56 protein-coding genes, 2 tRNA genes and 1 pseudogene (1 of these 59 running past the window's edge) are annotated in these 57671 nt (G+C 55.0%); 45 read left to right on the top strand and 14 right to left on the bottom strand.

Annotation, left to right across the window (positions count from 1 at the left end):
• From glyA to BN1125_RS10185, 13 genes are all read left to right on the top strand, one after another.
• A protein-coding gene (gene glyA / locus BN1125_RS10245) for a serine hydroxymethyltransferase (RefSeq protein ID WP_042012187.1) crosses the window boundary here: on the top strand, positions 1-469 show its end. It extends 785 nt beyond the left edge of the window; the window shows 469 of its 1254 coding nt (coding positions 786-1254); its start codon lies off the left edge, out of view; it ends in the stop codon at positions 467-469.
• Between the two features lie 150 nt (positions 470-619).
• Positions 620-1069, top strand: a complete 450-nt coding sequence (gene nrdR, locus BN1125_RS10240) for a transcriptional regulator NrdR (RefSeq protein WP_042012186.1) — start codon at positions 620-622, stop codon at positions 1067-1069.
• Between the two features lie 105 nt (positions 1070-1174).
• Positions 1175-2284, top strand: a complete 1110-nt coding sequence (gene ribD, locus BN1125_RS10235) for a bifunctional diaminohydroxyphosphoribosylaminopyrimidine deaminase/5-amino-6-(5-phosphoribosylamino)uracil reductase RibD (RefSeq protein WP_042012185.1) — start codon at positions 1175-1177, stop codon at positions 2282-2284.
• Positions 2285-2338: 54 nt separating this feature from the next.
• Positions 2339-2992, top strand: coding sequence for a riboflavin synthase (locus BN1125_RS10230; RefSeq protein ID WP_042012183.1), 654 nt, complete (start codon positions 2339-2341; stop codon positions 2990-2992).
• Between the two features lie 147 nt (positions 2993-3139).
• Complete coding sequence (gene ribBA, locus BN1125_RS10225; RefSeq protein WP_042012181.1) at positions 3140-4249, top strand: bifunctional 3,4-dihydroxy-2-butanone-4-phosphate synthase/GTP cyclohydrolase II; 1110 nt, start codon at positions 3140-3142, stop codon at positions 4247-4249.
• Between the two features lie 130 nt (positions 4250-4379).
• The gene (gene ribH / locus BN1125_RS10220) at positions 4380-4850 is read left to right on the top strand and encodes a 6,7-dimethyl-8-ribityllumazine synthase (RefSeq protein WP_042012179.1); all 471 of its coding nucleotides are present in this window, start codon (positions 4380-4382) and stop codon (positions 4848-4850) included.
• A gap of 14 nt (positions 4851-4864) precedes the next feature.
• Positions 4865-5278, top strand: coding sequence for a transcription antitermination factor NusB (nusB, locus tag BN1125_RS10215; RefSeq protein WP_042012178.1), 414 nt, complete (start codon positions 4865-4867; stop codon positions 5276-5278).
• A gap of 57 nt (positions 5279-5335) precedes the next feature.
• The gene (gene thiL / locus BN1125_RS10210; protein ID WP_042012236.1) at positions 5336-6295 is read left to right on the top strand and encodes a thiamine-phosphate kinase; all 960 of its coding nucleotides are present in this window, start codon (positions 5336-5338) and stop codon (positions 6293-6295) included.
• The gene (locus BN1125_RS10205; RefSeq protein WP_042012177.1) at positions 6292-6786 is read left to right on the top strand and encodes a phosphatidylglycerophosphatase A family protein; all 495 of its coding nucleotides are present in this window, start codon (positions 6292-6294) and stop codon (positions 6784-6786) included. Before thiL ends, BN1125_RS10205 begins: the two co-directional genes overlap by 4 nt.
• Positions 6787-7273: 487 nt before the next feature.
• The gene (locus tag BN1125_RS10200; RefSeq protein ID WP_042012175.1) at positions 7274-8998 is read left to right on the top strand and encodes a dipeptide ABC transporter ATP-binding protein; all 1725 of its coding nucleotides are present in this window, start codon (positions 7274-7276) and stop codon (positions 8996-8998) included.
• A gap of 75 nt (positions 8999-9073) precedes the next feature.
• Complete coding sequence (locus BN1125_RS10195; protein ID WP_042012173.1) at positions 9074-10630, top strand: ABC transporter substrate-binding protein; 1557 nt, start codon at positions 9074-9076, stop codon at positions 10628-10630.
• Positions 10631-10727: 97 nt separating this feature from the next.
• A complete protein-coding gene (locus tag BN1125_RS10190; protein ID WP_042012172.1) occupies positions 10728-11702 on the top strand; it encodes an ABC transporter permease in 975 nt (324 codons plus the stop codon).
• Positions 11703-11706: 4 nt separating this feature from the next.
• Positions 11707-12648 (top strand): ABC transporter permease, encoded by a 942-nt coding sequence (locus BN1125_RS10185; RefSeq protein ID WP_042012171.1) that lies wholly within the window; start codon positions 11707-11709, stop codon positions 12646-12648.
• 76 nt (positions 12649-12724) lie between these two features.
• Here BN1125_RS10185 and dxs read toward each other — a convergent pair whose 3' ends face one another.
• From dxs to xseB, 3 genes are read right to left on the bottom strand one after another with little or no spacing between them, the layout of a single operon-like run.
• Positions 12725-14593: a 1-deoxy-D-xylulose-5-phosphate synthase gene (dxs, locus tag BN1125_RS10180; protein WP_042012170.1), complete on the bottom strand. Its 1869-nt coding sequence runs from the start codon at positions 14591-14593 to the stop codon at positions 12725-12727.
• A gap of 21 nt (positions 14594-14614) precedes the next feature.
• The gene (ispA, locus tag BN1125_RS10175; RefSeq protein ID WP_042012169.1) at positions 14615-15505 is read right to left on the bottom strand and encodes a (2E,6E)-farnesyl diphosphate synthase; all 891 of its coding nucleotides are present in this window, start codon (positions 15503-15505) and stop codon (positions 14615-14617) included.
• Positions 15506-15757: an exodeoxyribonuclease VII small subunit gene (gene xseB / locus BN1125_RS10170; protein WP_042012168.1), complete on the bottom strand. Its 252-nt coding sequence runs from the start codon at positions 15755-15757 to the stop codon at positions 15506-15508. It abuts the gene before it with no gap.
• Between the two features lie 211 nt (positions 15758-15968).
• Here xseB and pomA point away from each other — a divergent pair, with 211 nt between their 5' ends.
• The 3 genes from pomA to greA all read left to right on the top strand — a co-directional run bounded on the left by pomA (position 15969) and on the right by greA (position 18258).
• Positions 15969-16727: a flagellar motor protein PomA gene (pomA, locus tag BN1125_RS10165; protein ID WP_042012167.1), complete on the top strand. Its 759-nt coding sequence runs from the start codon at positions 15969-15971 to the stop codon at positions 16725-16727.
• Positions 16728-16735: 8 nt separating this feature from the next.
• The gene (locus tag BN1125_RS10160) at positions 16736-17629 is read left to right on the top strand and encodes a flagellar motor protein MotB (RefSeq protein WP_042012166.1); all 894 of its coding nucleotides are present in this window, start codon (positions 16736-16738) and stop codon (positions 17627-17629) included.
• Positions 17630-17781: 152 nt separating this feature from the next.
• Positions 17782-18258, top strand: coding sequence for a transcription elongation factor GreA (gene greA / locus BN1125_RS10155; protein WP_042012165.1), 477 nt, complete (start codon positions 17782-17784; stop codon positions 18256-18258).
• Between the two features lie 83 nt (positions 18259-18341).
• Here greA and BN1125_RS10150 read toward each other — a convergent pair whose 3' ends face one another.
• The gene (locus BN1125_RS10150) at positions 18342-18923 is read right to left on the bottom strand and encodes a hypothetical protein (RefSeq protein WP_042012164.1); all 582 of its coding nucleotides are present in this window, start codon (positions 18921-18923) and stop codon (positions 18342-18344) included.
• 103 nt (positions 18924-19026) lie between these two features.
• On the bottom strand, positions 19027-19323 hold the full coding sequence (yhbY, locus tag BN1125_RS10145; RefSeq protein WP_033114153.1) for a ribosome assembly RNA-binding protein YhbY: 297 nt from the start codon (positions 19321-19323) through the stop codon (positions 19027-19029).
• A gap of 97 nt (positions 19324-19420) precedes the next feature.
• On the opposite strand from yhbY, the gene rlmE reads away from it, so the two are divergent.
• From rlmE to pnp, 15 genes are all read left to right on the top strand, one after another.
• Entirely contained in the window at positions 19421-20050 is a 630-nt protein-coding gene (rlmE, locus tag BN1125_RS10140) for a 23S rRNA (uridine(2552)-2'-O)-methyltransferase RlmE (RefSeq protein ID WP_042012163.1), read from the top strand.
• Positions 20051-20095: 45 nt separating this feature from the next.
• Positions 20096-22042 (top strand): ATP-dependent zinc metalloprotease FtsH, encoded by a 1947-nt coding sequence (gene ftsH / locus BN1125_RS10135; RefSeq protein ID WP_042012162.1) that lies wholly within the window; start codon positions 20096-20098, stop codon positions 22040-22042.
• Between the two features lie 59 nt (positions 22043-22101).
• Positions 22102-22947, top strand: a complete 846-nt coding sequence (gene folP / locus BN1125_RS10130) for a dihydropteroate synthase (protein WP_042012161.1) — start codon at positions 22102-22104, stop codon at positions 22945-22947.
• 15 nt (positions 22948-22962) lie between these two features.
• A complete protein-coding gene (glmM, locus tag BN1125_RS10125) occupies positions 22963-24297 on the top strand; it encodes a phosphoglucosamine mutase (protein ID WP_042012160.1) in 1335 nt (444 codons plus the stop codon).
• A 131-nt stretch (positions 24298-24428) separates the two neighbouring features.
• A complete protein-coding gene (tpiA, locus tag BN1125_RS10120) occupies positions 24429-25193 on the top strand; it encodes a triose-phosphate isomerase (RefSeq protein WP_042012159.1) in 765 nt (254 codons plus the stop codon).
• The gene (gene secG, locus BN1125_RS10115; protein ID WP_042012158.1) at positions 25194-25520 is read left to right on the top strand and encodes a preprotein translocase subunit SecG; all 327 of its coding nucleotides are present in this window, start codon (positions 25194-25196) and stop codon (positions 25518-25520) included.
• 7 nt (positions 25521-25527) lie between these two features.
• Positions 25528-25612 (top strand) — tRNA-Leu (locus BN1125_RS10110).
• Between the two features lie 92 nt (positions 25613-25704).
• Positions 25705-25781: transfer RNA gene (locus BN1125_RS10105), tRNA-Met, on the top strand.
• Between the two features lie 166 nt (positions 25782-25947).
• On the top strand, positions 25948-26406 hold the full coding sequence (gene rimP, locus BN1125_RS10100) for a ribosome maturation factor RimP (protein WP_042012157.1): 459 nt from the start codon (positions 25948-25950) through the stop codon (positions 26404-26406).
• A gap of 14 nt (positions 26407-26420) precedes the next feature.
• On the top strand, positions 26421-27923 hold the full coding sequence (gene nusA, locus BN1125_RS10095) for a transcription termination factor NusA (RefSeq protein WP_042012156.1): 1503 nt from the start codon (positions 26421-26423) through the stop codon (positions 27921-27923).
• 20 nt (positions 27924-27943) lie between these two features.
• A complete protein-coding gene (gene infB, locus BN1125_RS10090; protein WP_042012155.1) occupies positions 27944-30640 on the top strand; it encodes a translation initiation factor IF-2 in 2697 nt (898 codons plus the stop codon).
• A 55-nt stretch (positions 30641-30695) separates the two neighbouring features.
• The gene (gene rbfA, locus BN1125_RS10085; RefSeq protein WP_042012154.1) at positions 30696-31130 is read left to right on the top strand and encodes a 30S ribosome-binding factor RbfA; all 435 of its coding nucleotides are present in this window, start codon (positions 30696-30698) and stop codon (positions 31128-31130) included.
• 1 nt (position 31131) lies between these two features.
• Positions 31132-32091 carry a tRNA pseudouridine(55) synthase TruB gene (truB, locus tag BN1125_RS10080; RefSeq protein ID WP_042012153.1) on the top strand — a complete coding sequence of 320 codons (960 nt, stop codon included), beginning with the start codon at positions 31132-31134 and terminating at the stop codon, positions 32089-32091.
• Positions 32092-32233: 142 nt separating this feature from the next.
• Positions 32234-32503, top strand: coding sequence for a 30S ribosomal protein S15 (gene rpsO / locus BN1125_RS10075; RefSeq protein ID WP_005298162.1), 270 nt, complete (start codon positions 32234-32236; stop codon positions 32501-32503).
• Between the two features lie 168 nt (positions 32504-32671).
• The gene (gene pnp / locus BN1125_RS10070) at positions 32672-34816 is read left to right on the top strand and encodes a polyribonucleotide nucleotidyltransferase (protein WP_042012152.1); all 2145 of its coding nucleotides are present in this window, start codon (positions 32672-32674) and stop codon (positions 34814-34816) included.
• A 235-nt stretch (positions 34817-35051) separates the two neighbouring features.
• Here the strand turns inward: pnp and BN1125_RS10065 are convergent, their stop codons facing one another.
• The gene (locus BN1125_RS10065; RefSeq protein WP_042012151.1) at positions 35052-36140 is read right to left on the bottom strand and encodes a ketoacyl-ACP synthase III; all 1089 of its coding nucleotides are present in this window, start codon (positions 36138-36140) and stop codon (positions 35052-35054) included.
• A 226-nt stretch (positions 36141-36366) separates the two neighbouring features.
• Here BN1125_RS10065 and BN1125_RS10060 point away from each other — a divergent pair, with 226 nt between their 5' ends.
• From BN1125_RS10060 to BN1125_RS10035, 8 genes and pseudogenes are all read left to right on the top strand, one after another.
• Entirely contained in the window at positions 36367-37308 is a 942-nt protein-coding gene (locus BN1125_RS10060; protein ID WP_042012149.1) for a LysR family transcriptional regulator, read from the top strand.
• A 127-nt stretch (positions 37309-37435) separates the two neighbouring features.
• The gene (locus tag BN1125_RS10055; protein WP_042012148.1) at positions 37436-38044 is read left to right on the top strand and encodes a LysE family translocator; all 609 of its coding nucleotides are present in this window, start codon (positions 37436-37438) and stop codon (positions 38042-38044) included.
• A 97-nt stretch (positions 38045-38141) separates the two neighbouring features.
• The gene (locus tag BN1125_RS10050) at positions 38142-40001 is read left to right on the top strand and encodes a peptidase U32 family protein (RefSeq protein ID WP_042012146.1); all 1860 of its coding nucleotides are present in this window, start codon (positions 38142-38144) and stop codon (positions 39999-40001) included.
• A 33-nt stretch (positions 40002-40034) separates the two neighbouring features.
• A pseudogene (locus tag BN1125_RS19050) lies at positions 40035-40412 on the top strand (IS30 family transposase); the annotation flags it as partial.
• A 244-nt stretch (positions 40413-40656) separates the two neighbouring features.
• Complete coding sequence (locus BN1125_RS10045) at positions 40657-42786, top strand: FUSC family protein (protein WP_042012145.1); 2130 nt, start codon at positions 40657-40659, stop codon at positions 42784-42786.
• Positions 42787-42819: 33 nt separating this feature from the next.
• A complete protein-coding gene (locus tag BN1125_RS18570; protein WP_156993272.1) occupies positions 42820-43026 on the top strand; it encodes a DUF1656 domain-containing protein in 207 nt (68 codons plus the stop codon).
• Between the two features lie 39 nt (positions 43027-43065).
• Positions 43066-43917, top strand: a complete 852-nt coding sequence (locus BN1125_RS10040) for an efflux RND transporter periplasmic adaptor subunit (RefSeq protein ID WP_208854233.1) — start codon at positions 43066-43068, stop codon at positions 43915-43917.
• Between the two features lie 652 nt (positions 43918-44569).
• Entirely contained in the window at positions 44570-45760 is a 1191-nt protein-coding gene (locus tag BN1125_RS10035; RefSeq protein WP_244268490.1) for a Fic family protein, read from the top strand.
• Positions 45761-45808: 48 nt separating this feature from the next.
• Here BN1125_RS10035 and BN1125_RS10030 read toward each other — a convergent pair whose 3' ends face one another.
• The 8 genes from BN1125_RS10030 to BN1125_RS09990 all read right to left on the bottom strand — a co-directional run bounded on the left by BN1125_RS10030 (position 45809) and on the right by BN1125_RS09990 (position 52230).
• Positions 45809-46243: a hypothetical protein gene (locus BN1125_RS10030; RefSeq protein ID WP_042012142.1), complete on the bottom strand. Its 435-nt coding sequence runs from the start codon at positions 46241-46243 to the stop codon at positions 45809-45811.
• 74 nt (positions 46244-46317) lie between these two features.
• Positions 46318-47217: an SMEK domain-containing protein gene (locus tag BN1125_RS10025; protein WP_042012141.1), complete on the bottom strand. Its 900-nt coding sequence runs from the start codon at positions 47215-47217 to the stop codon at positions 46318-46320.
• A 66-nt stretch (positions 47218-47283) separates the two neighbouring features.
• Entirely contained in the window at positions 47284-48084 is an 801-nt protein-coding gene (locus BN1125_RS19045; RefSeq protein ID WP_156993266.1) for a hypothetical protein, read from the bottom strand.
• A gap of 98 nt (positions 48085-48182) precedes the next feature.
• On the bottom strand, positions 48183-49064 hold the full coding sequence (locus BN1125_RS10010) for a pPIWI-associating nuclease domain-containing protein (protein WP_042012138.1): 882 nt from the start codon (positions 49062-49064) through the stop codon (positions 48183-48185).
• A gap of 103 nt (positions 49065-49167) precedes the next feature.
• Positions 49168-49704, bottom strand: coding sequence for a hypothetical protein (locus BN1125_RS10005; RefSeq protein WP_042012137.1), 537 nt, complete (start codon positions 49702-49704; stop codon positions 49168-49170).
• Between the two features lie 83 nt (positions 49705-49787).
• Positions 49788-50822 (bottom strand): hypothetical protein, encoded by a 1035-nt coding sequence (locus tag BN1125_RS10000; protein ID WP_042012136.1) that lies wholly within the window; start codon positions 50820-50822, stop codon positions 49788-49790.
• Positions 50823-50850: 28 nt separating this feature from the next.
• Entirely contained in the window at positions 50851-51588 is a 738-nt protein-coding gene (locus BN1125_RS09995) for a hypothetical protein (protein WP_042012135.1), read from the bottom strand.
• A 99-nt stretch (positions 51589-51687) separates the two neighbouring features.
• Complete coding sequence (locus BN1125_RS09990) at positions 51688-52230, bottom strand: HEPN domain-containing protein (protein ID WP_042012134.1); 543 nt, start codon at positions 52228-52230, stop codon at positions 51688-51690.
• A gap of 656 nt (positions 52231-52886) precedes the next feature.
• On the opposite strand from BN1125_RS09990, the gene BN1125_RS09985 reads away from it, so the two are divergent.
• The 6 genes from BN1125_RS09985 to BN1125_RS09960 all read left to right on the top strand — a co-directional run bounded on the left by BN1125_RS09985 (position 52887) and on the right by BN1125_RS09960 (position 57658).
• Positions 52887-53447, top strand: coding sequence for a hypothetical protein (locus BN1125_RS09985; protein ID WP_042012133.1), 561 nt, complete (start codon positions 52887-52889; stop codon positions 53445-53447).
• Positions 53444-53746 carry a YkvA family protein gene (locus BN1125_RS09980; RefSeq protein ID WP_052446128.1) on the top strand — a complete coding sequence of 101 codons (303 nt, stop codon included), beginning with the start codon at positions 53444-53446 and terminating at the stop codon, positions 53744-53746. The genes BN1125_RS09985 and BN1125_RS09980 overlap by 4 nt, the downstream gene beginning before the upstream one ends.
• Positions 53747-53768: 22 nt before the next feature.
• Positions 53769-54395: a hypothetical protein gene (locus BN1125_RS18130; RefSeq protein WP_052446126.1), complete on the top strand. Its 627-nt coding sequence runs from the start codon at positions 53769-53771 to the stop codon at positions 54393-54395.
• A complete protein-coding gene (locus BN1125_RS09970; protein WP_042012132.1) occupies positions 54392-54826 on the top strand; it encodes a DUF2787 family protein in 435 nt (144 codons plus the stop codon). The genes BN1125_RS18130 and BN1125_RS09970 overlap by 4 nt, the downstream gene beginning before the upstream one ends.
• 490 nt (positions 54827-55316) lie before the next feature.
• Complete coding sequence (locus BN1125_RS09965) at positions 55317-56558, top strand: tyrosine-type recombinase/integrase (RefSeq protein ID WP_042012131.1); 1242 nt, start codon at positions 55317-55319, stop codon at positions 56556-56558.
• Between the two features lie 284 nt (positions 56559-56842).
• On the top strand, positions 56843-57658 hold the full coding sequence (locus BN1125_RS09960) for a helix-turn-helix transcriptional regulator (protein WP_042012130.1): 816 nt from the start codon (positions 56843-56845) through the stop codon (positions 57656-57658).
• The last annotated feature ends 13 nt before the right edge of the window (positions 57659-57671 follow it).

Raw genomic sequence — 57671 nt, 5'->3', positions numbered from 1 at the left:
TGGCCCGCTGATGCACGTCATCGCTGGCAAGGCCGTTGCCTTCAAAGAGGCGCTGGAACCCGAGTTCAAGACCTATCAGGCCCAAGTTGTCAAAAACGCCAAGGCCATGGCAGCTACCTTCATGGCGCGCGGCTACAAGATCGTCTCCGGCGGGACCGACAACCACCTCATGCTGGTTGACCTGATCGGCCGCGAACTGACCGGTAAGGATGCCGATGCCGCACTGGGCAAGGCCAACATCACCGTCAACAAGAACTCCGTGCCCAACGACCCGCGCTCTCCGTTCGTCACCTCCGGTGTGCGGATCGGTACCCCGGCCATCACCCGCCGTGGTTTCAAGGAAGCCGAGTCCATCGAGCTGACCCACTGGATCTGCGACGTGCTGGACAACCACGACAACGATGCCGTGCTGGCCACAGTTCGCGAGAAGGTGCTGGATATCTGCCGTCGTTTCCCGGTCTATGGCTGATAAGCCAGGACGTCCTGTTTGAGACCAATGCCACCTATGGGTGGCATTGTTTTTTCTGGCTTTTACCGGTTTTGTATGGCCGTGTTACACTGGCCGACCTAGATCCTGGCCCGGAGGGTCAGTCCCTGTTTCATTAACGCCGGAGGTCCGATGCATTGCCCATTCTGTAGTGCCGTTGATACCAAGGTGATCGATTCCCGTCTGGTGGCCGAAGGCCATCAGGTGCGCCGCCGTCGTGAGTGCCTGCTCTGTCACGAGCGTTTTACCACCTTCGAGATGGCTGAGCTGGTGATGCCCCGCGTCATCAAGTCCAACGGTTCCCGCGAGCCGTTCAATGAAGACAAGCTGCGTGCCGGTATTCTGCGAGCGCTGGAGAAGCGACCGGTGAGCATGGAGGCCATCGAAAAGGCGGTCAACCATATCAAATCCCGCCTGCGTGCCACCGGCGAGCGCGAAGTCACCTCCGAGCTGGTGGGCAATCTGGTGATGGATGAGCTCAAGAGCCTGGACAAGGTGGCCTATATCCGTTTTGCCTCCGTCTATCGCAGCTTCGAAGATATCCGCGAATTTGGTGAAGAGATCGCCAAGCTGGAAAAATGAATCGTCCCTGAAGCAGGCTCGATTAGAGAAGCGTCATCGGATGCGGTAACGCAGCCAGTTACCTGATGCGATACGGCTTGGATGTTGTTGAAAACAGGAGCCCGAATGTTTAGTCAAGATGATTACCAATGGATGAGTCGGGCCCTCGAACTGGCCCGCCGCGGCCGCTACACCACGGCCCCCAACCCCTGTGTCGGCGCCGTGCTGGTCAAAGATGGCGTGGTAGTTGGCGAAGGGTGGCATCAGAAGGCGGGCGAACCCCATGCTGAGGTCTATGCCCTGCGCGCCGCCGGTGACAACGCCCGTGGCGCCACCGCCTATGTGACTCTCGAACCCTGCTCCCACCACGGTCGAACTCCACCCTGCGCCGAGGCGCTGATCAACGCCGGTGTGGCCCGGGTGGTGGCCGCCATGGTCGACCCCAACCCCGAGGTGGGCGGGCGCGGCCTGCGCATGCTCTCCGAGGCGGGCATCAAGACCGATTTTGGCCTGCTGGCGAGCGAAGCCGAAGCGCTCAACCCGGGCTTTTTCAAACGGATGCGTACCGCCTTCCCGCGGGTAACCGTCAAGCTGGGGGCCAGCCTCGATGGCCGCACCGCCATGGCGAGCGGCGAGAGCCAGTGGATCACCTCCCCGGAGGCGCGCCGCGACGTGCAGCGGCTGCGTGCCCGCCACGATGCGGTGCTCTCCAGCGCCGAAACCGTGCTGGCCGATGGTGCCTCTCTGACCGTGCGCTGGGACGAGTTGCCTCCCTCGGTCAAGAGCGCCTATCCCAAAGAGACAGTGCGCCAGCCGTTGCGGGTCATCGTCGATTCGCAAAACCGGCTCACTCCCGATCTGCCACTGTTCCAGCGCGAGAGCCCGGTGCTGTTAGCCCGTCACAAGGCATCCGGCGAGTGGCCAGAGTGGGTGCAGCAACTGGCGCTGCCGTTGCACGAGGGAAGGCTGGACCTGGTCAGCCTGTTCATGTTGCTGGCCAAGCAGAACGTCAACTCGGTACTGGTCGAGGCGGGCCCGCGGCTGTGCGGCGCCTTGCTGGAAAAGGGGTTGGTGGATGAGCTGGTGCTCTATCAGGCACCCAAATTGATGGGCGACGAGGGACGCGGCCTGTTCCATCTGCCGGGCCTGACCCGGCTGTTTCAGGCCCCCAAGCTCGTCATCAAGGATGTGCGCATGGTTGGCCAAGATATTCGCATTACTGCCAAAATAACCTGATTTATCAATGTTCAAGGGGGCGTAATCTGCCCTGTCATCAGCAAGGTGATCTGCATGTTTACCGGAATTATCGAAGCGGTGGGAACCCTGGCCGAGCTGCGCCGTCAGGGCGACGACATGGCCCTCACCGTCCATGCGCCGAGTCTCGATTTTGGCGACGTCAAGCTGGGCGACTCCATCGCCACCAACGGTGTCTGCCTCACTGTGGTGGCGCTGGGTGACAAGCGCTATACCGCCGATGTGTCGCTGGAAACCTTGTCGCGCACCGGCTTTGCCGAGGCGAAGGTGGGCGATCGGGTCAACCTCGAGAAGGCGCTGATGCCCACCTCCCGCCTCGGCGGCCATCTGGTCTCCGGCCACGTGGACGGGATTGGGGAAGTGAAAAGCGTCTCCAGCAGTGGCCGCGCCATCGAGTACTGGATCAAGGTGCCGGGCGAGCTCTCCCGCTACATCGCCGAGAAGGGCTCCATCGCGGTGGATGGCATCAGCCTCACCGTTAACGCCGTGCAGGGGGAGCTCTTCCGCCTGACCATCGTGCCTCACACCGCCCAGGAGACTACCATCGCCAGCTGGAAACCGGGCCACAAGGTCAACCTCGAGGTGGATCAGATCGCCCGCTATCTGGAGCGGCTGATGATGGGCAAGCGTCAGGAGAGCAGTGCCTCCACCCTGACTCTCGACAAGCTGGCCAAGGCCGGTTTTCTCTGATGGTCGGGGTGTTGGCCCCGACCAAAACGATTTTCTGTGATCCCGCTCCGATTGAAATGGGGCCATGTGCCCCAATCTAGAGCAGCATATTTCGCATTCCCGTTGAGCCTGCGGGCTCAATCCCCAAATAGACAGATGGAGTAGCCCATGGCGCTGAGCACAACCCAGGAGATCATTGCCGATATCAAGGCTGGCAAGATGGTGATCCTGATGGATGACGAAGACAGGGAGAACGAAGGGGACCTCATCATGGCAGCCTCCTGCGTCCGTCCGGAGGATATCAACTTCATGGCCCGCTACGGCCGTGGCCTCATCTGCCTGACTCTGACCCGGGATCGCTGCAAGCAGCTGGCGCTGCCGCTGATGGTTGATCGCAACAATGCCCAGTTCTCCACCGCCTTTACCGTGACCATCGAAGCGGCCGAAGGGGTGACCACTGGAATCTCTGCCGCCGATCGCGCGGTGACCGTGCAGGCGGCTGTGGCACCCAATGCCAAGGCCGCCGATCTGGTGCAGCCGGGCCACATATTCCCGCTGATGGCGCAGGATGGCGGCGTGCTGACCCGCGCTGGTCACACCGAGGCCGGCTGCGATCTGGCCCGTCTGGCCGGTTACGAGGCGGCCTCCGTGATCGTCGAAATCCTCAACGAAGATGGCTCAATGGCACGTCGTCCTGATCTCGAGACCTTCGCCGAGCTGCACGGTATCAAGCTTGGCACCATCGCGGATCTTATCGAATACCGCAACCAGCACGAGACCACGGTCGAGAAGGTAGCCGAGTGCAAATTGCCCACCGAGTTTGGCGAGTTTGATCTCATCACCTTCCGCGACACCATCGACAATCAAGTTCACTTCGCCCTGAAAAAGGGTGAGGTGCAGGCCGACCAGCCGACCCTGGTGCGCGTGCACCTGCACGACGTGCTGAGCGATCTGTTGCTGACCGACCGTCATGCCGCTCGTAGCTGGCCGTTGCCCAAATCCATGGCCCGCATCGCCAGCGAAGGCGGCGTGTTGGTGATCCTGGGGGCGGAATCTCATGGCGCCGAGCTGCTAGCCCGGGTCAAGGGGTTCGAGGCCGCCGACAAGGGGCTGGCACCGGAAGGGGCCAAATGGCAGGGAACCTCACGCCGGGTCGGGGTGGGTTCCCAGATCCTCAAGGCGCTGGGCGTGAGCAAGATGCGCCTCTTGAGTTCACCGAAGAAGTACCATGCCCTCGGTGGCTTCGGTCTGGAAGTGGTGGAATACGTCGGCGAGTAAGCGCCTCGTTTCGCTTAAATCACGATCATGGTCGCTCGTTGCGGCCATGGTTTTTGTCGTGGGTCTGTTGTGCTAGACTGTGCGCACTTTTGACTCCGGCCCTTTTGATTGCACAGATACAGGATTTCCAATGAAGGTTATCGAAGGAAATATTGCCGCTCCAGCAGCGCGCGTTGCGATTGTCGTTGCCCGCTTCAACAGCTTCATCAACGACAGCCTGGTGAGTGGCGCAGTGGACGTACTGAAGCGTCAAGGCCAGGTACAGGACAGCAACCTGACCCTGGTAAAAGTGCCGGGTGCGGTTGAAATGCCGCTGGTCATCAAGAAGCTGGCCAAGAGCGGCCAATATGACGCCATCGTGGCGGTCGGTACTGTCATCCGTGGCGGCACTTACCACTTCGACTTGGTGGCAAACGAGAACAGCAAAGGCATGGCTCAGGTGATGATGGAGTATGAAATTCCCGTTGCCTTCGGCGTGCTGACCACTGAAAACATTGAACAAGCCATCGAGCGTGCAGGTACCAAGGCGGGTAACAAGGGTGCAGAGGCTGCACTGGCAGCGCTCGAAATGATCAACGTCCTGAAACAACTGGACGTGTAACGAGGAGAAATGCATTGAAACCGTCCGAGCGCCGTAAAGCCCGCCATTGCGCCACCCAGGCCATTTACCAGTGGCAGATGACCAAGGCCAACGTGGGTGACATCGAAGAGCAGTTCAAAATCGATCAGGACACCAAGGGTGTGGATCTGAACTATTTCCGCGATCTGCTGTTCGGGGTAGCCCTCCACTGCAACGAGCTGGACAAGGTCTTTGCACCTTTCCTCTCCCGTCCGCTGGACGAAGTGGACATGGTGGACAAGGCGATCCTGCGTCTGGCGACCTATGAGCTGACCCGTCGTGATGATGTGCCGCCGCGCGTGGTGATCAACGAAGCGATCGAGCTGGCTAAAGCCTTCGCCGCCGATGACAGCCACAAGTTTGTCAACGGTGTACTGGACAAGGTGATCAAGTCGCTGGACAAGCGCTGATCCTGCTGTCCGTCAGCATCTAAGAGAGGAGCCAGCTTATTGCTGGCTTTTTACTGTATGGGTGAATTTGAGTTGATTGATAAGTACTTCAAGGTCCCCCACGCCCGTAAAGACGTGGTGATGGGCCCTGGAGATGACTGTGCCCTGCTGACCCTGCCCCCCGATACCCAGCTGGCGGTGAGCACCGACACCCTGGTGAGCGGAGTACACTTCTTTCCCGACATGGATCCGGTGGATCTCGGCTACAAGGCGCTGGCGGTCAATCTCTCCGATCTCGCCGCCATGGGCGCCGAGCCACGTTGGGTGTCGCTGGCGCTGACCCTGCCGACCATTAACGAAGGCTGGGTTGCCGGTTTTGCTGAAGGATTCCTGGAGCTGGCCGAATACTACAACGTGGCACTGGTGGGTGGTGACATGACCCGGGGGCCCCTCTCCATCACAGTATCGGTGAAAGGCTCGGTGCCTGCCGGGCGTGCCCTGCTTCGCAGCGGTGCCAAAGCCGGTGACGGCATCTATGTCACCGGCACCTTGGGGGATGCCGCGCTGGCGCTCTCCCACCTGCTGGGTAAACGCACCCTCAACGAGAATCAGCTGGCCGCCGTGCTGCCGCGCCTCGACCACCCTCATCCCCGCATTCTTGCCGGTCAGGCGTTGCGCGGGCTGGCCAGCAGCGCCCTGGATCTCTCCGATGGGTTGGCCTCGGATCTCGGCCATATCCTCAAGGCGTCTGACGTGCGGGCCCTGATCGATCTCGATCTGCTGCCCCTCTCGCCGGTGCTGCAGGATGCGGTGAGCGAGCAGGAGGCGTGGCAACTGGCGCTGGCCGGTGGCGATGACTACGAGCTCTGCTTCACCGTACCGGAAGCGCACCGCGGCGCGCTAGATACGGCGCTGGCTCACAGCGGGGTCAAGTTCAGCCGCATCGGCCGCATCGTGGCGGGCGAGCCCGGCATCGACTACCTGCACGGCGACCAACCGGTCGAGTTGCAACTGAAAGGGTGGGATCACTTCGCATGAGTATGTTCAGGATAAAACCCGAGCTGACACGACTGGATCTGAAAAATCCGCTTCACTTTCTGGCGGTGGGATTTGGTTCAGGTCTCTCCCCCAAGGCGCCGGGCACCATGGGCACGCTGGCGGCCATTCCGCTCTACTTGCTGGTGAGCGGTCTGCCGACCCACTGGTTTATCGCCTTGCTGGCTGTGGGGTTTGTGGTGGGGATCCGTATCTGCCAGAGCGCCACCGATGCCATCGGTATGCCGGATCACGGCGCCATCGTCTGGGACGAGGTGATCGGCTTTGGTGTCACCATGATTGCCGCGCCGACCGGATGGGTGTGGGTGGTGGCGGGCTTTGCGCTGTTCCGGTTGTTTGATGTGCTCAAGCCCTGGCCCATCTCCTGGTTTGATCGCAGGATCCACGGCGGACTTGGCATCATGCTGGACGATCTGATCGCCGGCCTGTTCGCCCTGTTTTGTATGCAATTACTGGCGTTCTGGCTCGGCTGAATGGTCTCTTCCGGGGGATGACCGTTCTGGCATCCCCCGATTTATCTCTGCTTAATTTTCATTCATCGGCATATGCTGCCGTTTATCATCCATTTCACATAAATATTCACTACTCATTCGGGGCTCGCGATCGCTTTTGAAACAGTGATAAATGCTGCTTGTTGTATTTTTGTTGAAATTAACGTATTGATACCAATAGATGTGCGGATGTACCGACCATTTATGTGATGAAAATCATCATTTATCTCTACCAAATTGATGGTTGTCTGCACAAAACATTGCGGAATTGTATAACTCAATCATTTACACCCGAGGTCAAACCGTCTAAGTTACTCGCGGGTTATTCCAAAAAAATGCAAAAAACCCGCCCGGATCGCTGGTTTCGCTGCCTCATGGATTGAGCAAATATTGCCCAAGGTAACAACCGGCATCTGCGGCAGATTTACGGACGAATTATTTGGGACGGATGTCCCCCGCAGAGGTAAACATGTCCTTGCTCGAAGTAAAGAACTTGCGGATCGAGTACCCCTCCCGCTACGGGGTGCTGGCCGCGGTGAAGGATCTCTCTTTCTCCATCGAAAAGGGGGAGATTGTCGGCGTGGTCGGAGAGTCCGGCGCCGGCAAGTCCACCATCGGCAACGCCGTCATCGATCTGCTGAGCCCCCCCGGGCACATTGCCCGTGGCGATATCTATCTCAATGGCGAGCTGATTTCTGGCAAGAGCCAGAACGAGATGCGGGCCATTCGAGGTTCTCGCATCGGGTTCATCTTTCAAGATCCCATGACCTCCCTCAACCCGCTGTTCACCGTGGAGCAGCAACTGGTGGAGACCATGCTGGCCAACACAGATCTGACCCGCGAGGCGGCCTTTGCCAAGGCGCTGGTGCTGATGGAGGCGGTAGGTATTCCGCAGCCGGAGCTGCGCATCAAGCAGTATCCGCACCAGTTCTCCGGTGGCATGCGTCAGCGTGTGGTCATTGCCATCGCACTCTCATGCGATCCCGAGCTTATCATCGCCGACGAGCCGACCACGGCCCTCGACGTCTCCATTCAGGATCAGATCCTCCAGCTTATCCGCACTCTCTGTAAAGAGCGTCAGGTGGGCTGCATGCTGGTGACTCACGACATGGGCGTGGTCTCCAACGTCACCGACAAGGTGGCGGTGATGTATCGCGGCGATCTGGTGGAGTTCGGCCTGACCGAACAGGTGCTGGGCAGCCCCAATCATCCCTATACCCGCAGCCTCATCTCGGCGGTACCGCGATCCGATGTCAAGCTGGTGCGTTTCCCGCTGGTCTCCTACATCGAAGATGCCAGTGCGCCGGATACCAATATCGACCTCAAGACCCACTGGCTTGGTCAGAGTCAGGACCAGCGTGCCTATGAAGGGGCGCTGCTGCGGGTGGAGAACGTCGATCTGAAGTTCGTCACCAAGGACTCTTTCTTCCCGAGCCGCCGCCAGTATGTGCGCGCCTGCAACAACATCAGCTTCGAGATCTTCGAAGGGGAGACCTTCGGTCTGGTGGGGGAGTCGGGCTCCGGCAAGTCGACCATTGCCCGCGCCATCACCGGCCTCTATCCGCCTGACACCGGCAAGATCTTCTTCGAGGGGATCGACCTGACTGCGCTCAAGAGCGAGCGCGAGCGTCGCCCGCTGCGCCGCCAGATGCAGATGGTGTTTCAGAATCCCTATTCGTCGATGAACCCGCGCATGAAGGTGCGCGACATCATTGCCGAGCCGATCCGCTTCCACAAACTGGCGGACAGCGAGAGCCAGATCGAGGGGATCGTCAACGATCTGCTCGATCACGTGGGGCTCGGCCGCGGTGCCGGGGTCAAGTATCCCCACGAGTTCTCCGGCGGTCAGCGCCAGCGTATCTCCATCGCCCGAGCCCTGGCCACTCGTCCGCGTTTCCTTATCTGCGACGAGCCCACCTCGGCGCTGGATGTCTCGGTGCAGGCCCAGATCCTCAACCTGCTCAAGGATCTGCAGCAGGAGCTTGGCCTCACCATGCTGTTTATCAGCCACGATCTGCCGGTGATCCGCCAGATGTGCGATCGCATCGGGGTAATGCAGCATGGCAACCTGGTTGAGGTGGCCGAGACCGAGAAACTCTTTACCAATGCCGAGCATGAGTACAGTCGCAAGCTGATCTCCCTCATGCCGGAGTTCAAGGGAATGTCCCGTGAGGGGCTGGACATCGCAAGCTAGAAGAGTGCCGGTTCGCCGGAGGGTCACTCAAACCTGTTGTTCGTTAATAAAAAAGCCAAAAGCATGGAGAAAACGATGAAGAAAGGATTGTCTAAAGTTGCCCTGGCGCTGTTTGCCGCCGGTTTCGCCTTCAGTGTCTCAGCCGCTGATATCAAGGTAGGCGTCGCCTCCGATGCCACCTCGCTGGATCCGCAGGAGCAGCTCTCCGGCCAGACCCTGGAATTGTCCCATCTGGTGTTCGATCCCCTGATGCGCTACACCCAGGATCTGCAATTCGAACCCCGGCTGGCCGAGAAGTTCGAGCGTGTCGATGACAAGACTGTTCGCTTCCACCTGCGCAAAGGGGTCAAGTTCCACTCCGGTAACGACTTTACCGCCGATGATGTGGTGTGGACCGTCAACCGTCTGAAGGCGTCCCCTGACTTCAAGGCGATCTTCGACCCTATCGCCGAAGCCAAGAAGGTCGATGATTTCACCGTCGATCTCGTCACCGCCAAGCCGTTCCCGCTGGTGCTGCAGACCGTCACCTATATCTTCCCGATGGACTCCAAGTTCTACACTGGCAAGACCGAAGCGGGCAAAGACAAGGGCGAGATCGTCAAGAACGGTGACTCCTTTGCCTCTACCAATGTCTCCGGCACCGGTCCGTTCAGCGTCAAGTTCCGCGAGCAGGGCGTGAAGCTGGAATACGTGCGCAATGCCAACTATTGGGACAAGGCTTCCAAGGGCAACGTCGAGAACCTGACCGTGGTGCCAATCAAGGAAGATGCGACCCGTGTGGCTGCCCTGCTGGGTGGCGACGTGGACATGATCTACCCGGTGGCCCCGAACGATCTGGAGCGTGTGAAGAACGGTAAGGATTCCCAGCTGGTCACCCTGTCCGGTACCCGCGCCATCATCATCGAGCTGAACCAGAACACCAACCCAGCGCTGAAAGACAAGCGGGTGCGTCAGGCCATCAACTACGCCATCAACCAGGTGGGCATCGTCGAGAAGATCAATAAGGGCTTTGGTACCCCCGCTGGCCAGCTGAGCCCGAAAGGCTATGCCGGTTACAACGAGGCGCTGGTGCCCCAGTATGATCTGGCCAAGGCCAAGGAGCTGATGAAAGAGGCCGGTTACGAGCAGGGCTTCAAGATGAGCTTCATCGCCCCGGCTGCCCGTTACGTCAACGACGTCAAGATTGCCCAGGCTGTCTCCGCCATGCTGGCCAAGATCAACATCAAGGTGGATCTGAAGACCATGCCGGTGGCCCAGTACTGGCCGGAGTTTGACAAGTGTGGCGCCGACATGCAGATGATCGGTTGGCACTCCGACACCGAAGATACCGCGAACTTCTTCGAGTTCCTGACCTTCACCAAGGATGCCAAGACCGGCATGGGCCAGTACAACTGCGCCGGCTATGCCAATGCCGAAGCGGACAAGATGGTGATGGATGCCAACACCGAGACCGATCCGGCCAAGCGTGCCGCCATTCTGCAGAAGGTGGAAGCTATGCTGATCGACGACGCTGCCTATGTGCCGCTGCACTGGGAAGATCTGGCGTATGGCGCCAAGAAGAACGTCGACATCAAGCCAGTGGTCAACGTGATGAACTTCCCTTACCTGGGTGACCTGGTGGTCAACAAGTAAGCGCAAGTCACAAGGAAGGACAGGGTGGCGCGGCCGAGATCGCGCCACCCACTAACAGAAGCCTGTGCCATGACACAGGCCACGTAGAAGGACAAGCATGTTTACATTCCTGCTCAAACGGTTCTATCAGGCCTTGATAGTGATGTTCGTCATCAGCCTGGTCGCCTTCTCCATCCAGGATAACCTGGGGGATCCGCTGCGCGAGCTGGTGGGACAATCCGTCTCCGAGTCCGTGCGCCAGGAGCTGCGCGACAAGATGGGCCTCAATGATCCCTTTTTGGTCAAATACAGTCGCTTTCTGAAGAATGCGGTACACGGGGATCTGGGCACCTCCTATTTCTTCAAGCGACCGGCTCTCGAGGTGATCCTCGACAAGCTGGTGGCTACCCTTGAGCTGGTGTTTGCCGCCGCGCTCATCATTGTAGTGGTCTCCATCCCGCTTGGTGTTTATTCGGCGATCCGCCCGCGCAGCATTCCCACCAAGATCATCATGGCGGGAAGCAGTATCGGCATCTCGATCCCGGTGTTCCTGACCGCCATCATGCTGATGTATCTCTTCTCCATCCAGCTGGGCTGGCTGCCGGCCTATGGCCGCGGCGAGACCTATAACCTGCTGGGCTGGGAGTCGGGCTTCTTCACCTGGGATGGCATCCTGCACCTGATCCTGCCGGCGGTGTCGCTCTCTTCCATCATGCTGCCGCTGTTTATCCGGTTGGTGCGCTCCGAGATGCTGGAACAGCTCTCCTCCGAGTATGTCAAATTCGCCCGCGCCAAGGGGCTGGACAACAACAAGGTCTACTACCAGCACGCCCTCAAGAACACCATGCTGCCGGTCATTACCGTCGGTGGGGTGCAGATCGGCACCATGGTGGCCTACACAATCCTGACCGAGAGCGTGTTCCAGTGGCCGGGAACAGGTTTCCTGTTCCTTGAGGCGATCCACCGGGTCGATACCCCGCTGATCACCGCCTACGTCATCTTCGTGGGATTGATCTTCGTGGTGACCAACACCTTGGTCGACCTGCTCTACGGGCTCATCAACCCGACCGTTAACCTGACTGCCAAGGGGTAAGCAAATGTCTAATGCTGTAACTGCAAGCCCAAGCCGTTGGGCTCGATTCAAGAACTCTGACATCGTCTACTACTTCCTGCGGGACAAGGTAGCCATGTTCAGCTTTGCGGTGTTTGCGGTGTTCGTACTGGCTGCGCTGTTGGCGCCCTGGATTGCACCGCACAACGTCTATGACCAGACCAGCTTCGATCTGATGGACGCCGAATTGCCGCCTTCCTGGCTGGAAGGGGGCGAGGCACGTTTCTGGCTCGGTACCGACAACCAGGGGCGGGATATCTGGAGCACTATCCTCTATGGTGCCCGAATCTCCCTCACCATAGGTCTGTTTGCGGTGGCGCTGCAGTTGGTGCTCGGCATCGTCATCGGTCTGATTGCCGGTTACTTCGGTGGTCGTATCGATAACCTGCTGATGCGCTTTGCCGATGTGCAGTTGTCGTTCTCCACCATGATGGTGGCGATCATTATCTCCGCCATCTTTCAGGCAACCTTTGGCTCCGAGTTCTACTCGAAGTTCGCCATCCTGATGCTGGTGGTGATCATCGGTATCGCCGAGTGGCCGCAGTACGCCCGTACCGTGCGCGCCTCGGTGCTGGCGGAGAAGAAGAAGGAGTATGTGGAAGCGGCCAAGGTGATGGGGTTCCGTGCCCCGCGCATCATGTTCCGCCACATTCTGCCCAACTGTTTGTCGCCCATTCTGGTCATCTCTACCGTGCAGGTAGCCAACGCCATCATGAGCGAGGCGGCACTCTCCTTTCTCGGATTGGGGATGCCGGTAGATCAGCCATCCCTCGGCTCGCTCATCAGCGTCGGCTTCAACTACATCTTCTCCGGCTCCTGGTGGATCACAGCCTTCCCGGGCATCTGTCTGGTGGTGCTGGTGCTGGTCATCAACCTGCTGGGTGACTGGCTGCGGGATGTGTTTAACCCGAAGATTTACAAGGGTTAATTCCGGTCAGAAGTGAAGATACAAGAAGGGCGCCATCAGGCGCCCTTCTCTTATTTGCTCTTTAACTCGCAGCAGGTCAGGCTTGCAGCCAGCTTTCGATACTGCGCTGGATGCCTGCATCGTCCAGACCGAGCAGGGTATAGATCTCCTGCTGGGTGCCCTGTTCCACGAAGCGATCCGGCAGGCCGAGGTTGAGTACCGGCTTGCACTGCTTGCTGCGCATCAGCAGCTCGTTCACCGCCGAACCAGCACCGCCCATGATTGCATTGTCTTCGATGGTGACGAAGTGAGCGTGGCTGGCCGCAAGCGACAGCACCAATGCCTCATCCATCGGCTTGACGAAGCGCATGTCCACCAGAGTGGCATCCAGTGCCTCTGCGGCCGCTTTCGCGTGGTGCAGCAGAGTACCAAAGGCCAGAATAGCGGTGCCCTTACCTTCTCGCAGGATGCGTCCCTTGCCAAGCTCCAGCGCCTGCATCTCTGACGAGATGGGAGCATCGCTCAGGCTGCAGCCACGGGGGTAACGTACCGCTGCAGGGCCTTGATGGCGATAGCCGGTATAGAGCATCTGGCGGCACTCGTTCTCGTCGGATGGCGTCATGATCACGATGTTGGGCACGGTGCGCAGGAAGCTGATGTCAAACGCCCCCTGATGGGTCGGGCCATCGGCCCCCACCAGACCGGCCCGGTCGATGGCGAACAGCACCGGTAGATCTTGCAGCGCCACGTCGTGGATCACCTGATCGTAGGCGCGCTGCAGGAAGCTCGAATAGATGGCGACCACCGGCTTCTTGTCGGCGATGGCGAGACCCGCGGCGAAAGTGACCGCATGTTGCTCGGCAATAGCCACATCGAAGTAGCGATCCGGATACTGCTGGCTGAATTTCACCAGCCCCGAGCCTTCACGCATGGCGGGGGTGATGCCGACTAGCTTCTCATCTTTGGCGGCCATGTCGCACAGCCACTGGCCAAAGATAGCCGAGAAGGTCGGTTTGGCGCCGCTCGCCTTGGGCAGGGAGCAATCGTCCGGATTGAACTTGGGCACGGCGTGATAACCGATGGGGTCTTTTTCCGCCGGCTCGTAACCCTTGCCCTTCTTGGTCTTAACGTGCAGCAGCTGCGGCCCCTTGAGGTTACGCATGTTGCGCAGGGTCTCAACCAGCGCCTCGATATCGTGGCCGTCGATAGGGCCGATGTAGTTGAAGCCAAACTCCTCGAACAGGGTGCCGGGCACCACCATCCCCTTGAGGTGCTCTTCGGCCCGCTTGGCCAGCTCCTTGACCGGTGGCAGCCCCGCCAGCACCTTCTTGCCGCCTTCGCGGATGGTGGTGTAGAGCTTGCCGGACATGACCCGGGCCAGATGGTTGTTCAGCGCCCCGACATTCTCGGAGATGGACATCTCGTTGTCGTTGAGGATCACCAGCATGTCTTTATGGACATCGCCGGCGTGGTTGAGCGCTTCAAAGGCCATGCCTGCAGTCAGGGCGCCATCACCGATCACTGCGACGACCTTGCGCCCCAGCCCTTCGCTCTCGGCGGCAACCGCCATGCCAAGCGCCGCACCGATGGAGGTGCTGGAGTGGCCAACGCTGAGTACGTCGTACTCGCTCTCACCGCGCCAGGGAAAGGGGTGCAGACCGTCCTTCTGGCGGATGGTGTGGATCTGGTCACGGCGTCCGGTCAGGATCTTGTGGGGATAGGCCTGATGGCCCACATCCCAGATCAGCCGATCGAACGGAGTGTTGTAGACGTAGTGCAGGGCCACGGTCAGCTCAACCGTGCCGAGCCCGGAGGCAAAGTGTCCGCTGGAGCGGCTGACAGAGTGCAGCAGATAATCGCGCAGCTCGTTGCACAGCATCGGCAGCCGATCTTTGGGCAAGGAACGCAGCTCGACCGGAGTGTCCGCGAGGGCCAGGTTGGGGAAATTGCTAATATCAACGCTCATATTGTTACTGTTATCCAGCGTTTAGTGGGTTCGCTCGATGATGTAATCGGCAAACGCTTCCAGAATGTCGGTATTGTAGGGCAAGGATTGCAGGGCTGTTAAGGCTTTCCCATGCAGTTCGCGAGCCAGCTCACGGGCGTTTTCGAGTCCGAGCAGGGCCGGATAGGTGCTTTTCTCCAGCGCTAGGTCAGAACCTTGTGGCTTGCCCAGGGTGGCGGTATCACCGGTGATGTCGAGGATGTCATCCTGTACCTGGAAGGCCAGCCCGATGGCTGCGGCATAGGCTTGCAGTGCGCTCAGTGTGGCGTCATCGACATCGGCTTTGCACAGGGCGCCGAGCGCCACGGCGCATTCAATCAGCGCTCCTGTCTTGTGGCGGTGTACCTGCTCCAGCTCGGCGAGCGAGATCTGGCGCCCTTCGGCCTGCAGATCCAGCGCCTGACCACCACACATGCCGAGATAGCCGGAGGCGCGGGCGAGGGTGCTCAACATGCGCACCCGGTTGGCCATCAATGTCTCGGGCATGGGGTGGTCGGCCAGAATGGAGAACGCCAGGGTCTGCAGCGCATCACCGGCCAGAATGGCGGTCCCTTCGTCAAACGCCTTGTGCACGGTTGGCTGACCACGACGCAGGTCGTCGTTGTCCATTGCTGGCAGGTCATCATGCAGCAGAGAGTAGGCGTGGATGCACTCGACCGCGGCGGCCGGGCCGTCCAGCAGGTCGCTTTTTACTCCCAGCATTTCGCCAACGGCGTAGACCAGGAAGGGGCGTACCCGCTTGCCACCTAACAGCAAGCCATACTTCATGGCATCGCGCAGGCGCGGGGCCATGGCTGGCAAGGATTCAAGTTGTGCTGACAGACAGTCGTCAATACGCTGACGATGCAGACGGGAAAAATGGTCCAGCGCCACTTACTCCTCTCCTTGTTCTGGCTGGAAGGGGGCGAGCTGGTCTCTGCCATCGGTTTGACTGAGCAGGATCTGGATCTTCTGTTCGGCCAGTTCCAGCTTCTGCTGACCGGCCCGAACCAGATGAACGCCCTGCTCGAACTGCTTGAGTGCCTCTTCCAGGGGTAGGGAACCTTGTTCCAGCTGATGAACGATGGTTTCCAGCTCTTCCAGAGTGGCATCAAAACTCAGACGGTCGTTTTTTTTACTGGCCATGTCCATCCTCGGGGATTGAAAAAAACGGCTTATATTAGCATCGACCGTCCACAGGGGGGAGGCAGAAAAGCATTGCCCCCTCAAACTCTCGCTAAACTGGCCGATAATGAGCCATCATTCTCAGTGGATGCATGCTTGCCGCTAGGGTCGCAATAGCAGAAAATTCAACAAACTATAATTAGGTATAAGAATCGGTGACAGGAGTAGGGACGTGGATCTAGGCAGTCTGATAGGGATAGTGCTGGGTTTCGGGGTGGTGGTTTACGGCATGCTGTTGGGCGGCCCCATGAGCATGTATGTGGATATGCCATCGGTCTATATCACCATTTTTGGTTCAATCTTCATCGCCATGATGAAGTTCAACATCGGCCAGTTTTTTATGGCATTCAAGGTTGGTGGCAAAGCCTTTATGTATAAAGGCGACAAGCTGGATGATTTGATTACCAAAGCGGTTGAACTGGCTGATGCCGCTCGCAAGGGGGGCTTTCTGGCGCTGGAGGCGGCAGAAATCCCTAATCCCTTTATGAAAAAAGGGATCGATATGCTGGTGGATGGCCATGATGCCGAGGTGGTGCGAGCCGTGATGGAAAAGGATATCGAGCTGACAGCCGAGCGGCATGTCACCGCCATCAAGGTTTTTCGTACTCTCGGAGACTTGGGCCCTGCGATGGGTATGATTGGTACCCTGGTGGGATTGGTCGCCATGCTGGCCAACATGAGTGACCCCAAGTCCATTGGCCCGGCGATGGCGGTTGCTTTGTTGACGACCCTTTATGGCGCGATTTTGGCAAACATGGTCGCCATTCCCATCGCGGATAAGCTGGAGCTGCGTAGTGGTGAGGAGAAGCTCAGCCGCACCCTGATCCTTGATGCCATCATGGGGATCCAGGATGGCCAGAACCCGCGGGTTATCCAGTCCATGCTGCAAAACTATCTGAATCAATCCAAACGTAATACCGGCGCAGAGTAGGGGGCAAGATGTCTGATTGCAAATGTCCACCGCCCGGCCTACCCGCATACATGGGTACTTTTGCCGATCTGATGTCGCTATTGATGTGCTTCTTCGTGCTGCTGCTCTCCTTTGCCGAGATGGATGTACAAAAGTTCAAGCAGATAGCAGGCTCCATGGAAAAAGCCTTCGGGGTGCAGAACATTCTGGAGGTGAAGGATATTCCCAAGGGAACCTCGGTGATTGCCCAGGAGTTCAGACCTGGCCGCCCCGAGCCCACGCCGATTGATACCGTGATGCAGCAGACCATCGATCTGACCCAGACCGAGCTGGAATTTTTGCCCGGTGAGGCAGAGCAGGCCGGGGGTCAGGACAAGCGTGATGGCAAGCAGACGGGGGGGGATACCGCGCAGGATGCGCAGAAGGCGCAAGAACAGTCCAATACCTTGGCAAAGGCGCTGGCCGAACAGATGAAAGAGCAGATCCAGGACGGTGCCATCGAGATCGAGGCGCTGGGACAGCAGATCATTATCCGGATCAGAGAGAAAGCATCATTCCCGGCGGGATCGGCCTTTCTGCAACCCCAGTTCTGGCCGGTTATTCGCAAGGTAGCGACCCTGCTCAAGGATGTACCGGGAGAGATCACCATCTCCGGTCACACCGACAACGTGGCGACCGAGGATGAGTTGTTCCAGTCCAACTGGGAGCTGTCGTCCCAGCGGGCGGTGGCCGTCGCGCATCAGATGATCAAAGTCCCCGGTTTTGATCAGGGGCGGTTGATCGTGCAGGGGATGGCGGATTCTCAACCGCTGGTGCCCAACACGACCCCCGAGAATCGGCGGATGAACCGGCGGGTGGAGATCGCCATCATGCAGGGTAAACCGACCATATCGGCACCGATCTCGGTGCCGGAAGGGAAGTAAGCCAGGGGGCGAGCAAACAACCGAACGCTGCATCAGGGGGCTGACATGGATTTTGTGTTGGCTTCATATTAAGATGCCTCATCCGAACCGATTGCTGCGGCCTCCTTGCAGATAGCCGCAGCTTCTATTTTCAAGCAACCCAGGTTTCGACTATGAATCATACACCGATGACTGTTCGCGGCGCTGAGAAGCTGCGCGAAGAGCTCGATTATCTCAAGAGCGAGCTTCGTCCCCAGATTATCGAAGCGATTGCTGATGCCCGTGAGCACGGTGATCTGAAGGAAAACGCCGAATACCATGCCGCTCGCGAGCAGCAGGGGTTCTGTGAAGGTCGCATTCAGGAGATTGAAGCCAAGCTCTCCAATGCCCAGGTGATTGATGTCACCAAGATGACCAACAACGGCCGCATTATTTTTGGTGCAACGGTTACCCTGCTCAAGAGCGAGACCGAGGAAGAGGTGATCTACCGTATCGTGGGTGATGATGAGGCTGATATCAAACAGAACCTTATCTCCGTCAACTCACCCATTGCCCGCGCCCTGATTGGCAAGGAAGTGGACGATGTTGCCATCGTCAAGACCCCTGCTGGCGATGTGGAATACGAAGTGCTGGAAGTCGCTTACATCTAAGCGAATGCGACGGAAGATTAAACAGGGGAGCTGGCGCTCCCCTTTGTCTTTGACTGTGCAGATCCTGCGCTGCAGTGTAACCGCTAGGGCAGATATGCTTCGGTAAAGGCATCCTGATGGCGCAGGAACAGCCAATGGCGCAGCCGTTCTATGTTGCTTTCACTCATCTGGAAGCTGAGCGCCCAAGTGGCATGGTCGGCATGGGCCTTGATACGCCGCACCAGTCGACCCTGCAGCGGGAGTGGTTCTTCTTGCTCAATGCAGAGATTGCCGCTGATCAGATCATCGGCCACCATGTCTACTGGCAGATTTTCCACAATCAGGCCGTTGAGGGAGATGCTGATAACCTGAAACCGCCCCAGCTCGCTGCAAAAGCTGGCTGTTTGTGCGAGACGCCAAGCGCGAGGCTGATCAAAGCCCAGCTCCCTGATGACGGGGGCGCAGAGTCGGGGTTCGATAAAGCCATCTTCCCCTTGCGTAAAGATCAGGGGAAAGCGCAGCTGATGCCCGGCAAAACGGGCTTCAAGCACGAGTTGTTCGGCTTTTTGCAGCAAGCCAAGCATAGGGGCATCGAGGTGACCACTCAGAACATGGGTGTCCTGATTGCTCCCCAAGTCCCGCAGCATGGCCAGCTCATCGTCGGTGAGAATTTGATGGTGAGCCATAGTGCGTGTCCTGAAGTATTCATCGCAGGTTAAGGGCTTTGCGACTACTTTGGCAAGCGACTCGGGAAGAAGTGGAATAAGGAAAGAGCAGCGCTCTTTCCTTTTACTTGCGGGGCAGCTGGATTTTGGGCTCGTTGGCCTGCCGATAGATGGTCAGTACATGACCCATGCTTTGTACTTTTACAGAGCCTGTTTCACGGACGATAGCATCCATAACCAGTTGTTTCATCTCGCGATCTTCAGAGGCAACCTTAACCTTGATCAGCTCGTGATGGTTCAGTGCCAGATCGATCTCGGCCAGTACGCCTTCAGTCAGACCATGCTGACCCAACAGGACGACCGGTTTGAGGCTGTGGGCAAGGCCCTTGAGGTACTGTTTCTGTTTATTGTTGAGAATCATCGCAATTTCTTCATAAGTCAGGGTTGAAAGGGGCGTATTCTACCCCCACTTAGCCCTTAATACTAATAACCCTTGTGGTTTTTTAAAGTCGATTATCATGACCCAGAAAAAACGTTCCCCCAGTTCAACGCGCTGGTTAAAAGAACATTTCGACGATCAATACGTCAAAAAAGCCCAGAAATTGGGCCTGCGTTCTCGTGCTGTTTTCAAGATTGACGAGATCCAAGGTAAGGATCGCTTGCTGAAAAATGGCATGACCGTAGTGGATTTGGGGGCAGCCCCCGGTGGCTGGTCCCAGTTTGCGGTTGAACAGGTTGGCGATTCGGGTCGCGTCATCGCATGTGACATTTTGCCGATGGATCCCATTGCCGGTGTCGATTTCCTGCAAGGGGACTTTCGGGAGGAAACTGTACTCGGCGCGTTGCTTGAGCGAGTGGGGCCCGACAAGGTCGATGTCGTGATGTCTGATATGGCACCCAACATGAGCGGTACCCAGCAGGTGGATCAGGCTCGCGCCATGTATCTGGTCGAGCTGGCTCTGGACATGTGCAATCAGGTGTTGCGCAGTGACGGCAGTTTCGTGGTGAAGGTGTTTCAGGGAGAGGGCTTTGATGCCTATCTCAATGAAATTCGTCAACTTTTCTCAGCTGTCAAAATTCGTAAACCAGACTCATCCCGAGCTAGATCGCGGGAAGTCTACATTGTGGCTACCGGTTTTAAACTGTAGTACCCTAACCTTCATCGTTAACTGTCAGTCTGCGAGGTTACTGATTTGAGTGACATGGCGAAAAACTTAATCCTGTGGCTGGTCATCGCCGTCGTATTGATGTCGGTGTTCAATAGCTTCAGCCCCAGCGATACCACCAGTCGCCAGCTGGACTATTCCAGCTTCGTTAAAGAGGTGACCCAAGAGCAGATCCGTGAAGTGCGGATGGACGGTAAGGTCATCAATGGCGTCAAGCGTACTGGTGAACGATTCACCACCATCATCCCTGCGCCGGATCCCCAGCTGCTCAACGACATGCTCAATCACAATGTCAAAGTGATGGGCGAGAAGCCGGAAGAGCCGTCTCTGTTGACCTCTATCTTCATCTCCTGGTTCCCGATGCTGCTGCTGATCGGTGTCTGGGTCTTCTTCATGCGTCAGATGCAGGGCGGCGGTGGCAAAGGTGCCATGTCGTTTGGCAAGAGCAAGGCTCGCCTGATGAGTGAAGATCAGATCAAAACCACCTTTGCTGACGTTGCAGGTTGCGATGAAGCCAAGGAAGAGGTGAAGGAGCTGGTTGACTATCTGCGTGACCCGAGCAAATTCCAGAAACTGGGTGGCAAGATCCCGACCGGTGTATTGCTGGTCGGTCCTCCCGGTACTGGTAAGACCCTGCTGGCCAAAGCCATTGCGGGCGAAGCCAAGGTGCCATTCTTCACCATCTCCGGTTCCGATTTCGTGGAGATGTTCGTCGGTGTCGGTGCCTCCCGGGTACGTGACATGTTCGAACAGGCCAAAAAATCCTCACCCTGCATCATCTTCATCGATGAAATTGATGCGGTCGGTCGCCAGCGTGGCGCCGGTCTGGGTGGTGGTCACGATGAACGTGAGCAGACCCTTAACCAGATGCTGGTCGAGATGGATGGTTTCGAAGGCAATGAAGGCATCATCGTCATCGCCGCAACCAACCGTCCGGATGTACTGGATCCGGCGCTGTTGCGTCCGGGCCGTTTCGACCGTCAGGTGGTGGTCGGTCTGCCGGATGTTCGTGGTCGCGAACAGATCCTGAAAGTGCACATGCGCAAAGTACCGTTGGCAGATGATGTCAATCCGGCACTGATTGCCCGTGGTACACCCGGTTTTTCCGGTGCTGACTTGGCCAACCTGGTCAACGAAGCTGCCCTCTTCTCTGCCCGTGAAAGTCGCCGTGTGGTTTCCATGGCTGAGTTCGAAAAGGCCAAGGACAAGATCATGATGGGTGCGGAACGTCGCTCCATGGTGATGAAAGAGTCCGAGAAAGAGATGACTGCGTACCATGAAGCCGGCCACGCCATCATTGGTCGTGTGGTTCCGGATCATGACCCGGTTTACAAGGTCTCCATCATTCCGCGCGGTCGTGCGCTGGGTGTGACCATGTATCTGCCGGAGCAGGATCGCTGGAGCCACTCCAAGCAGCATCTGGAGTCGATGATCTCCAGCCTGTACGGCGGTCGTCTGGCAGAAGAGCTTATCTATGGTGCCGAGAAGGTTTCCACCGGTGCTTCCAATGACATCGAGCGGGCAACCGACATTGCACGCAAGATGGTCACTCAGTGGGGTATGTCCGAGCGTCTCGGTCCCATGCTCTACGCGGAAGAAGATGGCGAGGTATTTCTCGGTCGCAGCATGGCCAAGGCCAAGCACATGTCCGACGATACCGCTCGCGTCATCGATGCCGAGGTCAAACAGGTTATCGATCGCAACTATGCCCGTTCCAAGCAGATCCTGCTGGATAACATGGACGTGTTGCATACCATGAAAGATGCGCTGATGAAGTACGAAACCATCGATGCCAAACAGATCGATGATCTGATGGCGCGTCGCGAGGTCCGAGCTCCCAGCAACTGGCATGACGAGCACGGCGATACACCGCAGGGTGGTTCCACTGTAGCTGCCGAGACCAAACCGGCCGATGAGGCTGCGCCGGTGGCGGATGCCACTATCGACAAAGCCAACGACATCCCGGCCAAATAATAGTGACTCTCCAAACCCCGGGCTTGCCCGGGGTTTTTCTTTATCAGATGGACGTGAAGATGCAGTTAACCAGCAAGGGGCTCAGCCTCTCCCTCGATCGTCCCCATGTGATGGGGATCCTCAATGTGACACCCGACTCCTTCTCCGATGGCGGCAATTTCAATCAACGTGAACGAGCAATGGCTCATGCGCGTCAGATGGTCGCTGATGGGGCAACGCTCATCGACATAGGTGGCGAGTCTACCCGCCCTGGTGCACCTGATGTGAGCGAGCAGGAGGAGCTGGACAGGGTCATCCCCATCGTGGAGCAGCTGGTCCGTGAGCTGGATGTGATGGTCTCCCTCGATACCTCCAAGGCTGCGGTGATGCGAGAGGGGGGCAAGGTGGGCGCGCATCTTATCAACGATGTGCGAGCGCTGCAGGAGCCGGGTGCGCTGCAGGCGGCTGCCGAGGCTGCTGTCCCTGTCTGTCTGATGCATATGCAGGGGCAACCGAGAACCATGCAGGTTGAGCCGCACTATGACAACTTGCTCGGGGAAGTGCGCGCCTTTTTTGATGAGCGCATTGCCGCTTGTCTGGCGGTCGGGATCAAGCGCGACCATTTGTTGCTGGATCCCGGATATGGCTTCGGCAAGTCCCTTGAGCATAACTATCAGCTGCTGACAGCCCAAAAGGAACTGCTTGATTATGGCTTGCCGCTATTGGTGGGGATGTCGCGAAAGTCTATGATAGGCAATCTGCTGGGCCGTCCGGTTGGCGACCGTCTGGCGGGCAGTCTGGCATGCGCCCTTATCGGTATGCAGCATGGAGCCCGCATCATCAGGGTACATGATGTACGGGAGACCATGGACGCATTGCGGGTCGGTTGGCAGGCAATGACGGGACAAAATTTTATCTCCAGATAATAAAGAGAACAAACAATGGCAAGAAAATATTTCGGCACCGATGGTGTGCGCGGCAAGGTTGGCGAATACCCGATCACCCCTGATTTTGTGATGAAACTGGGTTGGGCTGCCGGTAAGGTGCTCTCCAAGAAGGGCACCAAGAAGGTGTTGATTGGCAAAGATACCCGCATCTCCGGCTATATGCTGGAGTCTGCCCTGGAGGCGGGCCTCTCTGCTGCTGGCCTCAAAGCCATTTTGATGGGCCCCATGCCCACCCCGGCGGTTGCCTACCTGACTCGCACCTTCCGTGCCGAAGCCGGTATCGTCATCAGCGCCTCCCACAACCCCTTTTATGACAACGGCATCAAGTTCTTCTCTGCCGATGGCACCAAGCTGCCTGACGATGTCGAGATGGCTATCGAAGCCGAGCTGGATCACGATCTCCAGTGCGTCGAGTCTGCCGAGCTTGGTAAAGCGGTACGTATCGATGATGCGGCTGGCCGTTATATAGAATTCTGCAAAAGCACCTTCCCCTCCCACATGAATCTGGATGGGGTAAAAATGGTGGTCGACTGCGGGAACGGCGCCACCTATCACATCGCACCATCGGTTTTCCGTGAGCTGGGCGCCGAGGTGATCACCATGGGCTGCGCTCCGGATGGCCTCAACATCAACGATGGTGTCGGTTCAACTGCGCCTGAAGCGTTGGTTGCCAAGGTGCTGGAGTGCAAGGCCGATCTCGGGGTGGCATTCGACGGTGACGGCGATCGTCTGATCATGGTGGATCACACCGGTTATCTAATCGATGGCGACGAGATCCTCTATATCATCGCCCGCGATGCCCTGCGCAATGGTCGCCTCAAGGGGGGGGTCGTCGGCACCCTGATGGCCAATATGGGTCTGGAGCTGGCGTTGCAGACCCTGGGCATTCCGTTTGCCCGTGCCAAGGTGGGTGACCGCTATGTGCTGGAGATGATGGAAGAGAAGGGCTGGCGTATCGGTGGCGAGAACTCCGGCCACATTATCTGTCTGGATCAGACCACCACGGGTGATGGCATTGTGGCCGCCTTGCAGGTGCTCACTGCCATGCGCAGTGCCGAGATGCCGCTGGCCAAGCTGCGTTCCGGTATGAGCAAGTTCCCGCAGGTGTTGGTGAATGTGCGCTTTGCCGAAGGCAAGGATCCGCTGGCCGCTGATGCCGTTATGGATGAGGTTGCCAAGGTGGAACAGGAGCTGGCTGGTCGTGGTCGCGTACTATTGCGTAAATCAGGTACCGAACCGCTGATCCGGGTCATGGTTGAAGGGGAGCATGAACAGCAGGTGCGTGACATGGCTCAGCGCATCGCCAAACAGGTCGAATCGGCGTTTTAATGAACAACCAGGGCGGCTTTTTAGCCGCCCTGGTTGCATCTTGTTCAAACGATTCAAAAATTTAAAAATAGCACTTGTCAGCTGAGCATCCTCTGGATATTATCAGCCCCGCTTTCGCAAGGGAGTTGCCGATGGGACATCGCAAGCCGTTTGTAGCAGCCAACTGGAAGTTGCACGGTAGTAGGTCGCAGTTAGAGCAGTTTACGAGTCAGTGCCTTAAAGGTGTTGATGGAAAAGTAGATGTGGCTTTCTGTCCTTCCCATGTGCATCTTGACTTTAGTGCGCGACTGCTCGATGAGCAGAAGGTAATAAAGTTGGGGGCTCAGAATGTGAGTCAGCACGCTACTGGCGCTTACACAGGAGAAATCTCGTGTCAGATGCTGGTTGAGGCAGGGTGTCGTTACGTATTGGTAGGGCACTCCGAGCGCAGGCGTCTCTTTGGTGAGACCAGTTTTATCGTCGCAGAGAAGTTTGCGGCAGCCAGATCGGCAGGCTTGATTCCCATCCTCTGTTTAGGTGAGTCAGGTGCGGCGAGGCAGGCGAGAAGAGCCTTCGAGGTGATCGCTGAAGAGCTGGATATCGTCATAGAGAAAAATGGCGCGATGGCTTTCGATAATGCTATCATCGCCTACGAGCCGATTTGGGCTGTAGGTACAGGTAAATGCGCCACACCCGAGCAGGCACAAGAGGTTCATTCCTTTATACGTGGTCGCTTGGCGGAGGATACTCCGGTAATAGGTGAGAAAGTTAGAATCATCTATGGTGGGAGCGTAACGCCGAGCAACGCGAGAGATTTGTTTGCACAGCCCGATATTGATGGCGGACTGATTGGCGGAGCAAGCCTCGATAGCGATGCGTTTTTAGGAATTGTTGAAGCGGCAAAGGGTGCAAGTTAAATGTACGAGATTCTTTTAGTCGTTTATCTGCTGGTTTCACTGGCTCTGATTGGTCTGGTGATGATTCAGCAAGGTAAAGGGGCTGATATGGGCGCCTCCTTCGGCGCAGGGGCATCGAACACAGTATTCGGCTCCGGTGGTTCAGGCAGTTTCCTGACCCGAACAACAGCAATTTTAGCTACTCTGTTTTTTGTTATCAGCCTGGTGCTCGGCTCTATGTCCAGCAATAAGGTCAAGCAGGGTAGTGAGTGGGAAAATCTGCAACAAACCCAACAGGTTGAGCAGACCAAAGCGCCAGTGAACAAAGATACTGACGTTCCCGAGTAAGAGTTTTGCCGTGGTGGTGGAATTGGTAGACACGCTATCTTGAGGGGGTAGTGCTCTAGGGTGTGCGGGTTCGAGTCCCGCCCACGGCACCAGTTAAGCAGTGAACCCGGGTGACCGGGTGTATTATAGCCACTCAGTCTTGTATCGAGAGAGTGAAATGGTTATAATCTCGCACGATTTCGGACGCGGGGTGGAGCAGCATGGTAGCTCGTCGGGCTCATAACCCGAAGGTCGTCGGTTCAAATCCGGCCCCCGCAACCAAATTTCACGCATTTCCTACGCTCAGGAAAGCGGTCGCTGCGAGGCGACAATCAGGGTAAAGCGCCAAGCCCCGATTTGACATCGGGGCTTTTTGTTATGTGCGATTTACTCTGAATCGATCTCTATCTGGGCTTTATGCCCTTTTTTTGTTTTTCGGAGGGTGACTTTGGCTACGTTGGAACAACGTTTGACCGATCTGCTCGAGGCTCCGGTCGTTGCCTTGGGTTTTGAACTTTGGGGTATTGAGTTTATCCGTGCGGGTAAACACTCCACCTTGCGTGTCTATATTGACGGCGAGCAGGGTGTGACTGTCGAGAACTGTGCTGCAGTCAGCCATCAGGTTGGCGCCATCATGGATGTCGAAGATCCCATCATCGAGGAATATTACCTCGAGGTATCCTCCCCGGGTCTGGATCGCCCCCTGTTCAAGGTTGCCCAATTCGAAAAATACGTTGGCCAAGAGGCGGCGGTAACGCTTCGGATGGCAACAAACAACCGCCGCAAGTTCAAAGGCGTAATCAAAGCTGTGCAAGGCGACATGATCACCCTGACAGTAGATGGTAAGGACGACGTGTTGGCTTTCACCAATATCCAAAAAGCGAACATAGTGCCGAACTTTGGTTAACGAGGCTATCGGATATGAATAAAGAGATTTTGCTGGTCGTTGACGCAGTATCCAACGAGAAGGCGGTACCGCGCGAGAAGATCTTCCAGGCTCTAGAAACCGCGCTGGCGACTGCGACCAAGAAGAAATATGAAGGCGAGATTGAAGTGCGGGTCGAAATCGATCGCAAGACCGGTGACTACGACACCTATCGCCGCTGGGTAGTCATTGCGGATCAAGCCGCGATGGAAAACCCCTATGCTGAAATCACCCTGGAAGCGGCTCAGATTGATCAGCCGGAAATCCAGATCGGTGAGTATGTTGAAGACCAGATCGACTCTGTGACCTTCGACCGTATCACTACCCAGACCGCCAAGCAGGTTATCGTGCAGAAAGTGCGCGAAGCCGAGCGTTCACAGGTAGTTGACCAGTTTAAAGACAAAGAAGGCACCATCATCAGTGGTGTGGTCAAGAAGAGCAACCGCGACAACGTGATCCTGGATCTGGGTAGCAACGCTGAAGCCGTGATCTTCCGTGACGACATGCTGCCGCGTGAAACCTTCCGCCCGGGTGACCGCGTCCGTGGCCTGCTCTACGCAGTACGTCCCGAGGCGCGTGGTTCCCAGCTGTTTGTCAGCCGTTCCAGCCCGGACTTCCTGAAAGAGCTGTTCCGCATCGAAGTACCGGAAATCGGTGAAGAGATGATCGAAATCATGGGTGCCGCCCGTGATCCGGGTTCCCGCGCCAAGATAGCGGTGAAGACCAACGATCGTCGTATCGACCCGATCGGTGCCTGTATTGGTATGCGTGGTGCCCGTGTGCAAGCTGTCTCAGCCGAGCTGAGCGGTGAGCGTGCCGATATCGTGCTGTACGATGACAACCCGGCCCAGTACGTGATCAATGCCATGGCGCCTGCCGATGTGGCCTCCATCATCGTTGATGAAGACAACCACACCATGGATATCGCCGTGGAAGCGGCCAACCTGGCCCAGGCCATCGGTCGCAATGGTCAGAACGTGCGTCTGGCCTCCCAGCTGACCGGTTGGGAGCTGAACGTGATGACTGTTGAGGACATGCGTGCCAAGCACCAGGCCGAAAACGACCGCATCATGAACCTGTTCACCAGCACCCTGGATATCGATGACGATTTCGCCGGTCTGCTGATGGAAGAGGGCTTCTCTACCCTGGAAGAGATCGCCTTTGTACCGGTCAATGAGCTGCTGGCTATCGACGGTCTGAATGAAGAGATGGTCGAAGAGCTGCGCAAGCGCGCCAAAGATGTCCTGACTACCCAGGCGCTGGCCAAGGAAGAGTCTTTCGATGGCGTCGAGCCGTCTGATGATCTGCTCAATCTGAACGGCCTGAGCCGCGAACTGGCTTACGCTCTGGCGGGCCGTGGCGTTGGCACCCTGGAAGATTTGGCTGAGCAAGGTATCGATGACCTTGCTGATATTGAAGGGCTGACTGCCGAGAAGGCAGGTGAGCTCATTATGGCTGCTCGCAACATCTGTTGGTTCGGAGAAGAGCAGTCCGAGTAAGATCAAACGGAGGAAAATGAATGGCAGAAGTATCAGTCAAACAACTTGCCACTGACATCGACACACCGGTTGATCGTCTTCTCCAGCAGTTTGTCGATGCCGGTATCAGCAAGAGCAAGGCCGACGACATGGTTAGCGAGTCTGAAAAGCAGACTCTGCTGGCACACCTGAAGAAACAGCATGGAGGTGACGAGACCACCGCACCTGCCCGCATGACTTTGCAGCGCAAGACCAAGAGCACCATCAGTGTTCAGGGGTCTGGCGGCAAGAACAAAGAAGTGCAGGTAGAAGTGCGCAAGTCTCGCACCTATGTAAGACGCTCGGCGCTGGAAGATGAACAGCGCCAGGCGGAAGCCGAGGAAACAGCGCGTTTGGAAGCAGAAGAAAAAGCTCGTAGTGAGGCCGAGAACAAGGCCCGCCTCGACGCTGAAGAGAAGGCTCGCCGTGAGGCTGAGCAAGCTCGTCGTGAAGCTGAGGAAAAGGCGCGGATCGAGGCACAATCAAAGGCTCGACAGGCTTCACAGCCCGCCAAAGCAGCCAGTAGCACAGCTCAGCAAGAGGCAGAAAAGATGGCCAAGCGCGAAGCAGAAGAACTGAAGCGCCAACAGGAACAAACAGCTTTGCAAAAAGCTGAAGAACTCGCCGCGAAGAAAGCCGAAGAGGCTCGTCTCATGGCGGAACAGAACTCGGCCCGTTGGGCTGAAGAAGAGGCTGCTCGCGCCAAAGAGAGCAGCGACTACCACCTGACCACCAACAAGCATGCGCAAGCCGCAGAAGACGAGTTGGATCGGAAGGAAGAGACCAGTCGTCGTACCGCTGCCGCAGCGGTCAAAGCCCCGAAAAAGGCTGGTCGTCGTGAAGATGACCGCGACTCTCGCAACCCGCGTGCCCGTAAAGGCAAGCGTGGCAAGGTCGCCATGCCTAACGCCATGAAGCACGGCTTCAACAAGCCGGCAGCCGTGGTGAACCGCGACGTCGTCATCGGCGAGACCATCACCGTGGCCGAGCTGGCCAACAAGATGGCCGTCAAGGGTGTTGAAGTCATCAAGGCGATGATGAAGATGGGTGCCATGGCCACCATCAACCAGGTGATCGACCAGGAGACCGCTCAGCTGGTCGCCGAGGAGATGGGTCACAAGGTGGTGCTGCGTCGTGAGAACGAGCTGGAAGAGGCGGTACTGTCCGATCGTGACGAGACCTCTGAAGCCAAGCCGCGCGCACCGGTCGTGACCATCATGGGCCACGTTGACCACGGTAAGACCTCGCTGCTCGACTACATTCGTAAAGCCAAGGTGGCTGCTGGCGAAGCCGGTGGTATTACCCAGCATATCGGTGCTTACCACGTCGAAACCGAAAGTGGCATGATCACCTTCTTGGATACTCCGGGTCACGCGGCATTCACCTCCATGCGTGCTCGTGGTGCCAAGTCCACTGACATCGTGGTGCTGGTTGTTGCTGCCGATGACGGCGTTATGCCGCAAACCATCGAAGCTATCCAGCACGCTAAAGCGGCTGAAGTGCCTATCGTGGTTGCAGTCAACAAGATCGACAAGCCGGAAGCAGATCCGGATCGTGTCAAGACAGAACTGGCCCGTTACAATGTCATGTCCGAAGATTGGGGTGGCGACAGCCAGTTCGTTCATGTATCTGCCAAGTCAGGCGAAGGTATCGACGATCTGTTGGAAGCCATCCTGATCCAGTCCGAAGTACTGGAACTGAAAGCGGTTGTTGATGGCATGGCGAGCGGTGTGGTGGTCGAATCCTTCCTGGATAAAGGTCGTGGTCCGGTTGCTACCGTGCTGGTACAAGAAGGTACCCTGCGTCAGGGTGACATCGTCCTGTGTGGTCTGGAATACGGACGTATTCGTGCCATGCGTGACGAACTGGGTCGCGAGATCAAGGAAGCAGGTCCTTCCCTGCCAGTGGAAATTCTGGGTCTGTCCGGTGTTCCCTCTGCCGGTGACGAAGCCACCGTTGTCCGTGACGAGAAGAAAGCCCGTGAAGTGGCGCTCTATCGTCAGGGCAAGTTCCGCGACGTCAAGCTGGCTCGCCAGCAGAAGGCAAAGCTGGAAAACATGTTCGCCAACATGACCGAGGGCGAAGTGTCCGAAGTGAACGTGGTGATCAAGGCTGACGTACAGGGCTCGGTGCAGGCTATCTGTGATGCGCTGGTTCAGCTCTCTACCGATGAAGTCAAGGTCAAGATCGTTGGTTCCGGTGTCGGCGGTATCACCGAAACCGACGCGACCCTGGCAGCGGCTTCCAGCGCCATCCTGGTGGGTTTCAACGTCCGTGCCGACGCTTCTGCGCGCAAGGTCATCGAAGCCGAGAGCCTGGATCTGCGTTACTACTCCGTCATCTATGACCTGATCGACGAAGTGAAGCAGGCCATGAGCGGCAAGCTGGCCCCTGAGTATCGTCAGGAGATCATCGGTTTGGCTGAAGTGCGTAGCGTCTTCAAGTCACCGAAGTTCGGCGCCGTTGCCGGCTGTATGGTCACCGAAGGTGTGGTCAAACGTTCCAACCGTATCCGTGTACTGCGTGACAACGTGGTTATCTATGAAGGCGAGCTGGAATCCCTGCGCCGCTTCAAGGATGACGTCAACGAAGTTCGCAATGGCTACGAGTGTGGTATCGCGGTCAAGAACTACAACGACGTGCGCGAAGGCGACCAGATCGAAGTTTACGAGACTGTTGAAATTCAACGTACTCTGTAAGCCAAGAGTCAGAAAAAATAGGGGGCCGCGGCCCCCTTTTATCGCAGGATAGAATATGGCCAGAGAATTCAGCCGGACCCGTCGGGTCGGACAGCAGATCCAGCGTGAAATCGCGCTGATCCTGCAGCGCGAGGTGAAAGACCCGCGTATTGGCATGGTAACCGTATCGGACGTAGAAGTGTCCAAAGACCTCAACTACGCCAAGGTTTACGTCACCTTCTTGCAGCTGGAAAATGATGCCGAACGCATCAAGGAAGGCTTGCTGGGTCTGACCGAAGCAGCCGGGTATATCCGCAGCCTGCTGGGCAGTGCCATGCGTCTGCGTGTGGTGCCGGAGCTACGTTTCTACTACGATCAAACCCTGGTCGAAGGGATGCGTCTCTCCAACCTGGTGACCAACACTGTGCGTGAAGACAAGCGTCGCATGGCCGAATCCGGTCGTGAAGAAGACGGCGCCGCACCGGATGACACAACTGAGGATAAAGCCTGAGATGTCTCGAAGACGTCGTTTCAAGGGCCGTGATGTGCACGGCATTCTGCTGCTGGACAAGCCGACCGGTCTGACCTCCAACGATGTGTTGCAGAAGGTCAAACGCATCTACAACGCCGCCAAGGCTGGTCATACTGGCGCGCTGGATCCGCTGGCGACCGGCATGCTGCCGATCTGTCTCGGTGAGGCCACCAAGTTCTCCCAGTATCTGCTGGATGCGGACAAGCGCTATGAGGTGACTGCCAAGCTGGGCGAGCGCACCAACACCAGCGACTCCGACGGCGAGGTGGTCTCCACCCGTCCGGTGAACGTGGCTGTGGGCACCCTGATCGAGGCGCTGGACCAGTTCCGCGGCCCCATCATGCAGGTGCCGTCCATGTACTCGGCACTGAAGCACAATGGCCGCCCGCTCTACGAATATGCCCGCGAGGGCATCGAGATCGAGCGCGAAGCCCGTCCCATCACCGTATTCGAGCTCAAACTGCTGAGTTTTGAAGGGAATGAAGTGCGCCTCGAAGTGCACTGCAGCAAGGGCACCTACATCCGCTCTCTGGTGGATGACCTGGGTGAAGTGCTGGGCTGTGGCGCTCACGTCACCCAGTTGCGCCGTACCCAGGTCGCCAGCTATCCGTACGAGCGGATGCTGACTCTGGAGCAGCTCGAGTGCATCTTCGAGCAGGCCAAGGCCGAGAGCATCCCGCCGCGCGAGCAGCTGGATCCGCTGTTGCTGCCGATGGATACCGCCGTCGCGGCGCTGCCCGAGGTGAACATGCTGGCCATTGTGGCTGCCTATGTGAATCAGGGCCAGGCCGTACAGGTAGCCGGTGCGCCGGTTAGCGGTCAGGTTCGTATGACGGTCGGCCCGGAGCGCGAGTTCATCGGGGTTGGCGAGATTGATGATGATGGCCGTGTCGCGCCCAAGCGACTGGTACGTTATCACGATGATAACAACGAGGAGTAATCCTCAGGCGGTATCGCTCTCTTGCCCGCCGCGCGTCTTTATCGTTGCGAAAAGGGGCTGGGACGATTATGATACCGCCCTCATTTCACGGCTGAATTAGAGATTGGCTGTGAACCTTTAAACACTCTACTGGAGTAATACCATGTCTCTAAATGCTGAGATCAAAGCTCAAATCGTTGCTGACAACGCTCGTTGCGCCAACGACACTGGCTCCCCCGAAGTGCAAGTTGCCCTGCTGACTGCCCAGATCAACCATCTGCAAGGTCACTTCAAAGAGCACTCCAAGGACCACCACGGTCGTCGCGGTCTGCTGCGCATGGTTTCCCAGCGTCGTAAGCTGTTGGACTACCTGAAGCGTAAAGACGTTCAGCGTTACGCTGCTCTGATCGCCAAGCTGGGTCTGCGTCGTTAATCGACCATCAGATTTCGCGAAAAAGGGGAACCATCAGGTTCCCCTTTTTTTATTGCTCTTCAAGCCGTTGCCTGCCTCACAGAATTCGCGTCGCCGCTTACCTTTTGCATCGAATCAAGTATAATTGTGCGCGAATTTAAAGAGCCAAATTGTAAAAAGGAAATTCACGTGAATCCTATTGTAAAGTCATTCCAGTACGGTCAACACACCGTCACGCTGGAAACCGGTGTGATGGCCCGTCAAGCCACTGCGGCCGTTATGGTCAGCATGGACGATACCTGCGTATTTGTGACCGTAGTCGGCAAGAAAGAGGCCGATCACGGCCGTGATTTCTTCCCGCTGACCGTCAACTACCAGGAGCGTACCTATGCTGCTGGTCGTATCCCGGGTGGTTTCTTCCGTCGTGAAGGCCGTCCGAGCGAAGGCGAGACCCTGATCTCCCGTCTGATCGACCGTCCTATTCGTCCGCTGTTCCCGGAAGGCTTCCTCAATGAGGTTCAGGTCGTTGCGACCGTCATGTCCGTGAATCCGGCTGTATCCCCCGACATCGTTGCCATGATCGGTGCCTCTGCTGCACTGGCCATCTCCGGTATCCCGTTTGGCGGCCCGATCGGTGCTGCTCGCGTGGGTTACATGAACGGTCAGTATGTGCTGAACCCGACCACCACTGAACTGCCGCAGAGCGATCTGGATCTGGTGGTTGCCGGTACTGCAAACGCGGTACTGATGGTTGAGTCCGAAGCAGCCATCCTCACCGAAGAGGTGATGCTGGGCGCCGTGGTATACGGTCACGACCAGATGCAGACCGTGATCAATGCGATCAACGAGTTTGCTGCTGCCGTCGGCACCAAGCCGTGGGACTGGACTGCGCCTGCCGTCAACGAGCCGCTGAAAGCCAAAGTTGCCGAGCTGGCCACTAGCGATCTGGGTGAAGCCTACCGCATCACCGAGAAAGCAGTCCGTTACGAAGCCATCGCCGCCATCAAGGGCCGTGTGGTTGAGCAAGTGATCGCGTCCGGCGTGGAAGTAGACGCCAAGAAGATCGGCGAAGAGTTCCACAGCCTGGAGAGCCGCATCGTTCGTGGTCGCGTCGTCCGTGGCGAGCCGCGTATCGATGGTCGCGATCCGGAAATGATCCGTGCCCTCTCCGTTGGTACCGGCATTCTGCCCCGTGCCCACGGTTCTGCCCTGTTCACCCGTGGTGAAACTCAGGCCATCGTGGTTGCCACTCTGGGTACCGAGCGTGACGCCCAGAACATCGACGAGCTGACCGGCAACCGCGCCGATCGCTTCATGTTGCACTACAACTTCCCGCCATACTGCGTCGGTGAGACCGGCATGATGGGTAGCCCGAAGCGTCGTGAAATCGGTCACGGCCGCCTGGCCAAGCGTGGTGTTGCTGCCGTGATGCCGAGCGCTGCCGAGTTCCCGTACGTGGTGCGTGTGGTGTCTGAAATCACCGAATCCAACGGTTCCTCCTCCATGGCCTCAGTCTGTGGTTCCTCCCTAGCGCTGATGGATGCCGGTGTGCCGATCAAGGCATCCGTTGCCGGTATCGCCATGGGTTTGGTGAAGGAAGAAGAAGGGTTCGTCGTGCTGTCCGACATCCTGGGTGACGAAGATCACCTGGGCGACATGGACTTCAAAGTAGCCGGTACTACCGAAGGTATCACTGCGCTGCAGATGGACATCAAGATCGAAGGCATCACCAAAGAGATCATGGAGATTGCTCTGAAGCAAGCTCGTGGCGCTCGCCTGCACATCCTGAAAGTGATGGACGAAGCTATCCAGGCACCCCGTGCCGAGATCTCCGATTTCGCCCCGCGTATCCACACCATCAAGATCAATCCCGAGAAGATCAAGGACGTGATCGGCAAGGGTGGTTCCGTGATCCGTGCGCTGACCGAAGAGACCGGCACCAATATCGAGCTGGATGATGACGGTACCGTACGCATCTCCGCCGTGGCCAACGAAGCTGCCATGGAAGCGATCCGTCGCATCGAAGCGATCACTGCCGAGATCGAAGTGAACCGCATCTATGAAGGTAAAGTAGTTCGTCTGGCCGACTTCGGCGCTTTCGTCAACATCCTGCCGGGTAAAGATGGTCTGGTACACATCTCCCAGATCACCGACGCTCGCGTGCAGAACGTGGCTGACCACCTGACCATCGGTGATGTGGTCAAGGTTAAGGTACTGGAAGTGGACCGTCAGGGTCGCGTACGTCTCTCCATCAAGGAAGCGAACGCCCCGACCGAAGCAGCATCTGCCGCTGACGTTGCGCCGGCTGCTGAAGAAGCACCTGCTGCAGAGTAATCTGCTCGCCTGATACCGGATCGGTTCCGGTTGATGTAAAAAGTCCGGCCCCCCTTGGGGAGCCGGACTTTTTTATGCGCTCACATTCATCACTTTGAAGTAGGCCCTCTGCTGAGGATGTGATGGGGCATTGCTGTAACCTCAAGAGGCTAGGTAAAAAGAGGTATTGCGAAGAGGGAGGGAAGAAAAACGGGGTGGGTGCAAGGAGCCTGATGACTCAGGCTCCTGATGAGGATCAGGCCTCGTTGGCGTGGGCCTTCTGGCACCCTTCGACGGCGTGGGCGATGAGCTCCAGCGCGCTCTGGTCGCAGGGGGGGAGTTCGGCATCGCACGCCTTGATGGGGGTGACGCGATTGCCCCATTTGATGATGGCGGCACCCCAGGTCAGCCCAGCCCCGAAGGCGGCGGTCAGCAGATAGGAGTTCGGCTTGACGCGGCCCTGTTCCAGCGCTTCGCACAGGGCGATGGGCACGGTAGCGGCGGAGGTGTTGCCGTAGTTTTCGATGTTGACCATCACCTTCTCCATCGGCGCGTTCATCCGCTTGGCGAGGGTCTCGATGATGCGGATATTGGCCTGATGGGGGACGATCAGGTCAACCTGCTCCGGCGCAATACCAGCTTGTGCCAACACTGTGCTGGTGGCTTCACCCATGCCGCGCACGGCGCGTTTGAAGATCTCCGGCCCTTCGAAATTAAAGGTGAATAGCCCATCGATATCGGCAAAACGCACCCGATCGGTACCGAAGTTCGGTACGTGCAGGATCTCCCGCGCTTCGCTGTCACAGCCGAGCTTGTTGGCGATCAGGCCACACTCCTGCTCGCTTGCCTCGATCACCACGGCACCGGCACCATCGCCAAACAGCACTGCGGTATCGCGGCGTGCCCAGTCGAGCAGGTAGGTGAGGCGTTCGGCGCCAATCACTAGCACCTTCTTCATCATGCCGGTCTGCACCAGTGAGGTGGCGACGGAGAGGGCATAGACGAAACCGGTGCAGGCCGCATTGAGGTCAAACACTGCAGCGTTGACGGCGCCCAATTTCTTCTGCACGGCAGACGCAGCGCTTGGCAGCAGGTTGTCCGGGGTGGCGGTGGCCAGGATGATGCCATCGAGATCGCTGGCTTCCAGACCGGCACAAGCCAGCGCGCGGCGACCGGCCAAAGTGGCGAGATCCGAGGTGCTGACATGGGAGATCCGGCGGGCCTTGATGCCGGTACGCGGATAGATCCACTCGTCTGACGTATCCATGATGGTGCTGAGGTCGTCGTTGGTCAGCACGGAGGGAGGCAGGCATTTGCCCCAGCCGGTGATATTGGCGTATTTCATCTTGTTACCGCTTCTCAAAGTGGATCGCACGCGGGCGGAAAATCGTGCAATTATGCCGTACGAGGCAACCACTGTCATCTTGTGGTCATGGTTATGTGCAGGGGGAGCAGCTGTGCCATCTGGTCGCAAAGGGCTGCAATGTGCTGAACAAGGCAGGAAATTTTGCTTAAAACGCGGGACTCCTCTGCCCTAAGATAGGCGTTTCGCCACCGATGAGGGTATCTCCTTGCTCAGAGCCAATCTCAACTTGTTGCCGACCCTCAAGGTGCTGCTGGAGATGCGCAATATCAGCCGCGCCGCCGAGCTGCTGCACCTGAGTCAACCCTCCATCAGCAAGCAGCTTGCCCAACTGCGCAGCGAGTTTGACGACGAGTTGCTGGTGCGGGAGGGGCAACGCTGGCTGCTGACGCCACGGGCCGAAGCGCTGGCCGCCCAGCTTGCGGATTCTCTCGGTGCGCTGGAGCGGCTCTACGAGGCGCCCAAGTTTGACCCGAGCCGCTGCGAGCGGGTATTTCGGCTCGCCTCTTCTGATTATGTGGCCCAGCATATCCTGCCTGATATCTGTGCCGCGCTCGCCAACGAGGCGCCGTTGGCGGCGCTGGAGTACAGCCTGTGGGACAAGCGTCAGCTGCCGCAGCTGTGGCAGTCAGAGCTGGATCTCGTTTCCACCATCACCGAGCAGGTACCGGAGCAGATCCGCGGTCTGCATCAGGGGGAAGATCGGCTGGCGGTGTTGATGGGACGTCACCATCCGCTGGCTGGCAAGGCGCTGAGTCTCGATGACTATCTCGCCTGGCCTCACCTGCAGGTGAGTGGCGGTGGCGACAAGGACAGCCCGGTGGAGCAGGTATTGGCGCCGCAGGGACTGAGTCGGCGCTGGTTTGCCAGAGTTCCCTTCTTTCAGGCGGCAGTGGAGGTGTTGCTGCGCACCGATTGCCTGATGACTACCCCGGCCCATATCGCCTGGCAGCTTTCCTGTGGCCATGAGCTCACCTTTGTCGACCTGCCCTTTGCTACCCGCGATCAGCAGTATCATCTGCTGTGGCATCAGCGCCACCATCAGGATCCGGCCCACCGCTGGTTTCGCGAGCTCGCCTACCCCTTCCTGCGGGATCACCTGCAACGCACCGTTGGCGAGAGTCGCAAGCTGCTCGATCTCGGCGGTTAGCCCCGGTCGGTTGTGTGGTGCCATAGCCATGGGTTATGGGTTCTATTCATAACTTTCACTACTGGCATAATGAGTCAGCCCGTACCCTGAGTGCAGGTCATCATATCGAGCACAAAAGAGGAAAAGCATGGAACTGACGAGTTGGCTGGCACTGGCCGCAATCTGCGTGATGGGGGCCATCAGCCCGGGGCCGAGTCTGGCACTGATCATCCGCAACACGGTGCAGGGCGGGCAGGGGCATGGCGTCGCTACTGCGCTCGGTCATGGTCTCGGAGTCGGCATCTATGCGCTGGTGACCGCACTGGGTCTTTCCATCCTGATCACCCAGACCCCGATCCTGTTTGATCTGATCCGCTACGGCGGCGCAGCATTTCTTGCCTGGCTCGGGGTGAAAGCCCTGCTGGCAAAACCAGCCAGTGACGAAGGGAATGAAGAGTTACATCAGCTGCGCGGTCGGCAGGGGGCCTTTGAAGGTTTTATGGTTGCCTTCCTTAACCCCCAGCTGGCGGTGTTCTTCATCGCCCTGTTCAGCCAGTTTGTGCGGGCCGATACCGGCTGGCGCGAAGGGAGCATCATGATGCTCACCGCGGGCGGGATCGATGCCGCCTGGTACGTGCTGGTGGCGCTGGTGCTCTCGCGCGGGCCTGTGCTGGCGTGGCTTAAAGCCAAATCCTTTGTGATCGATAAGGTGAGCGGCTTGGTGCTGCTTGGACTGGCACTCAAGGTGGTTATCTAATCCTGCATTTTGCGGATACCTTAAGCGGGATCAAGGCACGCGGGTGGTGAATGGGCTAGAGTAGCGCCCATTTGCTGTCCGCCCTGATCCCGAGACCATGCACCAGAACAAGCACCCCTTAAGCCACAACAACCGGTTGGAGCTGTTGGCTCCGGCTAAAAACCTCGCCTACGGCATCGAAGCCATCAACCATGGTGCCGATGCCGTCTACATGGGTGGGCCTGCCTTTGGCGCCCGCAGTGCGGCGGGCAACTCCATCGAGGATATCGAAGCGCTGGCACGTCACGCCCACCGTTTCGGCGCCCAGGTCTTTGTTGCCTTCAACACCCTGCTGCACGATCACGAGCTGGAGCAAGCCCGGCGGCTGACCCACCAGATCTACGAAGCCGGTGCCGATGCGCTCATCGTGCAGGATATGGGGCTGCTGGCACTCGATCTTCCCCCCATCGCGCTCCATGCCAGTACTCAGACCGACAACCGCACTCCAGAGAAGGTGAAGTTTTTGCAGGATGTGGGCTTCTCTCAGGTGGTGCTCGCGCGCGAACTGTCGCTGGCGCAGATCCGCGAGATCAGCGCGGCGACCAATGTGCAGCTGGAGTTCTTTATCCACGGCGCGCTCTGTGTCTCTTACAGCGGCCAGTGCAACATCAGTCATGCTCGCTCCGGCCGCAGCGCCAACCGAGGTGAGTGTGCCCAGCTTTGCCGCCTGCCTTGCTCGCTGCAAAAGCCGGATGGTGAGGTGCTGGTGGCCGATAGCCACCTGCTGTCGCTTAAGGATATGGATCAGACGGACAACCTGGAGGCGCTGATAGAGGCGGGGATCCGCTCCTTCAAGATCGAGGGGCGACTTAAGGGGCTCGACTACGTCAAAAACGTCACCGCTTGGTATCGCCAGAAGCTGGACGCCATTCTCGATAGTCGCTCCGATCTGGTGGCCGCTTCGGCGGGCCGTTGCAGCTACAGCTTCACGCCTGACCCCAAGAAGAGCTTCAACCGCGGTAGCACCGACTACTTCCTCCATGGACGTCATCAGGGTATCGACTCCACCAAGAGCCCGAAATATGTGGGCGAACCGCTGGGGCGGGTCACCAGGGTGACTAAGGATGGCATCGAGATCGACGGCAAGCAGGTCACCCTCAACAACGGCGACGGTTTGGGCTTCTTCAAGCCGAACAACGAGCTGGTGGGGATGCGCCTCAATAAAGTGGAAGGTAAGCAGTTACTCCTGTCAGAACGCATGCCGGGGCTGAAGGTGGGAACCGAGCTCTACCGCAACCACGATCAGGCGTTCAGCAAGATGTTGGAAAAGGCCAGCGCGGATCGCCGCATCCGGGTCGATATGGTGCTTGCAGAGTGCGATGAGGGCTTGTGCCTCACGCTAACCGACGAGCACGGTATCAGCGCCGCGGTGACGCTTCCCTGTGACAAACAGCCTGCCGACAATCCGGAGCGGGCGCTGCAACAGGCGCGGGATCAACTTGGCAAGCTCGGCAATACCCTGTTTGTGGCGCGCAAGATTGAGTTGGTAGTAACGAGGCCGCTATTCATCGCCGCATCACAGCTCAACGGCTTGCGCCGGGATGGCATCGCCGTGCTGGAGGCTGCGCGCGTGGCCAGCTACCAGCGCCCCGAGCGGCGCATTGCACTGCGGGATATCAGCTATCCCCAGCACCGTCTCTCCTACCTTGGCAATGTGTTGAACAGTGCCGCCGAGCAGTTCTTCCGTGAGCACGGGGTGGAGCGCATTGCTCCCGCCTATGAGGCTAACAAAGAGGAGCGGGAAGTGGTGCTGATGATCACCAAGCATTGCATCCGCTATAGCCAGAACCTCTGTCCGAACGAGGTGCCCGGTCTCAAGGCCGAGCCGCTGGAGCTCAAGATGGGTAAAGACACCTTCCGCCTGCGCTTTGATTGCAACCGCTGCGAAATGCATGTGATGGGAAGCCTGACACGCTAGGTGTGCTCTCTATAGGTTGTACTTACTATCTGAATTCACGACCCAATGTCGATAGATGAACGTCCGGCTATCGTCGATGAGCGAAGCCGAGTTGGAGATTGGGAGGTCAATGCCGTCCAAGGAAAACAGGGTCGTGGTACCATGGTCAGTCTGCTGGAGCGGAAAAGTCGGCTCTATCTGGTTCGCTATGTGGCCAACAAGACAGTCTGCGTAGCGGTGGATACAATCATCGATATATTGACCCGTAAGGGGCTGATTGATGTGATGGCCGCCGACAATGGCAGCGAGTTTGTCTAACATGAACGGATGTTAGTATCTGCCTTCGAGCGACGGCTGAACTTGCTGCCGAGAAAGTGCCTTGGTTTCAAGTCGTCTCAAGTGACCTTCGATGAGTTGTGTAAGGCTGCCTGATTTTGGAACGGGCGTTGCACTTCAATGTTGAATCCACCGGTAACGACGGCTTCGATACAACAATTCAACAATTCAACAATTCAACAATTCAACAATTCAACAAGGCATATATTGACTGTGTCATCAATGAAATGAGATGATGAGTGGCTTTTTTATAGAAAAATTTCTCTCTATGAAAACTGACTTTGCAATTTTCATCTATGATGAAACCTAAATAATAAGCATAGGTGATACGGAAGAAAGGATGTTGAATCGAAGGGTCAAGAATGCCATCAAAGCTGCTCTGGCAATCGTCCTGGCTACAGGGATTGCGATGGCGTTGGGTTGGGACAAGCCCGTCTGGGCCATGATATCCGCCTTTCTGGTTAATCAGGGTACACATGGTGCCTCATTGAAAAAAAGTGGCTTACGATTGTTGGGTACCCTGTTTGGTGCTTTTCTCGCAATTCTATTGGCAGGACTGTTCCCACAAGAACGCTGGGCATTTATCGGAGCCCTTTCACTATTTCTTCTTATTCTCACTTACAAGAGTACTACTTCACCCTATTCCTATGCCTATGTGATAGCAGGCAGTGTTGCTATGATAATCATCACGTATGGCGGCATGAATGGTGTGACCGACTTCACGCTCATTATGTTTCGCTTGCAAGAAACCATGCTTGGAGTTCTATCGTTCATCCTGGTAGATATCTTTCTCTGGCCAGAACAACAACAACCCATGTTGCGTGCGTCAGCTAAAACTCTTTTGATGCAACTAAGAGAAGTACTCCAGGCTAACACTCACAATGCCCGTGATGGTATCCCTATCGCCGAACAGGATGGGCAAAACTCCCCCCGCCGTTTACTTCCCCTCATCGCACATTTTCGCCAATCCTATGAGATAGTGAGTATGGAGACTATGCTATCACCACAGGAACAACGAGCTTGGAAGGCCTTCCCGCTTCTGATAGAAGAGTTATTACAGGCGTTGAGCAGGATTCGTTGGCACTTGGATTTAGTTCAGGAGGATGATCGTAATCAACTGCCATTCGACTCTTTGTGGGAACGCGTTGACTTCCGTCTTCAGCATATGATTGCGTTACAGGATGGGGATATAGATGAAGTTCCCCCCCATCAACTACCATCCATCATCTCTCACAAATCTATTTTAGCCAGTGACCATCGCGCCGCGAGCGCTAGTCTGGAAGTTGCGCATCAACTGGAATTGATCGATAACCTCAGCAGCCAAATGCTCGAGTGCTATGAGATCATCTTCATGAATAAAAGTAGTATGAAGGCACCACTGCCACAATCGAGTAAACACGAGGCTTGGTTGGATCTGGAAAAAGCGATGAGTTCTCTGGTGGCTCCGGTCACACTCTGGGTCTGTTTTCTGATTTGGGTTTATGTAAGAGTGCCGAGTGGTGCCATGTTTATCTTATTAACCACCAACATCGCTATTGCGCTAACTTCGACTCCAATGTTGCCGGCAAAAAAGTTTATAGTGCCTCTCTATTCTGGCCTGCTTTTGGCATTATTACAATATATCTTCATTATGCCTCTATTGACGGAGTTTTATGAGCTGGCAATCTTGCTATTTATAGATTATTTTCTGATATTTTGGCTCTTTGACTCACCGGCTAAAGCCATTATCAAGTTGGGACTTGGGTTGGGTGGTGTGCTAGTACTGGGGTCTGCCATAAATAGGGTGCCTATCTATGATCCATTACCGTCATTTAACATGTTGATCATGTTAGCCATGGTATTCACGCTGTATCCCATCATCAGTAACCTGCTGCATTCCAACTATGTTGAGGCCCGTATACAGCGTGGATTCCGATACGTTTGGAATATGATCGTCTGGCAAATCACTCAGGCCATTCTGCCCAATAGGCAACAAACATGGCTTTATCGTTTGTCAAAAATATGGCTCGATCACAGTCCGGTAAAATACATTGTTGAGCTAGAAAAAATGGTATCGATGCTAACGAAGCCTTATTTATGTGAACGCCCAGCACTGGAAAAACAGATTTCGTCACTTTATAGTTTGGTGGGGCGCATCAGTATATTACGCCGTAACCAGAGCGCTTATCATCAAATATTGGCTAACCATCCAGATGTGGCCAACATTTGTCGACAGCTCATACCACAGCTGAGGAGTTTGAGTCAATTTCATCGCCCCGGCGTTGCTGAAGAAGCGATATCTACTCTGATTTTGTTGCGTACGAGCATCGATAACTCATGGGATCTTCAAGCACACCAGTTCTCGGAAGAAAATTCGCAACGCAACCGGTTAGCGATGGGCGGGCTTCACCTACTGGTCGACTCTCTTCTCGAATATATTGAAAATACACGCCAGATTGACTGGCAGTTGATGAGAACAGTTCATTTTTAACATGCAAACAGTAATAGGATGATTCAGGTGCAGATGATACCCCATGAGTTGGTATTGGCCGATATTTTCTTCCCCCCTTTGTTGGCTGCCGCCTTTTTGGGGGTGATGCTGTCAGTTCTCATCGCACAACTACTTAACCGGTTACGTTTGAATCGTTTTTTTGCTCATCCACAATTAGTATTTATTGCTTTTTGCATAATATTTACAGCTGTATTTGAACATTTTTTTTGGCCATCATGAGAGGAAGAGATGCTTAGAATAATTCGATGGTGTACTACGTTGGCCGTCGTAGCTCTGGCAGCGTGGCTGATTTTCACCAATTATCATAATTACTTAGTCAATCCTTGGACTCGAGATGGTCAGGTTCGTGCTCAGATTATCCAGATCACTCCAAGGGTGACTGGGGTGATCACCGAGCTCCCGATCAAAGATAATCAGGAGGTAAAAAGAGGCGAGCTACTATTTCGCATCGATCCGCGCCCCTACCTGTCATCCCTTAATCAGGCTCGAGCTAGCGTTGCTAAGGCATCCGCCAGCATCGCCAATGCGGAACAGGAGCTCAATCGAGCCAGAGCGTTACTCAGACGTGATCCTGGTGCCCTATCCAAGTTGAATCTTGAGCAGTTGGAAAACACTTATGCTTCCGCCAAGGCGGCGAAGGAAGAAGCTCTGGCACTAGAGGAACAGGCTCAACTCAATCTGACATTTACCGAGATTCTGGCACCTAGCGATGGTTATATTACCAACCTCAATCTCCAACAAGGAGCCCAGGCAGTAGCTAATAGTCCCGCTGTGGCACTGATCGACAGAAACAGCTTCTGGGTCCATGGTTTTTTCAAAGAGACCGATATCGCCAATGTCCGCCCCAAAGACCGTGCACTGATTACCCTGATGACTTATCCGGATATCCCGTTGGAAGGAGAGGTCGACAGTATTGGCTACGGTATAGCCCAGAGCGACGGCAGCATGGGGCATAATTTGCTGCCAACGATTAACCCCAGCTTTCAGTGGATTCGTCTGGCGCAGAGATTGCCGGTGCGTATTCACCTGAAGCAGGTTCCACCCGAGATCGTATTGCGAGTTGGTACAACAGCTTCAGTTTTGATTCAGACAAACACTCAAAACAAGTAATTCACTCAACGATATAACAAAGTGGAGTTGCTCACCTACTGGTGACACGGAATCTGTGAGACAGCGAATAAGCCAATTCCATCCAGGGAAAAATCCTCGATAGAAGCTCCTGCCGACTACCGGATCCCGGTGTTGAGTCAGGGGCTATTTGCACACTATCTCGCCACTTGATTCACTCTATGCAAAAACAGGCCAAAAACTGGGGTTGTAAGGTTGACACCCCAGTCCAGAAAGGGTTTAATGCGCGCCGTTGCCCAGATAGCTCAGTCGGTAGAGCAGGGGATTGAAAATCCCCATGACAGTTTCCATACCACAGCTCTGGACAGCACACTCTACAAGGCTTCGCTTTCAATGCGAGGCCTTTTTGTTATGCGCCTCTGGTCAATCTCTGGCAAGGTTGCTCACCGAGCACGGGATTAATAATCCCCGCCTCATGATCCGCTGCTTCATCTGACAACAGATAGCAAAATACGCACGCCCCCTTCCCCTGCAATGACCTCCGCTTCCTACGAACAACACCTTCCCTCCCAGCCAACTCTTGTGTGATGCCGCATATGTGATACTGGTTGTGTCGTGAGCCGAATCCCCGTTATTATCGGCTCATAGTGTGAGCCAAATATGCATCCAAATTGGCTCACATACTGAGCCGAATATGCATTCGATTCGGCTCATCTTTGACGTGACCTGTAACAATAAGGGGATGGGCAAGCTGATGGCTGAGGATTGGATCTGGCAACATGAGGGCTGGCCACACTTTTGCTGGCAAGATGAACCGCTGCAGCCACGGCTACGCACGGCACAACGCAATCTGGGGATCCTCCTCGGCACCCATTCCGTTCACGGCTCTACGCAAGCGCAGCAAGCCCAGGCGCTCGATACCCTGCTGGCGAATATCCTCGCCTCATCGGCCATTGAAGATGAACGGCTCAATGCCCAATCGGTGCGCTCATCGCTGGCCCGTCGCCTCGGCGTATCCGAAGAACAGCCCTATCCCATCTCGGATCGCTCCGAAGGCTTGGCTGCCATGATGCTCGATGCCATAGACAATCGACATCAGCCGCTCACGCTGGAGCGCTTGTTGCAATGGCATCACTGGTTGTTTCCTGCCGACGACTGGTCATTACAGCGTGTGCGGGTAGGTCAGCTACGCGGTGAAGAGCCGATGCAGGTTGTATCCGGGCGACTGGATCGGCCCACTGTGCATTTCGAAGCCCCACCACGCCAGGGCCTGGAGCAGGCACTCGCCTGCTTTATCGACTGGTTCAATGCCAGCCTGAACGACCCCAAACAGGATCCACTGCTGCGCGCGGCCATCTGCCACCTGTGGTTTGTCACCCTGCACCCGTTTGATGATGGTAATGGTCGCATCACCCGTGCCCTCACCGATCTGGCGCTCTCTCAGGCCGACAGCCAGAGCATCCGCCTGTATGCCATGTCGGTGGCGATCCTCGAACAGCGAGCCGGTTACTATCGTGTGCTGGAACAAACCCAGAAAGGCGGAGTGGATATCACGGCTTGGCTTGTCTGGTTTTTAGATACGCTCAATGCTACGTTGGAACAGGCCCAACAAGCGATCACCCGCACCTTGGCCAAGAGCCGTTTCTGGCAGCAACACGGCGGCGAGCCGCTGAGTGCCGAACAGATCAAGGTGTTGAACAGGATGCTGGACGGCGGCGAGACCGGCTTTTTGCAGGGTATCAGCGCCAGCCAGTATCAGAAGGTGGCCAAGGTCAGTAAAGCCACCGCGACCCGCCATCTGACCGACTTGTTAGAGAAAGGCTGCCTTGAAAAAATGCCTGGAGGCGGTAGAAATACCCGTTATCAGATCAAGATTACACGGTAATCCCCACATTGTTTTTCGGGGGGATTACCATTGGGCCTAACGCCCAATTCAGCGGCAAGTGAAACGAGTCAGATGCAATTGTTTGTTGAATGCTTTTGCTTCATTCTCCGCTTTTTGTACTTGTAATTCTAAAAGTCTGTCTTGCTTTGGTTGAATTTTGGTATGCCAATGATAGAACCCATACGCAGTAAAACCACAACCAAAAAAGAAAAATCCCGTTAGATATAGACCAAGCTCAAAATCCTTATTCGATATTGCGATTTTTGACTTTTCTTCGAGTATAAACAGTTCAAGCTTTTCATCTTCTGTTAGCGATTTTTTCGCCTTCAAAGTCTCTATTGGTATGTATCTTTCAAAAGCCATAGCATTGTATTGCTCATGCCTGACGAAAAACATAATTCCCGTTGTAAACAATATTAGCAGTCCAAAGAGTGCGTAAAACTTAAAAATATTGTCGGTAGGCAGTGGTATTCTCGACTGCATCTAGCCCTCCTTGTGCATACGTAGAGCTAACCGGCAAGGGCAAGCGACCAAAGGGAGCGAGGTTGAGCGCCATGTTAGAAACCTTTTGGGTTGATCTCGATGTCGATCTGGTTCAATTTGGCTATATCGGAAGATTTTTTAGAAATCTGTACTTTTAATTCATCAATCTTCATCATTCCGTCGTAATCAATCGCCACGAAATCGCCCTGACCAACTTTTGACTTGTTCACTATCGCTTGAATGTCAGAGATGGCGTCCATTACATCTCGGAGAAATTTAATCATAGATTGATCATCGAAGTCAGATATTGACTTTGCCCGTTCTTTTCCTCGGATGGCCCCCTTAGCAATCAACTCGGATATTTCTCGGAGTCCTTGGGTCATGTCGGTTATATTGCCTTCACATGACATCATGTGCTTGATTGCGTTGCGATTAATGGTATTAAGAATGATCTCAAGAGAGTCCTTATCATTCCAAGGATGTAATGATGAATAATCTTGATGCCGCCGCACAGCGTTTAGCATGTTTTGTATTTGATCTTCATCCGCCTTGTCGCAAAGTTCCCCAATAAAATAGCTCGGGTCAATGACTTTGCAGTAGGTTGGGACGGGGTGTTTTGATGACTTACAGAACCCGAATATATAAAGAGCTGAGTAGCTATCTTTCAGGCTAACGCCAGCGTCGTTTTTTGTCTCGAAGGCTTTGATAGTCTTGTCGATCTTTGCCGGACTCGCATTCGACGTAACTTGAACGGCAATCATTTTATTGTCGTCCGCCAAGTCAATTGCGGGAAAATTAACCATTAGCTGATTCTTGTTCACTAACGCCCCAATACTGAGTGCACGAAACATATGAATGGATAATGCCTCAAGCATCCGCTCCATGTCATGGAAGCCAGCCTTTTGGCGTTGGACAATGTAGGTTTGAAGCAGCGCGATATCTGCTTGCAGGTTTCTGATGAGTGCATCAATCACGGTAAATTCTGCCTGGTTTATAACGCCTCATTCAGGTGCACCGTAGGCGTCACCTGGAATGACTTGTTATGCGCTTTTTGTGTTGTTGGGCATTATAGTTGCGAAGCCCCGGAAATTATTGTCGTAGTTTAAAGACTGAATGATCAGCTTACTTTGCTCGTGTTTTTTAAAGTCATCCTTGATTATGTTTGACATTTCGTCTGTTTTTTTCATTGCAAACTCTAAGAATGAACCATTTTTATCTGACTTTGCATACCCAAACTCTACATTTTTAGGTAGATAAAAATCCAGATAGTAAGGTTTTTTACGGCTGTTAATTTTCTTGTGTTCACCTAAGTCGTGATCAGTGACAACAAGTATTTTTGAACCGTCGGGAAACGATTCGAAGAACTTGCGTGTTGCCTCAAGGAATAGATGCCAACCAATTTTTTCACCAGCTACTGATTCTGAAACTTCAATTTGGTAATAGCCAATTAAATATTCGATATATACACGACCAATACCACTTGGGTTTAACAAAGCCTCTTTATGCTTTTTTAGTTCATATACAGCAGTACAACAGCTTTTCTTCCCATGAAACTTTGAGTCGTTAGTGTCAATAAAATAGATACGATCATAATTTTCACATAGAAACTTTTCTTGAGAAAATGATAACGTATTACCGCCATCCATGAGCGACAGCTGTTTCTCTCGATTAAGTCCCTTATAGCTTCTGCTATGTGATGCTGAGTTTTGCTCCATATTTGAAATACAATGAAGATCACCAAACTCATCAAAAGTAAATTCGATTTCTCCATTTTCATTGGGTCTTGTAATACACTGTACCCATTCATCTCTGGGCAGAGGTTTATTCTTTTTCTTACTCATTACTCTGAACCTGATTAAAGCGTATAACGCAAAGCACACGGGTGACGACCGCGCAGCGGTTGGCATCCCAGCGGCCGCAGGTGAATTTGATGGCTTTGTTATGCATTTTGGCTGATAGAAAACAGGTATGTTATGCCATCCTCGACCCTTGTCTTAATCGACATCAGCTTGCTTAACCCAAATTTACCGGACGAACCATGAGTGCCATCATTGAAAACCCGAAATAATGCAAGAACATTTTTAACATCCTCGTCAACGAAATCAACAGCTTCCGCGGTCAGAAGCCCGCAACGGCTTAGCAAATAGCGAATTTTCTCTTTTCTCGTAGGCTGCCCACCTGATGTCACCTCACAGTTGGGATTAAGCGCCAAAACCTTTTCATCAGGAGCATTCATGTCCAGAATCTGAACGAATACCTCCCTTGCGCTTGTGCAGAAGTGACGAGCCGCATCAGGGTTCTGAGGGCTCAAGGAAAATAGCGCTCCTTTCCACCTGTTGCTCAAGTCCGGAGATAATTTTTGGAGCATTCCATCGAGCTCGGTTCGCAAGAGATCCGAAGGCTCAACATTCGAATCCTCTGTTTCAGACTCAAGAACAATTGAAAGGGCCAAGCTATTTGCGTTTTCTCGCTCGGATAGATCTAAGAATTCACTACCATAGCTTGAGTTTTCTAGACGCTCTTCGACGGAATCTAGTCGCTCATAGCAGCTATTCAGAGCTATTGCGGATGTCTGAACAACTTGGTATCGCACAGTTGTGGAGGACTGAAGCCTTCTCAGTTCAGCGGCTATCTTTTGTCTGTTCGCCCGTACTCTCGCGTTATACGTTCTCACTTCATTGTTGTAGCTATTGATCGCCTGCTTCACCTTCTGGTTATGCTGACGAACTTCACGGTTATATTTGTCTATGGCCTGCTTCTGCTTATTTTGGGCTTGACGGATTGCACTTCGAATCTGTGAAGGGGTCATTTTTCTAGGCATAGCGCCCTCCAATCTAATTTCAATGCATAACGTTTAGTTAAGGGCCGGGCTTTAGCCCGTCCCAGCAAGCGAAGCGAACGGTTTATACCAATTTTTATGTAATTTAAACTGAGAGCTTTTTACGAATTACCTCGGGCCACGAATTTGTATTCGCCCCAAATACTGACTGCATTTCTTTTATTTCTTTTTGTCTCTCTTGTTCTTCAGCTAGCGGGCGAGCTGTAAGAATGGCTTGCTCAATCTCTAGCTTTTTCGCGGCGAACTGTTTTTGGTCGTCGGTGTTTTGTTCGCGCTTTGCGATTAGAAACAATTTTTCATATATGGCTGATTTGTGCTGAAGGGAATGTAAATCCTGTATTTGTTTACAGCGCTGCGACATGCCGTTTTTGATTGCCTCAGCAGTTGCGGGAATTATGTACTCAATACAGAACTTTTCCGCCTCTTGATATCTCCCGGCCTTTTGAAAATAAGGAATTATTTTTGTGTAACTTGCATGACCATAAAGTAATGCTGATTTAGAGATTTTTGAAAGCGCTACTTTTAGTATTTCGACTGCTTCAGAATATTTGTTTTCTTTGCTTTTTGCTGTTGCCAGCTTCATTAGCTCGCCAATTTCAGTGTCAATGTTTTTATACTCCACAACAATCTCCCAGAAATTACATAACGTTTGGTTAAGGGGCAGGCTTTATCCCAGTGAGCGAAGCGAACGATTTAAACTAGTTGTTATACGTCATTGACGATTACTTCGATGACTTGGGTTTTGACGTTGAGATATTCATACGCAGCTCTAGTTTTATGTATGAAGGCGGAATCCCGAGAGAATAGAAAATCTGAAAACGAAGCTATAGCGGCGTGCCCTGCATCACTCATTGCGGCAGTGAATCTTCTGTCATGCTTCATTTTGGAATCTGGGTAGTAGCCGATAACATTTAATACGTTGTATACAGATGTTACCTTTTCGTGCAAATGCATTTCTCTGTTGTAAATTGGGTTTTTTGATATGCCTAAAAACTGCTCTATTGAGTAATTATTTTCCCTGTAGCTATCAAGGGTTTTATAGGCGCTCCATATTTGCTCTATTACGCTTGGCGGTTCAATGTTATTCAGCTGCACTGGCCCGATATTCATATGGTTGCGGTATGTCTGAACGCCAGAATAATTTAATTCATCTTCTATGTGTTTACGTAGCTCCGCTGTTGATTGGGCAAGGGCCTCGTTGAAGCTGTTTTGCATTTCTTTTGTATGGGCAGAGACTGCGGCTTCTATCCCAGGAACTAAATCTTTTATCTCGTCAACCTGGTCTGAAATATAGTTCATTAAGTGACTGAATGAATCTATTTGCTCTCTGTTGATGTCATCAAAGTCGCTTCCTGCTCGGCCGCCATAGAATTTAAGCAATGATTGTGCCGTGGCTTTTTCCATCGCTTCATAAACTGGCTCAATGTTTTTGCAGTAATCTTCAAATGCATCGAACGGGTTTGATTCTTTTAATATGGCTTTATCAGTTATTTTAAAACTCTCAGTGATGAATATTCGAAGGTGCATCGCCTCCAAGCATTCAAGAACCTCAAGAAATTTTGAGCCACTATCTCCTGTTCTTTTGATTTCCTTGAGCGTTTCATCTGAATAAATAATTTGATATTTCTCTCTCAACTCAGATGCGAATGGCAAATCTCTATTTTTTACAAATATATCAAGAATGTTGTGGTCTAAATATGCTGTTGGCTTTCCATCATAATTTTTATTCGGAGTTCTCACTCAATACCTCTATGATGTATAACAGTGATTATGCAATAGGACACGCCGAGAAATCCCGAGCAAAGACATATTCGGTTGCTTTGGCTAACGAGCAATTATTAAGCTCGAAAACCTTTCCTTTAGATATTTTTTGGTCTTCAACGCTAGCAGCAAATGCAAGATTAGGAGCTATGGGCATAAACGTAAGGTCATCGTAGCCATCAGCGACTAAGAACTCACCATCACTCGCCTCAAGCAGCCCCCATTTCAAGCTACTATATGCTTCCCAAGCGCGATCTAGCTCTATCTGTATTTGTAAGGATGCACTGAAGCGAGATGGGACTACTCCATTTTCGCGGGTGAACATGCCCCATTTGCTTTCTAGAATCTCTTCTTGCTCTTTTTCTATACCAGACCCGGTAATGCCGTTCAGTACAATATCCTGGTTTGGGCTGGTGTGATAAGCGAAGCGTAAGCGCCACAATAAAAAGTATCGTGAAATCGACTCGTGGCACCTGGAGGAGTAGTCGCTGATATTGTCTATTTGATTATGGAATTCTTTTTCTATGGCTGCCATGTAGCCTTTTTCAGCTCTTTCATCCCATGTTCTTTTTGTGCAAAAAATTTTGGCTCGCTTATGCCGCTCAACTACTTCTTGGGTGGCGATGAATTTAACCTGAACCTTTTCTGCTTCATTATAGAACTTGCTGATGGCGTGGGCCGTATGAAAGTGTTGCTCAACGGTTAGTTGCTGAGGATTGCCTTTAAGTGTTGGTTCATACGGCACGAGCTTTGCTCCTAGTGCATAACGATTAAGCTAACGGGCGAGCAAAAGCGCAGCTTTTGCGAGTCCAGCGAACGGAGTGAGCGACAGTTGAGCGCATTGTTAGAGGTTACACTCCAAGTGCGCGTCGGTGGCTTTGACTAGGTCTTTGATGAAACGAATTACCTTTTCTAGCTCATCGCGCTTGATTAAGTGAGCCGCAGGCGAGCCGTTACTCAATGGCTTGGAGCGATGCACTGCATCGCCACGCTTTGAAATCCATTGATTCAGTGCTGCCTTGGCCTTTTCTGGCTCATGGTTTGCCCAGTTCCAACCCTGGGTTACATCAATGTCGAGATAGTCGACAAATAGTTTTTTGGTTTTGTCCGAGGTTGGGTTGTGGAACTGCTTTAGCTCAACCTGCAGTTTTTTCAGGATGAAATTTCCGACATAGCTACCGGCGACAGCAGCAAGGCGCTTTTGGACACCTTCTGTTACTCGGTCTTCTACGTATGTTTCCCATGCCGTTAGTGCCATGACCAGCCCCGCGCGCTTCAAGACTTCGGCGTTTGGTGGCGGAGGATTTGCGTTCATGGCGTCAAAGTGAGCAAGGAGTTCTTCGGCGTCTTTTATTCCGTGCTCGAATGCGGTTTTGGCAAGGGACATCTTGTAATCTCTAACAGTGATTAGATGGAAGGCGGTACTAATCCGTTAACAGAGCCTTCCATATAACTCCGCCCCATTTTCATCACCGCCAAGCGAAAATCAAAATTAAATCATAGCATTACCAGTCTACCTCTGACGCTCAAACGCATTCGTTTGCCCCCCTATATTTGCGCTATCACTACCACTGTATAAAAAAAACAGCTGACAAGTCAGTCCACTGGGATAATCGCTGCCTCCTAACGTGGTCGCATGGCTCCCGAGTTGTGCCTAAGCTACCGCCCCTGAATTACAACCTTCAGTCTGCTGTTTTTTACCTAGGGCGTTTCTCCAGCCTGGCTCATGGGTGATTCAGGAGAGGCAGTTCCAAACGATTATCCTAGCGCTTCAGATAGATGACACAAAAGAGGGGAATTGTAGTTTTCTGAGCAAGATCAACAAACTAATCCGCATTAGAGGGTGATGGACAGCATCAACACGCGGGAAGCCCTCACTTTCCCTGCATGGCCTTTTTCAAAATCACCGCTCATCCGCTATCAATTGCTGGTCATCCTGATTTCCTGCTCTCCCATTCCCGTAAAAGCCCAATCCTCAAACATATATGAATCCCTGGATAACCCATGACCATTCCGGTCCGGGAACATCCAAGGAGAACATCCATGTCTGAACTTTCATTGTTCGATGCCATTGGCGAAGGTAAAAACGCGACACAGGATTATCTGGATACCCTGTCGCGGGCACTGCTGCGCCATCATCAACTGGTCAAAGCCATCCGTATCCACGGTCGTTATGTACCGGAATCGTTGCCAATGACCGGTCTGCCGGTATTGGTTGCCATCTTCAGTCACACCAATACCTATACCTTGCACCAACTGCCCTCGACTCAGATAGGGCAGTTGGTGCTGTCGATTGCCCGCTTTTCCGGTCAGGCCACTCACGACCTGGATAACGGTGTCTTTGAAGAGATCTGGGACATGGGTGACAGCAGCTTCACCACGGATAGCGCCGAGCAGGCCGTTTACTGGTTGCCGTTACCGGAGCGCTGGATCGCTCTGGAGGGCACACAAGTGGCGCTGCACGATAAAGACCATCCGGTGTTCAAGTTGCTCAACGTCACCGCCCGGAACTCTGGTCCGGTCTTGGATATCTGCGATGGCGTGGTCAGTCTGGCGCTGGCGTCAGATTGGGATGGGGAGTGGGATGGGGAGTGGGCCGCATGACCGAGATCAACCGCTCCTCGCTACTCGCCAAGCTCAAACACATCAAGGGCATGAAGCTGCTGGTTGAGCAGGCCGTCTTGCTCTACCTGTTGATGACCGACGAGCAGACGCCTGTGTGGATCAAGACCATCGTGGTCAGCGCACTCGCCTATTTGCTCTGTCCGGTCGATGCCGTACCGGACTTTATCCCCGGCGTGGGGCTCACCGATGACCTGGGTGTCATCAGCGGTGCCATTGCCTCGTTAGGCAGTCATATCCATCAAGGTCATCGCAGCAAAGCGGCTGACTTCTTCAAGTAATCCCTTCAGAAGGAATTTCATCATGGCTAAAGCCACACAACCGGCAGCGTCGGCTGCTCCGGTCTGGACTGTTATTAAATCCTCCAAGGCCCCAAAGATCAGCGCACGGGCCAGTGGTTTGCTGCACTACGACGTGGGCAAGAACGATGAAGGTCGCTACGCCCTTCGCATTACTGCCAACGACACGGGTGGCCTGTTCAGCAAGCACTGGTTATCGCTCGATGACATCCTGGCACTGTTGGACATTCTCAAGGATGCCCCCTTCAAATCGGTAGCGCTCAAGGCGCTGTTTGTTCGAGGCAGTGCCAATAACCACGGTTTCCTCGCCGCCATCCTGCGTGCTGAAAAATTGTTGGCCGCCGCCGAGCCCAACTCACCGTTCCACCGGGTCGGTCTCTCGCTCAGCGACTGGTCAACTCAGCTGGATGAACTGGCCAATATGGATAAACAGGCTCGCAAGGGAAAAGCCAAGGGGCAGAAGGGCCAAGATGACACGACCGATGAGAAAACCATCGAGAAAGGCAATGAGCCCCCGTTTTTGGAAACAGCCAACGACCAGGCCGGTTTGTCAGACAAGATGGATCAGGCCGGGGCCGACACGGGATCCGAGACCGGCGACGCGGTAGCCGGGCAGGAGACCCAGCCATGAGCAACCGTGACATAGCACTGAACTGGCAGGGGCTCCCCCTGCCGGTTTCACCCCGGTTCGCCGTATGTCTGACCGACCTGCTGAACACGCACCATCCCACATGGCACCAAGCCCGTGCTGTCACGATGAACTTCCGTGATCCGGGTTATGGCCCGGAGAGTGGAGGCTTTCATCCGGTGGAAATCCGTCTGCAACGCCGAGGAAATCTATGGTCCTTGGTCTATATGACGGACTTCTCCTATGTCGGCATGGGTGACTATGCCGAATTGGCTAAGGAGGTCGATTTTGACTTCTCAAGCCAGGAAGGGCTGGTTGCCTATGCGCATGTGGTGCCGTTGTCTGAGTTGGGTGAGTTCTATGAATTATGGGAGGGCAATTTCCTCACCTACTTGTCGCTGGGTGTCTATGCGATCACGGTAGCCACTGGATAATTCCCCCCTTACTTGCGCAAATTTCACGGGGTTACGGGGTTGGCGTCGATTTACCCTGTCTCTCCAAGGGAAAAACGCGCCCCGTTTCTCCCCGTTTGTGCGGGGCGGACACGGGGCCCGCCGTGACATTGCGGGGCAACCCGACCTATTCATTAACTCACCCATTATTTCCGCAAATTTCGCGGATTCACGGGGTTGAGATGAAAAAGCTCAATCCCTCAAAGGGAAAAACCAGCCCCGCTCCCCCCCGTTCGTGCGGGGCGGACACGGGGCTCGGTAGCATTTTTACGGGATCGGACCGGGTAGCGACCGGGGCGGCCATCTGCTCACTCACCTTTCCCGCGTTGTCATCGTGCCGGGCCAGTCAGGCCAAGGCGCGATGAGCAACGACCATTTTGATCGCCAAGCCAGAGACGGGGATTGGACCTCCTTTCCACTGTGAAGGGGGCCTATGCCGTGTCTAATCAGCTCATATGTTGAGGAGCGAACCATGAACGAAACACCCACCCGATTTAAATTTACCAATCGACGGATTGCCGATCTGCCCCCTAACCCCGATGACGCTCGCAGTACCGAAGCGGAGTATTCAGATACCGATGTGACCGGTCTGCGCTGTCTGGTTGGCAAAGGGGAGGGGCGTCGCAAGTTCCTGCTGCGCTATCAAATACATGGGCGCAAGCGGGCGATTGCCCTCGGGCACTATCCCACATTGGATGTCAGCGCGGCTCGTAAGCTCGCGCTCGACTACAAACGCAAGATCGCCGAAGGCGTTGACCCGCAACAGGCCAAGGAGGACAAGCGCAACCAGAAGACCCTGAGCAATTTGTTTCAGGAAGACTATCTGCCCTATCTGCAATCGAGAAATCGCAGTTGGAAGACGGATGAACATCGCTTCCGTAATCACCTACGGCCAATCTTCGGCAACCTGATCCCGGAAGAGATCACCGTTACCCGCATCCAGAACATGCAACAGATGTTGCTCAAGCGCCTCACTCCGGCCACCTGCAATCGCGTCCTAGCTTTGCTCAAGGCCATCATGACCTGGGCAGCCCGTGCCGGACTGATCAAGGACAATCCCGCCGCCTTGGTGTCATTGCTGCGAGAGAACAATCGGCGCGAACGCTACTTCACCCCCGATGAAATCCGTCGCCTGTTCCGGGCTGCCGATCAGCATGAGAGTTTCTATACCGGTCAGTACGTCAAGATGTTGCTGCTCACCGGCTTGCGCCGGGCCGAGCTGGCAAGGGCCAAATGGCAGCACTACAACAAGGAGGACAAGACCCTATACATTCCCCACACCAAGAACGGCCATAGCCGTGTGTTGCACCTGAACCATATGGCGGTGGAACTGTTGAACTACTTACCGGTGACACAGGGAAATCCCTACCTGTTTCCCGGCAAGCGGCAAGGGCAGCCATTGCAGAATCCCACCAAGGGTTTTCAGCGGATGCTGGCGCGAGCCGGTATAGATAAGGAGGGGGTTTGCTTGCACACCTGTCGTCATTCGGTCGCAGCACTGATTGTCTCCAACGGCGGCACCCTGTTTGATGTGCAATCCCAGCTCGGACACCGGAGCAGTCAAACATCACTGCGTTATGCTCACCTGCATAACACCCGGATGCAGCAGACCAGCCAGAAAATAGCCAACTGCATCCATGATGCCCTGACCAGCTCTGTTCCATCCAAGCCGCTGCCACAGCCCGAAGAGGGCGAGTGGGTTCAGGCCAGCTAGGTATGTCGGTATCTCATCCAGTGGTGAGATACCGATATCGCTGTTTAGCAGCCCAATGATCTGTTTTCAGCGACCCTCCCGATAAACCCCTACACAAAATCTGTCGGGGCTTATGAGCCTTCTCAACCGCTTCTCGCCGGTTGATAACAAAACCCCTCACCTGATGACAAAAGCCCATCGCCGATGATGGGTTTTGCGAAAAACTGCCTGCCATCCAATTCGTCACGCCGTGTCGCGGCCTGTTTGGATAATCCGCGACACGGTTATTCCCCTTCTGTGATGGTATGCACGAACACGACAAGATTGCTCAGCGCCTCGGTATGCTCCTCACTCGCCTCTACAGCGGTGAGAAGCTACACCTGAGTGATCTGGCAACCGAGTACAACGTCACCGTGCGCACCCTGCAGCGGGATTTCAATCAACGCCTCAGTTATTTACCGATAGAGCACCGCAGCCAGCAATACTGGCTGGATCCTGGGTTCCTCAATCACAAGAACGACGGAAAGGTGCGAAAGCTGGCCGAGCAGTTGGGCATCACCGACCTGTTCCCCCGCGCCAGTGAACATCGTCTGGGTCAGCTGCTGGACAGAGGCAATCCAAGTCTCTTCGCCATCAAGGGGTTCGATGGTCAATCAGCTGACTCACTCATTCACCAGATACCGGTATTAGAACAGGCGCTGACTCACCATCTGCAATGCTGGCTCATCACCAAAGACCAACGCAAGCAACTGTTTAGCCCCTATCAGCTCGTCAATTACAAGGGCACCTGGCACTTGGTCGGCGTTAGCGAGGGGCGGTTGCAAGCCTATCCGCTGAGCAACATCGCACTGGTTGAGTTATCGCAACAGACCTTCACCCGTGATGCGCTTATTCAGCGGCAAATCGATACCGATCCGACACTCTGGCGCTCCGGCATGATTGAGGTGCTACTCAAAGCCAGTGCCTCTATCGCCATCAACTTTCAGCATCGCCCGTTGCTGCCCGAGCAGGAGATTGTCAAAACCCTGGATGACGGTGCGCTGTTATTGAGCAGTCGTGTACTCGATGCCAACCAAATTCTGCCTGTCATCAAGTCTTGGATGCCTGAGCTCACCGTGTAGTGGCATAGTGAAT

The sequence above is a fragment of the Aeromonas fluvialis genome (assembly GCF_000819885.1).
GTDB classification, from domain to species: Bacteria; Pseudomonadota; Gammaproteobacteria; order Enterobacterales; family Aeromonadaceae; genus Aeromonas; species Aeromonas fluvialis.
This window is presented reverse-complemented; position numbering and strand designations above follow the sequence as displayed.

Coding starts and splice junctions, on each gene's coding strand:
- BN1125_RS10035 (WP_244268490.1), top strand. CDS start 44,570: ATGCATTCGATTCGGCTCATCTTTGACGTGACCTGTAACAATAAGGGG.
- BN1125_RS18130 (WP_052446126.1), top strand. CDS start 53,769: ATGGCTAAAGCCACACAACCGGCAGCGTCGGCTGCTCCGGTCTGGACT.
- thiL (WP_042012236.1), top strand. CDS start 5,336: ATGGGTGAATTTGAGTTGATTGATAAGTACTTCAAGGTCCCCCACGCC.
- ribH (WP_042012179.1), top strand. CDS start 4,380: ATGAAGGTTATCGAAGGAAATATTGCCGCTCCAGCAGCGCGCGTTGCG.
- glmM (WP_042012160.1), top strand. CDS start 22,963: ATGGCAAGAAAATATTTCGGCACCGATGGTGTGCGCGGCAAGGTTGGC.
- xseB (WP_042012168.1), bottom strand. CDS start 15,757: ATGGCCAGTAAAAAAAACGACCGTCTGAGTTTTGATGCCACTCTGGAA.
- BN1125_RS09965 (WP_042012131.1), top strand. CDS start 55,317: ATGAACGAAACACCCACCCGATTTAAATTTACCAATCGACGGATTGCC.
- BN1125_RS10160 (WP_042012166.1), top strand. CDS start 16,736: ATGTCTGATTGCAAATGTCCACCGCCCGGCCTACCCGCATACATGGGT.
- greA (WP_042012165.1), top strand. CDS start 17,782: ATGAATCATACACCGATGACTGTTCGCGGCGCTGAGAAGCTGCGCGAA.
- BN1125_RS09985 (WP_042012133.1), top strand. CDS start 52,887: ATGTCTGAACTTTCATTGTTCGATGCCATTGGCGAAGGTAAAAACGCG.
- BN1125_RS09960 (WP_042012130.1), top strand. CDS start 56,843: ATGCACGAACACGACAAGATTGCTCAGCGCCTCGGTATGCTCCTCACT.
- dxs (WP_042012170.1), bottom strand. CDS start 14,593: ATGAGCGTTGATATTAGCAATTTCCCCAACCTGGCCCTCGCGGACACT.
- rlmE (WP_042012163.1), top strand. CDS start 19,421: ATGACCCAGAAAAAACGTTCCCCCAGTTCAACGCGCTGGTTAAAAGAA.
- yhbY (WP_033114153.1), bottom strand. CDS start 19,323: ATGATTCTCAACAATAAACAGAAACAGTACCTCAAGGGCCTTGCCCAC.
- BN1125_RS10045 (WP_042012145.1), top strand. CDS start 40,657: ATGTTGAATCGAAGGGTCAAGAATGCCATCAAAGCTGCTCTGGCAATC.
- BN1125_RS09990 (WP_042012134.1), bottom strand. CDS start 52,230: ATGTCCCTTGCCAAAACCGCATTCGAGCACGGAATAAAAGACGCCGAA.
- BN1125_RS10055 (WP_042012148.1), top strand. CDS start 37,436: ATGGAACTGACGAGTTGGCTGGCACTGGCCGCAATCTGCGTGATGGGG.
- BN1125_RS10150 (WP_042012164.1), bottom strand. CDS start 18,923: ATGGCTCACCATCAAATTCTCACCGACGATGAGCTGGCCATGCTGCGG.
- BN1125_RS09980 (WP_052446128.1), top strand. CDS start 53,444: ATGACCGAGATCAACCGCTCCTCGCTACTCGCCAAGCTCAAACACATC.
- tpiA (WP_042012159.1), top strand. CDS start 24,429: ATGGGACATCGCAAGCCGTTTGTAGCAGCCAACTGGAAGTTGCACGGT.
- infB (WP_042012155.1), top strand. CDS start 27,944: ATGGCAGAAGTATCAGTCAAACAACTTGCCACTGACATCGACACACCG.
- ribBA (WP_042012181.1), top strand. CDS start 3,140: ATGGCGCTGAGCACAACCCAGGAGATCATTGCCGATATCAAGGCTGGC.
- BN1125_RS10200 (WP_042012175.1), top strand. CDS start 7,274: ATGTCCTTGCTCGAAGTAAAGAACTTGCGGATCGAGTACCCCTCCCGC.
- BN1125_RS10190 (WP_042012172.1), top strand. CDS start 10,728: ATGTTTACATTCCTGCTCAAACGGTTCTATCAGGCCTTGATAGTGATG.
- BN1125_RS18570 (WP_156993272.1), top strand. CDS start 42,820: ATGATACCCCATGAGTTGGTATTGGCCGATATTTTCTTCCCCCCTTTG.
- rbfA (WP_042012154.1), top strand. CDS start 30,696: ATGGCCAGAGAATTCAGCCGGACCCGTCGGGTCGGACAGCAGATCCAG.
- BN1125_RS10065 (WP_042012151.1), bottom strand. CDS start 36,140: ATGAAATACGCCAATATCACCGGCTGGGGCAAATGCCTGCCTCCCTCC.
- BN1125_RS10230 (WP_042012183.1), top strand. CDS start 2,339: ATGTTTACCGGAATTATCGAAGCGGTGGGAACCCTGGCCGAGCTGCGC.
- ribD (WP_042012185.1), top strand. CDS start 1,175: ATGTTTAGTCAAGATGATTACCAATGGATGAGTCGGGCCCTCGAACTG.
- nrdR (WP_042012186.1), top strand. CDS start 620: ATGCATTGCCCATTCTGTAGTGCCGTTGATACCAAGGTGATCGATTCC.
- BN1125_RS10010 (WP_042012138.1), bottom strand. CDS start 49,064: ATGCCTAGAAAAATGACCCCTTCACAGATTCGAAGTGCAATCCGTCAA.
- BN1125_RS10050 (WP_042012146.1), top strand. CDS start 38,142: ATGCACCAGAACAAGCACCCCTTAAGCCACAACAACCGGTTGGAGCTG.
- rpsO (WP_005298162.1), top strand. CDS start 32,234: ATGTCTCTAAATGCTGAGATCAAAGCTCAAATCGTTGCTGACAACGCT.
- truB (WP_042012153.1), top strand. CDS start 31,132: ATGTCTCGAAGACGTCGTTTCAAGGGCCGTGATGTGCACGGCATTCTG.
- BN1125_RS10205 (WP_042012177.1), top strand. CDS start 6,292: ATGAGTATGTTCAGGATAAAACCCGAGCTGACACGACTGGATCTGAAA.
- folP (WP_042012161.1), top strand. CDS start 22,102: ATGCAGTTAACCAGCAAGGGGCTCAGCCTCTCCCTCGATCGTCCCCAT.
- BN1125_RS10185 (WP_042012171.1), top strand. CDS start 11,707: ATGTCTAATGCTGTAACTGCAAGCCCAAGCCGTTGGGCTCGATTCAAG.
- secG (WP_042012158.1), top strand. CDS start 25,194: ATGTACGAGATTCTTTTAGTCGTTTATCTGCTGGTTTCACTGGCTCTG.
- BN1125_RS19045 (WP_156993266.1), bottom strand. CDS start 48,084: ATGAGTAAGAAAAAGAATAAACCTCTGCCCAGAGATGAATGGGTACAG.
- BN1125_RS10195 (WP_042012173.1), top strand. CDS start 9,074: ATGAAGAAAGGATTGTCTAAAGTTGCCCTGGCGCTGTTTGCCGCCGGT.
- BN1125_RS10030 (WP_042012142.1), bottom strand. CDS start 46,243: ATGCAGTCGAGAATACCACTGCCTACCGACAATATTTTTAAGTTTTAC.
- BN1125_RS09970 (WP_042012132.1), top strand. CDS start 54,392: ATGAGCAACCGTGACATAGCACTGAACTGGCAGGGGCTCCCCCTGCCG.
- nusA (WP_042012156.1), top strand. CDS start 26,421: ATGAATAAAGAGATTTTGCTGGTCGTTGACGCAGTATCCAACGAGAAG.